The sequence below is a fragment of the Pseudomonas sp. 5.2 genome, from assembly GCF_059025405.1.
Window position 1 is genome coordinate 1 of the sequence record NZ_JBYBHH010000009.1, and the last position, 57,458, is coordinate 57,458.

The window sequence follows — 57,458 nt, forward strand, 5'->3', positions numbered from 1 at the left end:
CAGCTGGGGAACCGCTTTACTCGGCGATCAGCCAGTCCATCCGGTAGCTACCCGCCGTCTGCGCCAGCTCTTTGGCGAGCCAGGGCAGCAGTTCCTTCAGCTCTTCCTCCAGCCCCCACGGTGGGTTGGCAATGGCCAGGCCAGAGCCGTTGAGCCCCTGCGGGCTGTCCTGGTGGTGCACATACAACTCCACGCGCAGCAACTTGGGCGCGCCAGTGCTGGTGAGGTCCTGATAGAAGCGGGTCAGCGAGCGCTGGTCCTTGATCGGGTACCAGATGGCCGCGACGGTTTGGCGCATGCGGCCGATCGCCTCTTTCATCGAGGTGGTACAGCGTTTGAGCTCATCAGCCTGCTCAAACGGCGGGTCGATCAGCATGATCGCGCGCTTTTCCTGCACCGGCAGCAGGGCGCGCGGCACATGCCAGCCCTCGCCGAGGTGAACGAAGACGCGTGGGTCTTTCTTCATGTTCTCTTTGAGCAGCGGCCCGTCTTCGGGGTGCTTCTCGTTGAGCAGGGCGCGGTCTTGCTGACGCATCAGGCGGCGGGCCAGCTCTGGCGAACCTGGGTAATAACGCAACTCGCCATCGGCATTGAGGCGCTTGATGATGCGCAGGTAATCGCCTGCCATGGCCGGCAGGTCGTCGCGGTTCCACAACCGGGCAACGCCTTCGAGGTATTCACCGGTGCGGGTCGCCTGGTCGCCCTGCAAGTCATACAGGCCAAGGCCTGCGTGGGTATCGATATAGGCGAACGGCTGCTCCTTGCGCGACATCAGGGCGATGAGGCGGGTCAGCACGATGTGCTTGAGGACGTCGGCGTGGTTGCCGGCGTGGAAGGCGTGACGATAGTTCATGGCAACTCCTGCGGGGGTGGCAAGTTTACCTTGCCTTGCAGGCGGAGTCAGGCCTGGCTGTCGATCGGCGGCGCCTGCTTCGCGGGCGCCGCCTGTTCAACGGGTATTACTTGTCAGCGTGATACGCCGCATCAGCCGTTTCGAAGCGCTGAACCATCGCCGTCGACGGGCTACCCAGCTTGCTCACCACGACGATGGCGATGCTGGCGAAGAGGAAGCCTGGGATGATTTCGTACAGCCCAAGGGTGTCGAATTGCTTCCACAGGATCACGGTCAACGCACCCACCACGATACCGGCAAGGGCGCCGTTACGGGTCATGCCTTTCCACAGTACCGAGATCAGCACCACCGGACCAAAGGCCGCACCGAAGCCCGCCCAGGCGTAGGCCACCAGGCCCAACACGCGGTTTTCCGGGTTGGCTGCCATGGCGATGGCAATCAGGGCAACCGCCAGCACCATCAGGCGGCCGACCCACACCAGTTCACGCTGCGAAGCACCCTTGCGCAGGAAGGCTTTGTAGAAGTCTTCGGTCAGGGCACTGGAGCACACCAGCAGCTGGCAGCTCAAGGTGCTCATCACCGCCGCCAGGATGGCCGACAGCAACACGCCCGCGATCCATGGGTTGAACAGGATCTTCGCCAGTTCGATGAACACACGCTCGTGGTTCTCGGTCACCGGGCCCGCAAGATCAGGGTTGGCCGAGAAGTAGGCGATGCCGAAGAAGCCCACGGCACAGGTACCGGCCAGGCACAGGATCATCCACGTCATGGAAATGCGACGGGCCTTGGCGATCGACTTGACCGAGTCAGCGGCCATGAAGCGCGCCAGGATGTGCGGCTGGCCGAAGTAGCCCAGGCCCCAACCCATCAGCGAGATGATGCCGATGAAGGTGGCACCTTTGAACATGTCGAAGTTGGCCGGATTCTGCGCTTCGATGGCCAGGAAGGTGGTGTCAAAGCCACCGGTCGAGATCAGCACGATCACCGGGGTGAGGATCAGCGCGAAAATCATCAGCGAAGCCTGCACGGTGTCGGTCCAGCTCACCGCCAGGAAGCCACCGACGAAGGTGTAGGCGATGGTGGCGGCAGCGCCAGCCCACAGGGCCGTCTCGTACGGCATGCCGAAGGTGCTTTCGAACAGACGCGCACCGGCGACAATGCCCGACGCGCAATAAATGGTGAAGAACACCAGGATGACGATGGCCGAGATGATCCGCAGCAGGCCGCTCTGGTCTTCGAAGCGGCTGGAGAAGTAGTCCGGCAGCGTCAAGGCATCGCCGTTGTGCTCGGTCTGCACCCGCAGGCGACCCGCAACGAACAGCCAGTTCAGGTAGGCGCCGACGGTCAGGCCGATGGCGATCCAGGCTTCGGACAGGCCGGAGAAGTAGATGGCGCCCGGCAGGCCCATCAACAGCCAGCCGCTCATGTCGGACGCACCGGCAGAGAGCGCAGTGACCACGCTGCCCAGGCTTCGACCGCCCAGGATGTAGTCGGAAAGGTTATTGGTGGCGCGATACGCGGCGAAGCCGATCAGTACCATCGCAGCGATATAGATCACAAAGGTGATCGTTAGTGGATTGCCCATGCGTGTGCCCTGGCGTTTGTTGTTATTTCATGCACAACCGCAACGTGGCGGTTGCACCCAGGTGGCGAATGCTATGCAACATCGCAAACAGGGTGCAACCCTTTTTCCGTTTCAAGTTGCACCTACTCATGCATTTTCAGTTAAAGCCTCGTTCTTGCTCCTTTTTGGAGCAAAAACGGGATTTTTCAGACTAAATCGCCCCAGAAACAACCTTTAATTAAGTGTAGGAATGTTCGCCGGACGAGTTGCACCTTTTCCGTAAAAAAATCGGGTTGCACCTGGTTGCACCTGAATTGCCCTACAGCTACTCTTGGCGTCAGCTTAGGCCACAGCCGTGGCAATAATGAGGATAAGAAATGGCGACGACCACCCTTGGGGTCAAACTCGATGACCCTACCCGTGAGCGACTCAAAGCAGCTGCGCAGTCCATCGACCGCACGCCGCATTGGTTGATCAAGCAAGCGATCTTCAATTACCTGGAGAAGCTCGAGGGTGGTGCCACCCTGACCGAACTCAACGGTCATGCCAGCAACCTGGTCGACGATGCTGGCGAAGTCCAGCCGGACCATGCTCACCAATGCTTCCTCGAATTCGCCGAGAGCATCCTGCCGCAATCGGTACTGCGCTCGGCCATCACCGCCGCTTACCGCCGCCCCGAGCAGGAAGTCATTCCGATGCTGCTGGAGCAGGCTCGCCTGAGCGCGCCACTGGCAGAGGCCACCAACAAACTGGCGGCCGGCATCGCCGAAAAACTGCGCAACCAGAAGAGCGCTGGCGGCCGCGCAGGCATCGTCCAGGGCCTGCTGCAAGAGTTCTCGCTGTCGTCCCAGGAAGGCGTGGCACTGATGTGCCTGGCAGAAGCCTTGCTGCGCATCCCAGACAAGGGCACCCGCGATGCGCTGATCCGCGACAAGATCAGCACCGGCAACTGGCAGCCGCACCTGGGCAACAGCCCATCGCTGTTCGTCAACGCCGCCACCTGGGGCCTGCTGCTGACCGGCAAGCTGGTGTCCACCCATAACGAATCCGGCCTCACCTCGTCGCTCACCCGTATCATCGGCAAAAGCGGCGAGCCGATGATCCGCAAGGGCGTCGACATGGCCATGCGCCTGATGGGCGAGCAGTTCGTCACCGGTGAAACCATCGCCGAAGCCCTGGCCAACGCCAGCCGTTTCGAGGCCAAGGGCTTCCGTTATTCCTACGACATGCTTGGCGAAGCCGCACTGACCGAGCACGACGCACAGAAGTACCTGGCATCCTACGAGCAAGCGATCCACTCGATCGGCAAAGCCTCGCATGGCCGCGGCATCTATGAAGGCCCGGGCATCTCGATCAAGCTGTCGGCCCTGCACCCGCGCTACAGCCGCGCCCAGTATGAGCGCGTGATGGAAGAGCTGTACCCGCGCCTGCTGTCGCTGACCCTGCTGGCCAAGCAATACGATATCGGCCTGAACATCGACGCCGAAGAAGCCGACCGCCTGGAGCTGTCGCTCGACCTGCTCGAGCGCCTGTGCTTCGAACCCTCGCTGGCAGGCTGGAACGGTATTGGCTTCGTCATCCAGGCCTACCAGAAGCGCTGCCCGTATGTGATCGACTATGTCATCGACCTGGCCAAGCGCAGCCGCCATCGCCTGATGATCCGCCTGGTGAAAGGCGCCTACTGGGACAGTGAAATCAAGCGCGCCCAGGTCGAAGGCCTGGAAGGCTACCCGGTCTACACCCGCAAGGTGTACACCGATGTGTCCTACGTTGCCTGCGCACGCAAACTGCTGGCCGTGCCCGAAGCCATCTACCCGCAGTTCGCCACCCACAACGCCCACACCCTGTCGGCCATCTACCACATCGCCGGCCAGAACTATTACCCCGGCCAGTACGAGTTCCAGTGCCTGCACGGCATGGGTGAGCCGCTGTACGAGCAAGTGGTTGGCAAGATTTCCGACGGCAAGCTGAACCGTCCGTGCCGCGTCTATGCACCGGTCGGCACCCACGAAACCCTGCTTGCGTACCTGGTTCGTCGCCTGCTGGAAAACGGCGCCAACACCTCGTTCGTCAACCGCATCGCCGACCACTCGATCTCCATCCAGGAGCTGGTTGCCGACCCGGTCGCCAGCATCGAGCGCATGGCCACCCAGGAAGGCGGCATCGGCCTGCCACACCCGCGCATCCCGTTGCCGCGTGACCTGTACGGCACTGAGCGGGCCAACTCGGCCGGTATCGACATGGCCAACGAACACCGCCTGGCGTCGCTGTCCTGCGCCATGCTGGCCACTGCCCACAACGACTGGAAAGCCACCCCGCTGCTGGCCTGCGCCGCCAGCGAATCGGCTGCTGTGCCGGTGCTGAACCCAGCGGACCACCGCGATGTGGTCGGCCACGTCCAGGAAGCCACGGTTGCCGACGTCGACAACGCCATCCAGTGCGCCCTCAACGCCGCACCGATCTGGCAGGCCACCCCGCCCGCCGAGCGCGCTGCGATCCTTGAGCGCACCGCCGACCTGATGGAAGCCGAGATCCAGCCGCTGATGGGCCTGCTCATCCGCGAGGCCGGTAAAACCTTCGCCAACGCCATCGCCGAAGTGCGCGAGGCCGTGGACTTCCTGCGCTACTACGCGGTGCAAGCCCGCAACGACTTCAGCAACGACGCCCACCGCCCATTGGGCCCAGTGGTGTGCATCAGCCCGTGGAACTTCCCGTTGGCAATCTTCAGCGGCCAGGTCGCCGCTGCACTCGCCGCGGGCAACCCAGTACTGGCCAAGCCCGCCGAGCAAACCCCGCTGATTGCCGCCCAGGCCGTGCGCCTGCTGCTGGAAGCCGGCATTCCAGAAGGCGTCCTGCAACTGCTGCCAGGCCGCGGCGAGACTGTCGGTGCCGGCCTGGTCGGTGACGAGCGCGTCAAAGGCGTGATGTTCACCGGTTCCACCGAAGTGGCCCGTCTGCTGCAACGTAACGTCGCCGGCCGCCTGGACAACCAGGGCCGCCCGATCCCGCTGATCGCCGAAACCGGCGGCCAGAACGCTATGATCGTCGACTCCTCGGCCCTGACCGAGCAGGTGGTGATCGACGTGGTGTCCTCGGCCTTCGACAGCGCCGGCCAGCGCTGCTCGGCACTGCGCGTGCTGTGCCTGCAGGAAGACTCCGCCGACCGTGTGATCGAGATGCTCAAGGGTGCCATGGCCGAAAGCCGCCTGGGCAACCCGGACCGCCTGGCCGTGGACATCGGCCCGGTGATCGACGCCGAAGCCAAGGCCGGCATCGAGAAGCACATCCAGGGCATGCGTGAAAAAGGCCGCTCGGTCTACCAGGTTGCCATCGCCGATGCGGCCGAGGTCAAACGCGGCACCTTCGTCATGCCAACCCTGATCGAGCTGGACAGCTTCGACGAACTCAAGCGCGAGATCTTCGGCCCAGTGCTGCACGTGGTGCGCTACAACCGCCGCAACCTCGACCAACTGATCGAGCAGATCAACAACTCCGGTTACGGCCTGACCCTCGGCGTGCACACCCGCATCGACGAGACCATCGCCAAAGTGGTGGAAACCGCCAACGCCGGCAACATGTACGTCAACCGCAACATCGTTGGCGCAGTGGTCGGCGTGCAACCGTTCGGCGGTGAAGGCCTGTCCGGTACCGGCCCGAAAGCCGGCGGCCCGCTGTACCTGTACCGCCTGCTGTCGACCCGCCCGGCCGACGCCATTGGCCGTCACTTCCAGCAGCAGGATGGCGAAGGCAAGCCTGACCGCACCCTGCACGAGCAGCTGATCAAGCCACTGCACAGCCTCAAGGCCTGGGCCGAGAGCAACCAGCAGGCCGACCTAGCTGCGCTGTGCACCCAGTTTGCCGGCCAGTCGCAGAGCGGCATCGCCCGCCTGCTGCCAGGCCCGACCGGCGAGCGCAACAGCTACACCATCCTGCCGCGCGAGCACGTGCTGTGCCTGGCGGACAACGAAGCCGACCTGCTGGCGCAGTTTGCTGCCGTCTTGGCGGTTGGCAGCTCGGCGGTATGGGCTGACGGCGAACCGGGCAAAGCCCTGCGCGCCCGCCTGCCGAAAGAGCTGCAGGCCAAGGTCAAGCTGGTGGCGGATTGGAACAAGGATGAAGTGGCGTTCGACGCCGTGATCCACCATGGCGATTCGGACCAGCTGCGTAGCGTGTGCCAGCAAGTGGCCAAGCGTGCCGGGGCGATCGTTGGTGTGCACGGGCTGTCCAGCGGCGACCACCAGATTGCGCTGGAGCGCTTGGTAATCGAGCGGGCGGTGAGTGTGAATACTGCTGCTGCGGGGGGTAATGCGAGCCTGATGACCATTGGTTGATGGCTTTTGATAAAAAAGGAGAGCTTCGGCTCTCCTTTTTTATGGGCGCATGTCTTGAGATGTTTGGCGCCTATGAGATCGAGCGCCGCCCGCGCGGCGCATCGCGAGCTGCGCTCGCTCCTACGTTTGTTTCGGGCCAATTATTCCTGCGCGATTTGTGCGCGAACGCTCTGATGCATGACACGATATCGCGTCGTACAAACCAGGCGGTCGCGCGTCTCTGGCACAGGCATGCCTGGCCCGAAACAAACGTAGGAGCGAGCGCAGCTCGCGATGCGCCGCGCCGGAGGCGCTCGGTTTCATAGGCGCAGAAAGAGGAATGGCAGGCACCTGACAGCTTTAAGCGAATACTCCGCCGAACACCCTCGCGTGGCCCATTGCGCGCAAGCTATGTGACCTATTTTTTTCACCTGGATTGCGAGCCTCGGATCTCCTTTTTTGTATCTGGGCAAACTGACGTTCAGACCATGGATGAAAGGCTGACCAAGGCAAACAACTGCATCACGGCAATCGCAATGCCCAGCAACATCCAAAGCCAGTTGGCCAGTGTGAAACGGCTGTTGCCCCCCCCCCTGGGTCACCCGCACTGAAATTGATGCCTTTCTGCATGGGCACCAAGATGATCAGCCAAGCCAACTGAATGAGAGCTCCTGCAACATAGGCAGCTAACCATTGATCATCCAGAGCGACGCTGGCAACCAGCCAAGCAATGGTCATACCGTAGTAGCCCAATGTCAGCCCCAGGATGGACCACGGATAGGTCCTCCCTGAGTCGCGAATCTGGTCATTTACCCTTCGCAATAATGGATAGATAAAAAACACAGCAAAAGCGCTTCGCCAGAATGGGCTGACCTGCTCTCCCGTTTTCGCGCTATGCAGCTTCCAACTTTGATAGAAGCAATACAACCAGTAGAAGCCGAAAGTGAAGAACGTCATCACGCCATATTTCATGGGAGAAACGACATAAAACGGTACTTCATGACCCTTGGCATCGGGCAATTCATTGTCGCGGGCATCACTCATTAGAAACGCTTCCTTATGAACACCAAAGCGCCTATTCAAGACCAGCTCGCGCTCAATCCGCAGTAGTCCGATTTCTCCTTGATTTGTGGGGAATGTCTCTGAATTGCCTGCGCTTGCGCTTCGCGACGTTTGACAGCACGGCCAAGCGAACCGGGGCGATCATTGATGTGCAGGAGCTATCCGCCAAAGCCACCAAAGACTCCAGCCTTTTGTTCCTTCGCAGGCAGCCAGAACGCACAACCAAAGCCATGCGCTGATATCGGGCAGTAGTAAGATCAAGGAAAGTGATGGAATTACAAAAAAAAGGCGAAAAGGCAGTTGAGCAAATGCCAGATAAACGCCAGCCCTTCGTCCCCAGCAAAGCAGCACACTGCTGACAGCAATGGAAAGCTGAGCAATCAGTCCTATCCAAACAAGGATTTCAAGTCCTCCACCCCACCGCTCCATATTGGAAAGCGCAGAATCGAAATCGCTAAAAAATGGTGTCACACCCCGATTTATTCCAGCGACAACCACAAACCCCACATAAAAAGCATCCATACTTCCCCAAAAAAAACCAACCCAGCGCCGTGGTTCGATTACTGACACGCTTACCTCACTTAGCGGTACACACTTCTGAGTTATATCCCTGGCGGTGTTGGCATAATTGAACAATGGTTTTAGCCAAAAAAGGATCTTCGATTTTGTGTAAATCTTCTTTCCAGCCCCTGCCACAACGCGACAACCATCTCATCACCTGCCCCTCTTGATTGAAGTCTTTACACTTACTCCAACCTGCTCATCGGTGCGTCAGCGATACCTCCTAAAATAATGTAGGACGTTTCCTTTTCTTACGGACGGCCCTACATCCTACTCACGAGCCTTGCAGGCATTCAGGTCCTTTTAAGCCCATATCACCCACATCTATTGACCTGTTCCCACATCCGCACTCCCGCCTAGACTCGGCCAATGCCCGCTCAAGGACCGCCCCCATGCCCGAGACCCTGCTCAGCCCTCGCAACCTCGCCTTCGAGCTCTACGAAGTCCTAAACGCCGAAGCCCTCACCCAGCGCCCGCGCTTCGCCGAGCACAGCCGCGAAACCTTCGACGCGGCGCTGACCACCGCCCGTACCATCGCCGAAAAGTACTTTGCGCCGCACAACCGCAAGGCCGATGAAAACGAGCCGCGCTACGTGGACGGCCGCGCCGAGTTGATCCCCGAGGTGAAACCGGCCGTGGACGCCTTCCTCGAAGCGGGCTTTCTCAACGCCAACCGCGACTTCGAAGTCGGCGGCATGCAGTTGCCCAGCCTGGTCTCGCAGGCCTGCTTTGCGCACTTCCAGGCCGCCAACGCTGGCACCACGGCCTACCCATTCCTGACCATGGGCGCGGCCAACCTGATCGAAAGCTTCGGCACCGACGAACAAAAACGCCTGTTCCTGCAGCCGATGATCGAAGGCCGCTACTTCGGCACCATGGCGTTGACCGAGCCGCATGCGGGCTCGTCCCTGGCCGATATCCGCACCCGCGCCGAACCCGCTGGCGATGGCAGCTACCGGCTCAAGGGCAACAAGATCTTCATCTCTGGCGGCGACCACGAGCTGTCGGAAAACATCGTGCACATGGTGCTGGCCAAGCTGCCGGATGCACCTCCCGGGGTGAAGGGCATCTCGCTGTTCATCGTGCCCAAGTACCGGGTGAACCCGGATGGCAGCCGTGGCGAGCGTAACGATGTGCTGCTAGCTGGCCTGTTCCACAAGATGGGTTGGCGCGGCACCACCTCGACGGCGTTGAACTTCGGCGACAATGGCCAGTGCATCGGCTACTTGGTCGGCCAGCCGCACCAGGGCCTGGCCTGCATGTTCCAGATGATGAACGAGGCGCGCATCGGCGTTGGCATGGGCGCGGTGATGCTCGGATATGCCGGCTACCTGTACTCGCTGGACTACGCGCGCCAGCGGCCGCAAGGACGGTTGCCAGACAACAAGGACCCGCACAGCCCTGCCGTGCCGATCATCGGGCATACCGACGTCAAGCGCATGCTGCTGACGCAGAAGGCTTACGTTGAAGGCGCCTTCGACCTTGGCCTGTACGCCGCACGCCTGTTCGACGACACCCAGACAGCCGACGATGAGAGCACCCGGCAGCACGCCCAGGCACTGCTCGACCTGTTGACCCCGATCGTCAAATCCTGGCCATCGGCCTTCTGCCTCAAAGCCAATGAGTTAGCGATCCAGGTCCTCGGCGGCCATGGCTACACCCGCGAATACCCCGTTGAGCAGTATTACCGCGACAACCGCCTGAACCCGATTCACGAGGGCACTGAAGGCATCCAGTCGCTCGACCTGCTCGGCCGCAAGCTTGCGCAAAACGGCGGCGCCGGGCTCAAGCAACTGATCCGCCTGATCGCCAGCACAGCCGAGCGCGCCAGCCACCACCCTGGCCTCGACACCCTGCGCCAGCCGCTGGAGCAGTTGGTCAATCGCCTGCAAGCCGTCACCCTTGCCCTGCTGGGTGACATGGCTCAGGGCAACGTCAGCACCGCCCTGGGCAACTCGGCCCTGTACCTCAAGGCCTTCGGCCACTGCGTGGTCGGCTGGCGCTGGCTGGAACAGGCGATCCACGCCGAACTCGGCCTGCTCAAAGGCAACGCCGACGACCGTGACTTCTACCTCGGCAAGCTCCAGGCCGCGCGCTACTTCCTGACCTGGGAAGTACCGGGCTGCCACAATGAGCTGGCATTGCTCGAGGTACGCGACGACACCTGCATCACCATGCAAGACGGGTGGTTCTAGCCACCAGCGCAGTGCCGCGCTCACGAGCCTCTATCTGTCACCCGTGTCGCTCAGCGCATTGGCAGGCGTGGCCGACCTGCGCGGCTGGCGGGTGATGGCGATACCTGCCGCGACCACCGCAATGCCCACATAAGTTGTCCAATGGATCACGTCCCCGAACATCAACGCCGCCCATAACAACGTCACCGGTGGCTCGAGGTAGACCAGTGCCGAGACGCGGGTCGCCGAGAGCTTTGTCAGCAATATCCACAGGCTCAGGTAGGCAATGAACGTGGAGAACAGGGTCAGCCATGCGACCGCCGCCCAGACCTGTGTGCTGGCAGGCACTTCGATCAACCCCAGTGGCAAGCCTGCAGCCGTGAGCAGCAGCAGTGTCGCAGTCGATTGCAGAAACAACGGCATCAGCAGACCGTCCTTGCTGTGGTCCGTCGCCATGATCGATTGCCGACGCTGATACAGCGTGGCAATGGACAACGTGATGGCGGCGATCAGCGGCAGGGCGTAAAGCCAGAGGCTAAGCTGGCTCGCAGACAGGCTGTACTCTGCAAAAATGATCATGCTGACGCCGGCGAACCCCACCCCAAGCCCGAGCCATTCCTGCCGACCACTGCGCTCATGCTGGCTGTTGTTGCTCATCGATGCCGTGATCAATGGCTGCAGCGCACAAATGATGGCGGCAATCCCCGCCGGTAGCCCGCCCCGGATGGCGATGTAGACACTGACCAGATAGGCAAACTGCGCCAGGAAACCAATGACGGCGTTGTAGCGTATCTGCGCCCACGTAAGCGCACGCAGCCGATGCACGACAAAAGGCAGCAGGCAGATGCTGACCAGCAGAAACCGCCAGAACAGCAGGTTGATGGCACCCGCGTCCTCCGTGCCCAGCCGGGCACCAATAAAGCCTGAACTCCAGGAAAGGACAAAGATGACTTGCAGCAGGATCAGGTACGGCGCACTGCTTGGCATGTTCACGCCCCTGTGTGATGCAATTGCGCGAACGTAATCGGCTCGATGCCTATTCTTGAAAACTGGCGGGCTGCTGATCGCTGCAAGGCCCAGCGCAACCCCAACCATTTAGGGATCGTCGCAGGGATGCCATCGTCGGAGGCCAAGTGCCAAAACCGGTTGGAGTCGTCACCAAAGTAGGGACAATGAAAGGACAGCACCAACGACATGCGTCGCCCGCTGACCACCGGGCGCACACCGTGGAACAATCGGCTGCCATAGATGAACAAGGCATCGCCAGGTGCGTCCAGGCGCGCATTTTCGAAGGTACGGTGATCCAGCGCATCAAAGCTGTCGACAGTGCCGTTATGGAACAGGAATTCGCCCCCGCTGTATTCGCAGGCCCCCGACAGCACGATGTTCAGCACGTAATTGGTGCCGTCTGTGTGCCACATGCCGAGTTGCTGCTGTTGCTCGACAGGCTTGGGGTAGAAATAGTTGACCTGCGAGCGCGCATTGACCATGGGGTAAGGCACCAGCGGCACGCCTGCAATGCGCGAGACAGCTAACAGGAATGAGCGGCTGCACATCATGTCGTTGATGAACGATGATAAAGCCGTCACCCCTCGCGTACGCCGCGAAATGATCCAGTCGCTGTCACCCGCCCCCTCCTCCAGACGGCTGCAGATGCCTTGCAAGGCCGCAACGCCCTCGGGCGTGAACAGCCGATGCACAACCGCCACCCCGGTGATGCTGTCCGCTGCGATTTTGGCGTGCGGGCTGTCGGCATACCCAAGCTGCCCAAGTGTTCGGGTGTCGCTGAGGACGGGCCCGTGCTGGCAAAGCAAATCGTCCGACCAGGGCAACTGCTCGCTGAGGCAGATAGGCGATGGCCGCGGCGTGCGCTTCAATGTCGACTTGAGCGCCAGCTTCACGCGCCCTACGCCGCGTTCGAACAGGGGTAAGGTGTCTGAAGGATTCATGATGTGTCTGTCCCCGTAAAGTCACTACTGAAGGTACTTCGCGATCTGGTAGCGCACCGAGCCATCACCACTGGCGAACTCGTCCACCACACTGCAGTTGCAATGCCGGGCCCTGATGCGACGGAACTGTTCGGGCGTGTACTTGAGGCAGATGTTGGTCAGCAGGTACCCACGTTGCTGCAGACGCTGCACAGGTTGCAGGGTTACCGCGACATGGATGGGTTCATCCTGAATGTGTAGCGGTACGAGCATGGCTTCATGCTCGCCCGAGGGGATGAAGCCTTGTTGAAGCGCGACCATTTGGGAGAACTGGAGCATGCAGGGGTTGGCGTAGAACTTGAGGATGGTACTTTCCAGGCCTTCGTCGTAGACCTGCATTTCCGAAAGGATGTAGGTGGTGTTACCTGCAAGGCTACGAATCAGCCGCCCAGTGCTCACTGGCAGCTCGTTACCCTCCTGAAACCCAAGCAGGGTGATGAGTGTGAGCTCCTGATCGTGACGCAAATCCTCATGGGTTACGGTGCGGTAATCAGCGGCGATGTAATTGAAACTGCCATCCTCGCGCACGATGGGCCCCACGGCATCGCTCATCGCGGCTTGCGAGGTCTGGTTGATATCGATGGCGGTGTAGCGGATGGAGCTGGACGTCTCGACCATTCGCTTCAGCAAGCAGGCGCTCTTGATCGGCTCCGGGCCCAGCTCCACATAGTGCACGCGGCGCCCACTGCTCAGCGCTGCCAACCGCTCGGCAACGTCGCCGATGACGGCCTTGAGCGCCCCCTGCCCCTCTGCATCAGCACAGAGCCCGCTCTGACCTACGCCTTGCTCATTCAAGGCGCGCATAAGCAGAAATATCTCGTGGTTGAAACGGTGGTCGCTTTCAGGTCCCGGCTCAGGCTGGGCCAATGTCGAGTACTTCTCGTGGTTCTCGACAGTCCATAGACGTGCGTGCTGGTAAGCGGGGTTGCGCACGAGTGCATCTACCACGAAGTCGTTCAGGCTCATCCGTATCATTCCATTGCAATTCAGGGGGCATGCGGGCTTCGACCCCACAGTAAGAGTGGGTATAAAGGCTGTACAGTTGATTAAATCGAAGCGCTGGTTCGATCCGACCAAATCAGGTGGCTCCATGGGCAAAGGCCTCGACATCGATGTACTGAGAACCTTCCAGGCAGTGGCCCGGCTAGGCCGTTTCAAGGCGGCGGCCGACTACGTCCACCGCAGCCCATCGGCGGTGACGACGCAGATCCAGAAGCTGGAGGGAAAGATCGGGCAACAATTGTTCACACGCAGTAACCAGTCGGTGGAGCTAACCCCTGCGGGCCGTCAGCTGATGGGCGAAGCGACACGTTTCTTGATGGCTCACGACAGGCTACTGGCCACGCTGTCGCCACAGCAGATGACCGGCAAGGTGCGCATAGGCGTACCCGACGGTTATGCCGCCAACCTCATGAGCGACTTTCTACCGGTGTTCGTCGCCAACAACCCGAAGCTGGAGTTGGAGGCTGTAGCGCGATCCAGCGCAGAGCTCATCGACCTGTTTGCGCGACAGCGGCTGGACCTGGCTGTAGCGGTCAGCAGTGACGACTGGCAGCAAGGCGAGTGGCTTCGCTCGACGCAGCCGCGCTGGGCCGCTGCGCCTGGATTCAGCCATGACCCCAATCGCCCCTTGCCGCTGGCACTGCAGTTGAAGGGTTGCCCGTACCGGGAGGCGGCCTTGCAGGCACTGAAAGCCCACGGCATTGCGTACCGTGTGCTGCTGGAAAGCGCCAACTGGCACGCGGTACTGGCCTGCATGAGAAGTGGCCTGGCCGTGGGCATTGTCGAAGGGCTGGATAGCGCCGATACATCCCTCGCGTACGTGGAAGGGCTGGGCTTGCCCGACCTCGAAAAGCACCACGTCTACTTGCTGACGGACACCTCGCACCATGTCGCAGCGCATCTGAATGCTATGTTGAAGGCCGCCATCCAGAAAGTGGGCGTAACAACGCCGCCCCATTGCTGGGAGGGCGGTGGTTGAACGGCCCGCGTTATTTCCTGACCAGGGAAGTACCTGGCTGCCATAATGAGCTGGCATTGCTCGTGGCCCGTGACGATACAGGCCTAGGCATGCGAGTGGCGTGGTTCTAGGGGGAGCCACCACTGACTCGGAGGTTCCCGCATGTTTGATTCCAGCGCCCTGTTGCGCCAGCGCTTTGCTGGGCTGCGCAGCACGGCCGAGTTGTTTTCCCTGCGTCATGTGAAGCAGTCGTACCAGGCATTGTCTGTGCGTCGCAATGTGGCCGAGCCGCCCTTCTTCAGCCAGGACGAGGGCGCCATGCTCACCGTGCGGGTCAACGGCGTTGAGGCCTATGCGGCCACCGCCGACCTGTCCCAACAAGGCTTGCAGCAGGCGCTCGAACGCGCCGAAGCGCTGGCCCGGCAGATCGCCAGGCATAGCCTGCTGGACCTGCGCGACCAACCGGTGACCAGCGCACGCCACGACCATGTCTCGCCCAACTTCGACCAGCCACTGCCCAACCTCGCCGATTGCCTGGGCCTGCTCGCCGCCGAGTCGGCCAGCGTGCCCCAGGACAGCCGCCTGGTGGACTGGCAAGCCGGCCTGGACATCACCCTGGTCGAACAAACCTACCTCAACTCCGCCGGCGCCGAGCTGCGCCACGCCCAGCGCTTCCTGTTCCCAGGCCTGAGCGTGACGGCCAGTGACGGCCAAGACAGCCAGAGCCGCAGCCTGGGCCGGGACAACTTCGGCCAGCAGGGCGGCTTCGAGGTCATCGAGCGCTGTGGCCTGATCGGCGCCGCCCGGCGGGTCGCCGACGAGGCGCTGCAACTGCTGTTGGCGCCCAATACGCCCAGCGGCCCGCGTGACCTGCTGCTGATGCCCGACCAGATGATGCTGCAGATTCACGAGTCAATCGGCCACCCGCTGGAGATGGACCGCATTCTCGGCGACGAGCGCAACTACGCCGGCACCAGTTTCGTCAACGCCAGTGACTTCGGCCACCTGCAATACGGCTCGAAGCTGCTCAACGTGACCTTCGACCCGACCATCGGCGAAGAACTCGCCAGCTACAGCTACGACGATGACGGCACCCAGGCCAGCAAGCAGTTCCTGATCCGCGATGGCGTGCTGCTGCGCCCGTTGGGTGGCGCCCTGTCGCAGTTCCGCTCCGGCCTGGACGGCGTGGCCAACAGCCGTGCCTGTGGCTGGAACCGCGCACCGATCGACCGCATGGCCAACCTCAACATCGAGCCGGGCGACCGCTCGCTGGCGCAGCTGGTCAAGGGTATCGAGCAGGGCATCCTGATGCGCACCAACCGCTCCTGGTCCATCGACGATGCCCGCAACAAGTTCCAGTTCGGCTGCGAGTGGGGCCAATTGATCGAAAACGGCGAGCTCAAGGGCATCGTCAAGAACCCCAACTACCGCGGCATCTCGGCGCAGTTCTGGCGCAACTTGTCCGCGGTCGGCGACGCCAGCACCTTCCAGGTGCTCGGTACGCCCAATTGCGGCAAAGGCGAGCCCAACCAGGTGGTGCGGGTTGGCCATGCTTCGCCGGCCTGCGTGTTCAGCCAGATCGATGTCTTCGGAGGCGACGCCTGATGAGCGCCACACCCCAACACCGCTTCGAAAGCCTGCTTGGCGCCCTGCGCGATGCCCTGCAGCCGGGCGAACAGTTCACCTTTGGCTACAGCGCCGAGCAGTCGCAGTTCGTGCGCTTCAACCATGCCAAGGTGCGCCAGGCCGGCGAGGTGAGCCAGGCCAGTGTGCAACTGCGCCTGATCTGTGATGGCCGCCAGGCCGAGCAGTTGATCACCCTGGGCGATGATGCCGTGCAGGACCGCGCGCGCCTGGCCGATGCCCTGGGCCAACTGCGCCAGACCCTGCCCCTGCTGGCCGTCGATCCCTACCTGCGCCTGGACGAAACCCCGTGGAACAGCCACAGCCAGCAAGACCACACGCTGCCGGAACTGGATGAAGTGCTGGCCTTGATCGAACAGGAAGCCGGCGACCTGGACCTGGTCGGCATCTACGCTGCCGGGCCGATCTGTCGCGGCTTCGCCAGCTCGTTCGGGGCCTTTGGCTGGCACCAGGCCAACAGTTTCAACATGGACTGGAGCCTGTTCCACTGCAACGGCCAGGCCGTGAAAGCCAACTATGCCGGGCAGGCCTGGAGCGCTGACGAGTTCGTCGCGCGCCTGCGCCAGGCCCGCGAGCAACTGGCGTTCCTGGGCCGCCCTGCCATCACCTTGAAACCGGGCAGTTACCGCGCCTACCTGGCGCCAGCGGCCATGGACGAGATCGCCGGCATGCTGTGCTGGGGCGGGTTTTCTGCGCAGGCCCTGGCCACTGGCAACAGCGCCCTGCAGCGCCTGTATAACGGCGATGCCCAGCTGAGCCCGCTGGTCAGCTTCGACGAGCAGGTCAGCGGTTCGCTGAGCCCGGCGTTTTCGGATGAGGGGTCACCCCGCCTCGATGTGCCGCTGATCCAGCAAGGCCAAGCCGTGCAGCGCCTGATCAGCGCACGCAGTGCGGCCGAGTTCGCGTTGGTGGCGAATGGCGCCGACAGCTACGAGTCGCCCTGCGCCTTGAGCCTGGCGACGGGCAACCTGGCCAGTGAAGCAATCCTCGAACGGCTGGGCACCGGGCTGTATATCAGCAACCTGTGGTACCTGAACTACTCGGACCTGCCAGCAGCACGCATGACCGGCCTGACCCGTTTTGCCACCTTCTGGGTGGAGAATGGCCAGATTCAGGGGCCGGTAAGTACCATGCGCTTCGATGACAGCCTGTACAGTTTGCTGGGCAGCCAGCTGGAGGACCTGACGCGCGAGCGCGAGATGATCCTGTCTACCAGTACTTATGGACAGCGCAGTACTGGGTCGAGTCATTTACCGGGGGCATTGGTCAAAGGCCTGACCCTGACATTGTGATAGGCATTACCGGCCCTTTCGCGGGCAAGCCCGCTCCCACAGGATATTCACCCGCCTCAGATGGGGTGCAGTACCTGTGGGAGCGGGCTTGCCCGCGAAGAGGCCGGCACTGACAAACGAGGACGTCATGCCCGAACGCACCCCGCTGGACCCCGTCACCGCCCGCTGGATCCCCTGGGTCGTGGCCATCGCTTTCTTCATGCAGTCCCTGGACGGCACCATTCTCAACACCGCGCTGCCGGCCATGGCCCGCTCGCTGGAAGAGGACCCGCTGCGCATGCAAGGCGTGATCATCGCCTACATGCTCACCGTGGCCTTGCTGATTCCCGCCTCCGGCTGGATCGCCGACCGCTTTGGCACCAAACGCATCTTCTTCAGCGCAATCCTGTTGTTCAGCTTCGGCTCGCTGTTGTGCGCCGCCGCCAACAGCCTGGGCTTTCTGATCCTGGCACGCGTCGTTCAAGGCCTGGGCGGTGCGCTGATGCTGCCGGTCGGGCGGCTGGTGGTGCTGCGCGCCTACCCCCGCACCGAGCTGGTGCGGATCATGAGCTTCATCACCATCCCCGGCCTGCTCGGCCCCCTGCTCGGCCCAACGGTCGGTGGCTGGCTGGTGGAAATCCTCAGCTGGCACTGGATCTTCCTGCTCAACCTGCCGGTCGGTGCCATCGGCTGTTATGCCGTGTGGAAGTTCATCCCTGACCTGCGCGGCGCCGAGCGCACCAGCTTCGATGGCCCGGGCTTCCTCTTGTTCGGCGCGGCGATGGTGCTGATCACCATCGCCATGGAAGGCCTGGGCGAGTTGCACTTGCCGCACTTGCGGGTGATGTTGCTGCTGTTCGCTGGCATGGCCTGCCTGGCCGCCTACTGGCTACGGGCCGGGCGCGATCCCGAGCCGTTGTTCTCGCCCAGCCTGTTCCGCGTGCGCACCTTTGCCATCGGCATCCTCGGCAACCTGTTCGCGCGCCTGGGCAGCGGCGCCCTGCCCTTCCTCGTGCCCTTGCTGTTGCAGGTGGCATTGGGCTATTCACCAGCCCAGGCAGGCATGAGCATGATCCCGCTGGCTGCAGCGGCGATGCTGGCCAAGTCCATCGCCCGGCCGCTGATCGAGCGCTTCGGCTACCGCATCATCCTCACCGGCAATACCCTGCTGCTGGGCCTGCTGCTGGCCAGCCTCGGCCTGGTCGACGAGCAGACGCCCTACGCCGTGCTGCTGATACAGCTGGGCCTGCTCGGCGCCGTGAACTCCATGCAGTTCACGGCCATGAACACGGTGACCCTGATCGACCTCGACGATGCCAGCGCCAGCAGCGGCAACAGCCTGCTGTCGGTGGTCGCGCAACTGGCGCTGAGCCTGGGTGTGGCCTGCGCCGGGGCATTGCTGGGCGGCTTCACGGCAGCGGGCAGTGCCGAAGGGGTGGAAAGCACCTTGGGCGCCTTCCAGCTGACCTTCGTGACCATCGGCACCATGGCCATGCTGGCCGCAGCGATCTTCCTGCAACTGGCGCCGACAGACGGAAGGCGTGCCCGTCGTCCGGAACAACACATGGAGTCGTAGGGCGAATGGCCATGAGGCTGGTAGACTGTGCGGCATTTTTCGCTTCGCCACACAGGCCCGCCTCGTGACCACCGAATCCACCGCCTTTGCCACCCTGCCGCTGTCCGCCGCCATGCTGGCCAACCTGGACGCCCTCGGCTATGCCTCGATGACGCCGATCCAGGCCCAGAGCCTGCCGGTCATCCTCAAGGGCCAGGACCTGATCGCCCAGGCCAAGACCGGCAGCGGCAAGACCGCTGCGTTCGGCATCGGCCTGCTGAACCCGATCAACCCGCGCTACTTCGGTTGCCAGGCGCTGGTCCTGTGCCCGACCCGCGAACTCGCCGACCAGGTCGCCAAAGAGTTGCGCCGGCTGGCCCGCGCCGAAGACAACATCAAGATCCTGACCCTCTGCGGCGGCGTTTCGCTCGGCCCGCAGATCGCGTCGCTGGAGCATGGTGCGCACATCATCGTCGGCACCCCGGGGCGCATCCAGCAGCACCTGGACAAAGGCACCCTGGTCCTCGACGGGCTCAATACGCTGATCCTCGACGAAGCCGACCGCATGCTCGACATGGGCTTTTTCGACGCCATCGCCAGCATCATCGGCAAGACCCCGGCCCGCCGCCAGACCCTGCTGTTCTCGGCCACCTACCCGTCCGGCATCAAGCAGCTTGCCGCAGACTTCATGCGCAACCCGCAGCAGGTCAAGGTCGAAAGCCTGCACACCGACAACCAGATCGAACAACGCTTCATTGAAATCGACGCGCAACAGCGCCTCGAAGCGGTGACCCGCGTGCTCGGCCACTATCGCCCGCAATCGTGCGTGGCGTTCTGCTTCACCAAGCAGCAGTGCGAAGACGTGGTCGCCCACCTCACGGCCAAAGGCATCGTCGCCCAAGCCCTGCACGGTGACCTCGAACAGCGCGACCGCGACCAAGTGCTGGCCATGTTCGCCAACCGCAGCAGCTCGGTGCTGGTGGCGACCGACGTGGCCGCGCGCGGCCTGGACATCGACGGCCTGGACATGGTGCTCAACGTCGAGCTGGCGCGTGACGCCGAGATCCACGTGCACCGTGTCGGCCGTACCGGCCGTGCCGGCGAGAAGGGCGTTGCGGTCAGCCTGGTGGCCCCGGCCGAAGGCCACCGCGCCCAGGCCATCGAAGCGCTGCAGAAGAGCCCGCTGCGCTGGGACCAGCTGGACAGCCTGAAAAATAAAGGTGGCGAGCCGCTGCTGCCGGTGATGAGCACCTTGTGCATCGCTGCCGGGCGCAAGGACAAACTGCGCCCGGGTGACATCCTCGGCGCATTGACCGGCGATGCCGGCATCCCGGGCAAGCAGGTGGGCAAGATCGCCATCTTCGATTTCCAGGCCTTCGTGGCAGTGGAACGGGCACTGGCCAAGCAGGCGATGCAGCGCCTGAACAGCGGCAAGATCAAGGGCCGCGCCCTGAAAGTCCGCATCATTTAAAAAACTTTTGGGGCCGCTTTGCGGCCCTTTCGCGACACAAGGCCGCTCCTACACGGGTTACGCGATCCCCTGTAGGAGCGGCCTTGTGTCGCGAAAGGGCTGCAAGGCAGCCCCAGCAATCTTCAAGAGGTAACCCGTGCACACCACCGACGTGATCATCCTCGGCGCCGGCGCCGCCGGCCTGATGTGCGCCCAGCTCAGCGCCCGCCGTGGCCGCCGGGTACTGCTGCTCGACCACGCCAACAAGCCAGGCAAGAAAATCCTCATGTCCGGCGGCGGGCGCTGCAACTTCACCAACATGTACACCGAGCCTGCCAACTTCCTTTCGCACAACGCGCACTTCTGCAAGTCGGCGCTGGCCCGCTACACCCAGTGGGACTTCATCGAGCTGGTGGCCAAGCATGGCGTGCCGTATCACGAGAAGAAGCTCGGGCAGCTGTTCTGCGACAACAAGGCCAGCGACATCCTCAACATGCTCCTGGCCGAGTGCGACGAGGCCGGTGCCGAGTTGCGCATGGACACCAGCATCTCGCACATCGAGAAAACCGAAAACGGCTACCTGCTGCAAACCAGTGCCGGGCAGTTCGCCTGCCAGTCGCTGGTGATCGCCACCGGCGGCCTGTCGATCCCGACCCTGGGTGCTACCGGTTTCGGCTACCAGGTGGCGCGCCAGTTCGGCCACACCCTGCTGCCGACCCGCGCCGGGCTGGTGCCCTTCACCATCACCGAGCCCCAACTCAAGGCACTGTGCACTGAACTGTCGGGCACCTCGCTGGACTGTACGGCCAGCTGCAACGGCACCAGTTTCCGCGAGAACCTGCTGTTTACCCACCGCGGCCTGAGCGGCCCGGCGATTCTGCAGATCTCCTCGTTCTGGGAGGCCGGCGACACGGTGGAGATCAACCTGCTGCCGGACCGCGATGCACTGACCTGGCTGCAACAGCAGCAGGCCGAGCGCGCCAACGCAGAACTGAAGACGGTGCTTGGCGAGGTGTTCACCCGCAAGCTGGCCAACCTGTTGGCCGAGCAGTGGTTCGAATCGAAGCCGATGAAGCAGTACACCCCGGCAGAACTGGCCCAGATCGCCGAAAAACTGGCAGCCTGGCAGGTGGTACCGGCTGGCACCGAGGGCTATCGCACCGCCGAAGTGACGCTGGGCGGCGTGGACACCCGCGAGGTGTCGTCCAAGACCATGGAGTCGCTCAAAGCCCCGGGGCTGTACTTCATTGGCGAGGTGCTGGATGTCACCGGCCACCTCGGCGGTTTCAATTTCCAGTGGGCATGGGCATCGGCTAACGCTGCGGCGCAGTTCGTGTAGAGTAGAATCCATTCAGCAGCACGGAACGCTTCTTGCTGGTCCGTGCGGCACTGTATTCATTCGATCACAGCCCAAGGCCATCATGTCATCGAGCTCGTTCCGTCAGTCACTGCGTCGCCTGTGGGGCCAAGACAAGTTCAGCTACAGCATCAGGGTTACGGTCGCCCTTACCGGCAGCATGGCCTTGTGCTGGTACCAGGATGAAATGGCCCTGCTGATCCCCTTGTTCCTGGGCATCATCGCCAGCGCCCTGGCCGAAACCGACGACAGCTGGCAAGGCCGGCTCAGCGCGCTGGCGGTAACCCTGGTGTGTTTTGCCATCGCCGCGCTGTCGGTCGAGTTACTCTTCCCTTACCCCTGGATCTTCGCCGGCGCCCTGGCCCTGGCAGCCTTTGGCCTGACCATGCTCGGTGCACTGGGCGAGCGCTACGGTGCGATCGCTTCAGCCACGCTGATTTTGTCGGTGTACACCATGATCGGCGTGGACCAACGCGGCGGCCAGGTGAATGACTTCTGGCACGAGCCGATGCTACTGGTGGCGGGCGCGGCCTGGTACGGCCTGCTGTCGGTGCTGTGGCAAGCGTTGTTCTCCAATCAGCCGGTGCAGCAAAGCCTGGCCAAACTGTTTTTCGAGCTGGGGCGCTACCTCAAGCTCAAGGCCAACCTGTTCGAACCGATCCGCAACCTCGACCTGGAGGCCCGCCGCCTGGAGCTGGCTCAGCAAAATGGCAAGGTGGTCGCGGCGCTCAACGCCGCCAAGGAAATCATCCTGCACCGGGTCGGCAACAGCCAGCCAAATTCCAAGGTCAGCCGTTACCTGAAGCTGTACTTTCTGGCCCAGGATATTCACGAGCGCGTCAGCGCCTCGCATTACCCGTACAACGCCCTGGCCGAAGCGTTCTTCCACAGCGACGTGATGTTCCGCTGCCAGCGCCTGCTGCGTCATCAAGGCTCCGCCTGCCAAGACCTGGCACGCTCGATCCGCTTGCGCCAGCCGTTCGTGCTCGACAGCCGGTTTGCCGACACCCTGGAAGACCTCAACGCCTCGCTGGAGCACTTGCGCAACCAGAACAACCCGGCCTGGCGTAGCCTGCTGCGGTCGTTGCGGGCATTGGCGGCGAACCTCGCCACCCTCGACCGCCTGCTGGGCGCCGCCAGCAACCCGGACAGCCTGGCCGATGCCAGTGACAGCAGCCTGCTCGACCGTTCGCCACGCTCGCTGAAGGATGTGTTGAGCCGCCTGCGCACCCAGCTCACGCCGACCTCGCTGCTGTTCCGCCACGCCCTGCGCCTGTCGCTGGCACTGTCGATCGGCTACGGCATGGTGCATTTGATTCACCCGACCCAGGGCTACTGGATCATCCTCACCACGCTATTCGTCTGCCAGCCCAACTATGGCGCAACCCGGCGCAAGCTGGTGCAGCGGGTGTTCGGCACGGCCATCGGTTTGACGGTCGGCTGGGCCCTGTTCGACCTGTTCCCCAGCCCGATCATCCAGTCGATGTTCGCCGTGGTCGCCGGGGTGGTGTTCTTCGTCAACCGCACCACCCGGTACACCTTGGCAACCGCAGCGATCACCTTGATGGTGCTGTTCTGCTTCAACCAGATCGGCGATGGCTACGGCCTGTTCCTGCCGCGCCTGTTCGATACCCTGGTGGGCAGCCTGATCGCCATTCTGGCGGTGTTCCTGTTCCTGCCCGACTGGCAAGGCCGGCGCTTGAACAAGGCGCTGGCCAACACCTTGGCCTGCGCCAGCGTGTACCTGCGCCAGATCATGCAGCAGTATGCCCACGGCAAACGAGACGACCTCGCCTACCGCCTGGCCCGCCGCAATGCCCACAACGCCGATGCGGCGCTGTCGACCACGCTGGCCAACATGCTCATGGAGCCGGGGCACTTCCGCAAGGAAGCGGACGTTGGCTTCCGTTTCCTGGTGTTGTCGCACACGCTGCTCAGCTACCTCTCCGGGCTTGGCGCGCACCGCGACACCGCCTTGCCGGCGGAGGTGCAGGAGCAGTTGATCGAGGGCGCGGGGCAAAGCCTGGCCAACAGCCTGGATGAAATCGCCAATGGCCTGGCGGCGCGGCTACCGGTGGCGATCCACAGTGATGCCGAAGAAGCGCTGGCCAACGACCTGGAGCAGATGCCGGAAGAGCTGGATGAGCACCAGCGGTTGGTGCAGACCCAGCTGGCACTGATTTGCAGGCAGTTGGGGCCATTGCGCACGTTGGCGGCGCACCTGGTCAAGGAAAGCGCGCCGGCCTAAATGCTATGTGACCTGTGGCGGCCTCTTCGCGGGTGAACCCGCTCCCACAGGGGGTGTGTATCGCTTGTGTGGGAGCGGGTTTACCCGCGAAGAGGCCAGCACGGCATTAGAGATCAAAAGCCATGCTGGCGTAACAAGCGCGCATAACTGCCATCAGCTTTCATCGCCGCAATCGCCTGTTCGAACCCTTCGACAATCTGCTGGTGTTGCGGGTGTTTCAGGCTGACCAGAATATGCAGGCTGTTCTGCGCCAGTGGCGGGTCGATCAGTTCCACACCCTCACGCACCGCCTGCGGCTCGCGCTGCAGGTTGTAACGGGCCACGTATTCATCTTCTACCGCCAGGTTCACCCGGCCTGCCGCCAACATGCGCACGGCTGACGAGAAGTTGCGCACAGGCACCTTGTGCAAGCGGGTGTCGCCGTCGAAATCGGGTGAGTAGGCATAGTCGCGCACCACGGCAATGCTGTACGGGTACAAATCGGCAGCATGCTGATAGTCAAACGCCTCACCCTTGCGCTTGAGCAAGCGGATGCGGTTAGTCAGGTAGGCGTCGGAAAACTGCCCGATGCGCGCACGCGCGTCGTTGCGCCAGGCATTGATCAGCACGTCGTAACGCCCTTCGCTGACGCCCATCAACGCCCGCGCCCAGGGCACTTCTTCGAACGCGCTGGGGTATCCGGCCCGGGCCAGCGCAGTGGTGACGATGCTGGTCGCCAAACCGCCGCCGGGCATGCTGGTGTCGGTAAACGGTGGCCAGTTGTCCGCCACAAGCCGCAGCTTGCCGTGACCCTGGGCGGGCGAGGCCAGCATCACTGCCAGCAACCCCAGAACACAAAGCAGTGGCCGCATGCTCAAGTCCTTTCGCAATGGAGGGCACACACTGTGTAGGCGGTCTTCACCACAACTGCCGCTGAGCGTACACAAAGCTGCAGCCGAAGGCAGCGGACAATAGTGTCATTTTGCCTCTATTTTGGCCGAAGGCTGCATGACACCGCCTGCAGCAATCAGCCACTCGTCGGTAGCCTTGGGATTTGCGATGATCGACGGATCATTCAAGGAGTTCCTGCCCATGTCCATCGACTGGCTTTGCAAGCACCACACTGATCTCGGCAAGGAGCAGCTCTATGCCATCCTGCAGTTGCGCACTGAAGTGTTCGTGGTCGAGCAACGTTGCAGCTACCAGGAAGTCGATGGCCAGGACCTGACCGGCGACACCCTGCACCTGATGGCCTGGCAAGACGACAAGCTGGTGGCTTACCTGCGCCTGCTCGACCCGCAATCCCAAGGGGGCGATGTGGTCATCGGCCGCGTGGTCACGTCACCTGCGGCGCGCGGGCTCAAGCTGGGGCATGCGTTGCTGCTCAAAGGGCTGGAGGCGGCCGAGCATTGCTGGCCGGGTACGCCGGTGTACCTGTCGGCACAGGCGCATCTGCAAGGGTTTTATGCCGGGCATGGGTTTAAGGCGGTGGGTGAGGAATACCTTGAAGATGACATTGCGCATATCGGTATGCGTAAAGGCTGAAAAAGCCAGGGGGCACTTTGCCCCCCGCATCACGGATACCCCAGCACTTCGCGGATCTGGCGCAAATGCCGAATGATCCACTGCTTGTCGATCGCGCCCCAGTCATGAATGCGGTAATGCCCGGCATGATTGCGCGCGCCTTCCTGCTGCTCGAACTCACAGACGATGTCCAGGTCGGCCAGGGCGGCGATGGTGTCCTGGGCCGTGCGGCGTGGCATGCCGGTGGCCTCCATCAGCGCCGGCACGCTGGTCGCGGTCTGGCTGTCGATCAGCCAGGCCACGTATAGGCGGCGGTAGAAGCTGCTCTTGGTCTTGCTCACTTCCATGCTGCGTGGTCCTTAACAGTTGCCCGGCAGCTCCCGATAGGTCAGGTAGACGCGCAGGTCGAATTCCAGTTGATGGTAGTCCGGCTCCATGTGCTGACAGAGCTGGTAAAACGCTTTGTTATGGTCGCGCTCACGCAGGTGCGCCAACTCGTGCACCACGATCATGCGCAAAAACTGCGGCGCGGCCTCCTTGAACAAAGCGGCGATGCGGATTTCCTTCTTCGCCTTGAGCTTGCCACCCTGCACCCGGGATACCGCCGTGTTCAGCCCCAACGCTCGGTGGGTCAGGTCCAGGCGGTTGTCGAACAGCACCTTGTCCAGGTTAGGCGCACTGCGCAGGTACTGCTGCCGCAACTCTTGGGCATAACCGTACAGCGCCTTGTCGCTCTGCACGTCATGGCGGTCCGGGTAACGGCGCTGCAGGTACTCGCCCAGGCGGTCGCTGTCGATCATCTGCCGCACCTGCTCTTGCAGGTGCGGCGGGTAGGCTTGCAGATAACGTAATACGGTCATGGCAGTGCATTCGGCGTGACGAAGGGCGATTCTAGCCAATCAGGGCCGAGGCCAGGAGAAAATCGCCGGGAAGCCGCTGGCATCCGCTGCGGTCATGGGGTGCGCCACCAGAAAACCCTGCACGTAGGCGCAACCGTTTGCCTTCAGCCACGCAGCCTGGGCCGGGGTTTCCACGCCTTCGGCGATCACTGTGATGCGGTAGTCGGCGCACAGGCCCACCACGCTGCGTACCAGCGCGGCGTCCACGGCAGAGTCCGGCAGGCGTGCCACCAGGTGGCGGTCCAGCTTCAGGGTATCGATCGGCAAGTCCCGCAGCATGCGCAACGAGCAGTCACCTGCGCCAAAATCATCCAGCGCCACCCGCACGCCCAGCTCACGCAGGCGGTGTATCTGCTTAACCGCCGCGTCGATGTTGTACATCAGCGACGTCTCCGCCACCTCGACTTCAAGCTGCGCGGGGTCAAGCTGGTAGTCCAGGATCACCCGCTGCAGCTCCTCGACCAGGCCCGGCATGACGAACTGGGCGCGGCTCAGGCTGATACCCAGCACCAAGTCGCGAGGGAAACGATCGCACCAGGCCTGGCGCTGCGCTGCCCCCTGGCGGTAGATCCAGCTGGCCAGGCGGTTGATCAGCCGGGCCTCTTCCAGCAAAGGTATGAACAGCCCTGGCGGCACATCGCCAACGCTGGGGTGCTGCCAGCGCAACAACGCCTCGAAACCGCGCAAGTGGCCATCGGCAAAACCCACCTGGGGTTGATACACCAGGCTGAAGTCCTGCTGTTCGATCGCTGCCCGTACACCGTCTTCAAGCATCAGCCGCGAACGTGCGCGGCCATTGAGCTCGTGGTCATAAAAGCGGTATTGCTGGCGGCCAGCCTGCTTGGCCGCGTACATCGCCGCATCGGCTGCGCGCAGCAGGCCCTCGACGGTGGCACCGCAGTCAGGGTAGGTGGCGATACCAATGCTGACCCCAAGGCACACATCCAGCCCTTCCACCTGCTGGCTGATAGCGATGCGCTCGAGCAAGCGCTCGGCGTAACGCCCGGCCTGCTCGGGGTAAGGCAAGCTGTCGAACAACGCCGTGAACTCATCACCGCCCATCCGTGCCAGCAGCGCCTCGCTGCCCAGGCAGTCCTTGATCTGCTCGGCAACCCAGCGCAGCACGCGATCACCCGCTTCATGGCCCAACGAGTCGTTGATCCGCTTGAAGCCATCCAGGTCCATGTACATCAGCGCCTGCGCCTTGTCCGAGCGCTCGTTGCGCAGCAGCACGCCCTCGGCGGCCTGGTAGAAGCCACGGCGGTTGAGCAGGCCGGTCAGCGGGTCGGTCACCGCCTGGTACTCGAGCTGTTGGTGCAGGTTGCGCACCACCGACATGTCCAGCACTGTCACCACCATCGCCTGCTGATCGGCCGGCAGGGGTGCACACGACAGCGCGACCGGTACCAGTTCGCCCCCCAGGGTGCGTAACTGGGCATCGTGCACGCGGAAAATCCGCCGCCCCAAGTAGGCCTGGTAGAAGTCCGACTCGTTCCACAGGTTGGCGTTGGCCATTTGCACAAGGTCAAGCAACTGGGCGCCCTGCAACTGCTCCACTGGCGCTGCCAGCAAGCGTGAAATGGCTGGGTTGGCGAAACTGATGGTGCCGGCGGCATCTACCACCAGAATCCCTTCGGCGGCGTTTTCCAGAATCGAAGCGTTGAACGCCCTGGCTGTTTCCAGCTCGCGGGTCAGTTGCTGCAACATGCGCCGGTTGCGTTGCTGATCGAGCAGGGCCTGGACCTTGGGCTTGAGAATCTGCGGGTCGAACGGCTTGAACATGTAGTCCACCGCGCCACTGGCGTACCCCTTCAGCACGGCGGCATCGGACTGTTCGTTAGCGGTAAGGAAGATGATCGGGGTCAGCCGCGTGCGCTGGCTGCCGCGCATCAGCCGGGCGACTTCGAAGCCGTCCATTTCTGGCATCTGTACGTCCAGCAAGACAAGGTCGACGTCGTGTTCGAGCAAGGCACTCAGGGCTTCCACCCCCGAACTTGCGGTCAATACTTGCCAATCCTGCCGGGCCAGCAACGCCCGCATACTGATGAGGTTCTCGAGGTAATCATCTACCACCAGAAGAACCGAGCTGCCACCATCCCGTGGCTGTGGTTGAAGGTGAGCGCCATCCATGCTGCTTCTCTATTGTGTGACCGACTTCAAATCACGATTGGATCCGATAAGTACTCTAGACCCGGGCCTGTAACTCGCAATGCAATCAGAACGCTATCAGTGCATAAACTGTACGGTAGCCGACTAACGGTTGCTCTGCCGTGAATACGGGTTATCGCAGGCATAAAAAAACCCGCATCTCTGCGGGTTTTTTCAGTACTACCAGCGCATCAATTGACCTTGGCGGCCAATTCACCTTTCAGGTAACGCTGGAACATGCCTTCCAGGGAGATCGGCTTGATCTTGGAGGCATTGCCGGCGGTGCCGAAGGCTTCGTAACGGGCGATGCACACGTCACGCATGGCTTTGACGGTTTCACCGAAGAACTTGCGCGGGTCGAACTCGCTTGGGTTCTGGGCCATCAGGCGACGCATGGCACCGGTGGAGGCCAGGCGCAGGTCGGTGTCGATGTTGACCTTGCGCACGCCGTGCTTGATGCCTTCGACGATTTCTTCAACCGGTACGCCGTAGGTTTCTTTGATGTCGCCGCCGTACTGGTTGATGATCGCCAGCCACTCTTGCGGTACCGAAGAGGAACCGTGCATCACCAGGTGGGTGTTAGGGATGCGTTTGTGGATTTCCTTGATACGGTCGATCGCCAGCACGTCACCGGTCGGTGGCTTGGTGAACTTGTAGGCGCCGTGGCTGGTGCCGATGGCGATGGCCAGGGCGTCGACCTGGGTCTTCTTGACGAAGTCGGCGGCTTCTTCCGGGTCGGTCAGCATTTGGCTGTGATCCAGCACGCCTTCAGCACCGATACCGTCTTCTTCACCGGCCATGCCGGTTTCCAGCGAACCCAGGCAGCCCAGCTCGCCTTCTACCGAAACGCCGCAGGCGTGCGCCATGGCAACGGTCTGCTGAGTAACGCGGACGTTGTACTCGTAGTCGGTTGGGGTTTTACCGTCTTCACCCAGCGAGCCGTCCATCATGACCGAGCTGAAGCCGAGCTGGATCGAGCGCTGGCACACGTCAGGGCTGGTGCCGTGGTCCTGGTGCATGCACACCGGGATGTGCGGGAACTCTTCGATCGCAGCCAGGATCAGGTGGCGCAGGAAGGGCGCACCGGCGTATTTACGGGCACCCGCCGAAGCCTGCACGATGACCGGAGAGTCGGTCTTGTCGGCGGCTTCCATGATTGCGCGCATTTGCTCGAGGTTGTTGACGTTGAAAGCTGGAACGCCGTAACCGAACTCGGCGGCGTGGTCCAGCATCTGGCGCATGCTAATGAGTGCCATTGTGTATCTCTCTCCCGACAAGCGTCGTTTGTTTCGTGCAAGCCTGCCGCAGGGGCGGTTGCTGTTCAAGTAGTGTGGGCCACCTGGGCGGCCCGGCCAGTCACGGTGCCTTGCAGCCCCGCCCTATCAGATCGTTGGTTGCCACCCAGTACACCAGGCCTTCTTCGCCTTTGGTGTGGAAGGCCAGCACGCCATCGCTGTACATCGCGCCCGACGCGCTCGGCTCGGATTTGAGCCGGTAGACCTGGTCGCCGCCGCCAAGGCGTACGTCGACCGAATCTTGTTGTGCATCCGCGAAGCGCCACAGCACTTCGGTCTGGGTGTCACAGACCCAACGGGTCCAGTTGTCTGCCGGGGCGGGTTGCGCCGGCTGCAGCAGTGAGCATCCTGCCAGTGTCGCCAGGGCCGCGATGGCCATAAGCGCTTTCATCTCATTACTCCGCTAAGGGCTGCTTTGCAGCCCATCGCCGGCAAGCCGGCTCCCACAGGTACCGCACCACCCTACGGGCATGTGCAAGGCCTGTGGGAGCTGGCTTGCCGGCGATGGGCCGCACAGCGGCCCCAGTGTTGAAGACCTTCAAACCCAGCTTAGGTGCCCGAGAACCCGATCAAGGGCAACCAGGCGCCTTGTGCTGGTGGTCTTCGTCATACTTTTCCAGGCCATCCGGACCCAGGCGCTTGTTGATGACCGGTACGGTCTCAGCCTGCCACTCGGACTGGTAGCAGCCGCCCTTGGGCGACCGCGACGCGGCTTCATCCGAAGACGGGCTGCTGGAGCACGCGCTCAGCATCCCGGCCAGAATCATCACAGGCAATTGCTTGACCATCAGGTCGCTCCCTTTGCCAAGCGCCAACGTCATCAGGCCTTGGCCCGCTCTTCCAGGATTGCCACAGCCGGCAGGACTTTGCCCTCGACGAACTCGAGGAACGCGCCACCACCGGTAGAAATGTAGGAGATATCGGCGCCAACGCCATATTTGTCGATCGCCGCCAGGGTGTCACCACCGCCCGCGATCGAGAACGCGGCGCTTTCGGCGATGGCTTTGGCCAGCACTTTGGTGCCGTTGCCGAACTGGTCGAACTCGAACACGCCAACCGGGCCGTTCCACAGAATGGTCTGCGACGACTTCAGCAGCTCGGCGAAGTTGGCAGCGGTTTGCGGGCCGATGTCCAGGATCATGTCGTCAGCGGCAACGTCGGCAATGGCCTTGACGGTCGCTTCGGCGCTTTCAGCGAATTCCTTGGCAACCACCACGTCGACAGGCAGCGGCACGTTGACCTTGGCAGCGATGGCCTTGGCGGTATCGACCAGGTCAGGCTCGTACAGCGACTTGCCGACGGGGTGGCCAGCAGCCGCCAGGAAGGTGTTGGCGATGCCACCACCGACGATCAGCAGGTCGCAAACGGTGCTCAGGCTGTTCAGCACGTCGAGTTTGGTCGACACCTTGGAGCCAGCGACGATGGCCGCCATTGGCTTGGCCGGGGCTTTCAGCGCCTTGCCCAGGGCATCCAGCTCGGCGGCCAGCAGTGGGCCGGCAGCGGCGACTTTGGCGAACTTGGCCACGCCATGGGTCGAACCTTCGGCGCGGTGGGCAGTGCCGAACGCGTCCATCACGAACACATCGCACAGGGCAGCGTATTTCTGCGCCAGCTCGTCGGCGTTCTTTTTCTCGCCCTTGTTGAAGCGCACGTTCTCGAACAGCACCAGGTCACCGGCCTTGACCTCGACACCTTCCAGGTAGTCGGCGATCAGCGGCACGTCACGGCCCAGGGCCTTGCTCAAGTAGTCGGCGACCGGCTTGAGGCTGTTCTCGGCGGAGAATTCACCTTCGGTCGGGCGGCCCAGGTGCGAGCAGACCATTACCGCCGCGCCCTTTTCCAGGGCCAGCTTGATGGTCGGCAGCGCTGCCAGGATACGCGCGTCGCTGGCTACCACACCGTCCTTCACAGGCACGTTGAGGTCTTCGCGGATCAGTACGCGTTTACCTTGCAGGTCGAGGTCGGTCATCTTCAACACGGTCATGAATGCAGTCCTTCAGGGCTGTTTGTTGCGGGTTGGTTGAACGACGTGCAGATAGTGTTCGGCAACGTCGAGCATACGGTTGGCGAACCCCCATTCGTTGTCGAACCAAGCCAGCAGGTTTACCAGGCGGGGGCCGGAAACACGGGTCTGGCTGGCATCGACGATCGCCGAATGCGGGTCGTGGTTGAAATCACAGCTGGCGTGGGGCAGCTCGGTATAGGCCAGCAATCCTTTGAGCGGGCCCTCCAGCGCTGCCTCGCGCAGCACCCGGTTGACCTCGGCGGCGCTGGTGTCGCGGGCGGTCTGCAGCGTGATGTCCAGGCATGAGACGTTGACGGTCGGCACGCGTACCGCTTTGGCCTGAATTCGCCCGGCAAGTTCCGGCAGCAGCCGCTCGATGCCGCGCGCAAGGCCCGTGGAAACCGGGATCACCGACTGGAACGCAGAGCGCGTACGGCGCAGGTCTTCGTGGTGGTAAGCGTCGATCACCGGCTGGTCGTTCATCGCCGAGTGGATGGTGGTGATCTGCACGTATTCGATGCCGAACGCCTGGTCCAGCACGCGCAACAGCGGCACGCCGCAGTTGGTGGTGCAGGACGCGTTGGACACCAGGCGCTCGCTGCCCGTCAGGCATGCCTGGTTGATGCCGTAGACCACCGTGGCGTCCACGTCCGCCTCGCTGGCCATGGGCTGCGAGAACAGCACCCGTGGCGCGCCGGCATCAAGAAAACGCTGGCCATCGGCGCGGGTGTTGTAGGCGCCGGAGCACTCCAGCACCAGGTCGATGTCCAGGGCGGCCCAGTCGATGCCTTCCGGGGTGGCGCTGCGCATCACCTTCACGCAGTCGCCGTTAATATGCAGACAGTCGCCGTCGACCCTCACTTCCCCGGGGAAACGCCCGTGGGTGGAGTCAAAGCGTGTCAGGTACTCGAGGCTGGCCTGATCGGCCAGGTCGTTCAGCGCAACAATCTCGAAACCGGCCTTCGCCCCCCGCTCGAACAACGCGCGCAGGACACAGCGGCCGATGCGGCCATAACCGTTGAGTGCAACTTTGTAGGGACGCGGGTGGGGCATAGGTGGCTCTTGAAATCCGTCGGTTGAAAGGGGCCGCCATACGGCCCATTCGCGGCACAAGGCCGCTCCCACAAGGTACTGCGGCGTATGCAGATCCTGTGGGAGCGGCCTTGTGCCGCGAACGAGGGCCAAAGGCCCTCGCTTTGCCTGTATCAGTCTTCCAGCAGCTCTTCGGCGGTGCCCAGGATGTTCTCCAGGGTGAAGCCGAATTCTTCGAACAGTGCAGAGGCCGGGGCCGACTCACCGTAGGTGGTCATGCCGATGATACGGCCTTCCAGGCCGACGTACTTGTACCAGAAGTCGGCGTGGGCAGCTTCGATGGCGATGCGCGCACCCACTTCCAGTGGCAGTACGGACTGCTTGTAGCCAGCGTCCTGGGCGTCGAACACGCTGGTGCACGGCATGGAAACCACACGGACCTTGCGGCCTTGCTCGCTCAGCTTGTCGAAGGCCTGAACCGCCAGGCCCACTTCGGAACCGGTGGCGATCAGGATCAGCTCTGGCTCGCCAGCGCAGTCCTTGAGGATGTAGCCACCACGGCTGATGTCAGCGATCTGCTGGGCGTTACGGTCCTGATGCTGCAGGTTCTGACGCGAGAAGATCAGCGCCGATGGGCCGTCTTTGCGCTCCAGGGCGTTTTTCCAGGACACGGCCGATTCGACCGCGTCAGCTGGGCGCCAGGTGTCCAGGTTCGGCGTGCTGCGCAGGCTGGTCAGCTGCTCGATCGGCTGGTGAGTCGGGCCGTCTTCGCCCAGGCCGATGGAGTCGTGGGTGTAGACGTGGATCACGCGCTGCTTCATCAGGGCCGACATGCGCACTGCGTTGCGGGCGTATTCCATGAACATCAGGAAGGTCGCGCCGTAAGGCACCAGGCCGCCGTGCAGGGCAACGCCGTTCATGATCGCGGTCATGCCGAACTCGCGTACGCCGTAGTAGACGTAGTTGCCGCTAGCGTCATGGGCGTCGACGCCCTTGCAACCTTTCCACAGGGTCAGGTTGGAACCGGCCAGGTCAGCCGAACCGCCGAGGAACTCGGGCAGCAGCGGGCCGAAGGCGTTCAGGGCATTCTGGCTGGCCTTGCGGCTGGCAATGGTCTCGCCTTTGGCAGCGACTTCGTTGATGTAGGCCTGGGCCTTCTCGGAGAAGTCGGCCGGCAGCTCGCCGCTGTCACGGCGCTTGAACTCGGCAGCCAGCTCTGGGAAAGCCGCGGCGTAGGCGTCGAAGCGCTGGTTCCACTCGGCTTCAGCCTTGGCACCGGCGGCCTTGGCGTCCCACTCGGCATAGATGTCGGCCGGGATTTCGAACGGGCCGTGGTTCCAGTTCAGTTCTTTGCGGGCCAGGGCGATTTCGTCGTTGCCCAGCGGTGCGCCGTGGCAGTCTTCCTTGCCCTGCTTGTTCGGCGAACCGAAGCCGATGATGGTCTTGCAGCAGATCAGGGTCGGCTGCTCGCTTTTGCGTGCAGTCTCGATCGCGGTCTTGATCTCGTCGGCGTCATGGCCGTCGACGTTGCGGATCACCTGCCAGTTGTAGGCTTCGAAACGCTTCGGCGTGTCGTCGGTGAACCAGCCTTCGACTTCGCCGTCGATGGAGATGCCGTTGTCGTCATAGAAGGCAATCAGCTTGCCCAGGCCCAGGGTGCCGGCCAAAGCGGCGACTTCGTGGGAGATACCTTCCATCATGCAGCCGTCGCCGAGGAACACGTAGGTGTTGTGGTCGACGATGTTGTGGCCTTCACGGTTGAACTGTGCGCCCAGGACTTTTTCCGCCAGGGCGAAGCCCACGGCGTTGGCCAGGCCTTGGCCCAGTGGGCCGGTGGTGGTCTCTACGCCTGGGGTGTAGCCGTACTCCGGGTGGCCCGGGGTACGGCTGTGCAGCTGGCGGAAGGCCTTGAGGTCGTCGATCGACAGGTCGTAGCCGGTCAGGTGCAGCAGCGAGTAGATCAGCATCGAGCCGTGGCCGTTGGACAGCACGAAGCGGTCACGGTCGGCGAAGCTTGGGTTGCTCGGGTTGTGCTTCAGGTAGTCACGCCAAAGCACTTCGGCGATATCCGCCATGCCCATAGGGGCACCTGGGTGGCCGCTGTTAGCCTTTTGCACGGCATCCATGCTGAGGGCACGAATGGCGTTGGCACGTTCACGACGGCTGGGCATCGCTGATCTCCTGGGGCTGAAAGGTTGTGATACGAAAAAAGGCGGCCATTTTCGCCCACTGGGGGGCTGGGGGCAAACATTTAAGCGTCAAGCGGCACGCTTTAAGCGGCAAGGTGCATGCAACCATGGGCTGGGGCCGCTCTATCCTTGCAGCTCATCGCCAATATCAAAACTTTTTGATATTGGCCTTGCGGGTGCCACGATGCCTGTCTAGACTGCCGCCCCATGAACCTCCGTGCGCAATCGATCCCTCAGCGAAGCGACACCCTGGCCGCCCTGTGCAAAGCCAGCGGCGATGCGCTGCGCCTGAATGTTTTGCGCGCACTGGCCAGCGATTCGTTTGGCGTGCTCGAGCTGGCGCAAATCTTCGACATCGGCCAGTCCGGCATGAGCCATCACCTGAAGGTGCTGGCCCAGGCCGAGCTGGTGGCTACTCGGCGCGAGGGCAACGCGATTTTCTACCGCCGCGCCCTGCCCGACAGCCTACGCCTGGGCGGGCGTCTGCACACGGCGTTGCTCGAAGAAGTCGACGACCTGACCTTGCCACCTGCAGTGCAGGCGCGCATCGCCCAGGTGCAGCAACGCCGCGCAGCCACCAGCCAAGACTTTTTCCTGCGCGTGGAAGAAAAATTCCGCGCCCAGCAAGACCTGATCGCCGGCCTGCCGCAGTACCGCGAAAGCCTGCTGGCGCTGCTCGACAAGCTGAACTTCGCGCCCACCGCCAGCGCGCTGGAAGTAGGCCCCGGCGACGGCGGCTTCCTGCCGGACCTGGCACGGCGCTTCGCCACGGTGACCGCCCTGGACAACAGCCCGACCATGCTCGAGCTGGCCCGCCAGGTCTGCCAGCGTGAGCGCCTGGACAACGTGAACCTGCAGTTGGCCGATGCACTGAATGCAACGGATGTGGCAGCCGACTGCGTTGTGCTGAACATGGTGCTGCACCATTTCAGCGACCCGGCCCTGGCCCTGCGCCAGCTGGCCAAACGGGTGAAAGCGGGCGGCAGCCTGCTGGTCACCGAACTGTGCAGCCATGACCAGGGGTGGGCGCGCGATGCCTGCGGCGACCTCTGGCTGGGCTTCGAACAGGACGACCTGGCCCGTTGGGCCAATAGTGCCGGGCTGGTCCCCGGGGACAGCCTCTATGTGGGCTTGCGCAACGGTTTCCAGATACAGGTCCGCCATTTTCAGCGGGCGACTGGCGACATACACCATCGGTAAATTTTAGGAACCCTTCGAGATGAGCGAATACTCCCTTTTCACCTCCGAGTCCGTGTCCGAAGGGCATCCGGACAAGATCGCCGACCAGATTTCGGACGCTGTCCTTGATGCCATCATCGCTCAGGACAAATACGCCCGCGTGGCCTGCGAAACCTTGGTCAAGACCGGTGTCGCCATCATCGCTGGCGAAGTGTCCACGTCCGCCTGGGTCGACCTCGAAGAACTGGTACGTAAAGTCATCATCGACATCGGCTACAACAGCTCCGACGTCGGCTTCGACGGCGCCACCTGCGCGGTGATGAACATCATCGGCAAGCAGTCCGTGGACATCGCCCAGGGCGTCGACCGCTCCAAGCCGGAAGACCAGGGCGCTGGCGACCAGGGCCTGATGTTCGGCTACGCCAGCAACGAAACCGACGTGCTGATGCCAGCACCGATCTGCTTCTCGCACCGTCTGGTCGAGCGCCAGGCCGAAGCGCGCAAGTCGCGCCTGCTGCCGTGGCTGCGCCCGGACGCCAAGTCGCAGGTCACCTGCCGTTACGAAAATGGCAAGGTAGTCGGCATCGACGCGGTGGTCCTGTCGACCCAGCACAACCCTGAGGTCTCGCAAAAAGACCTGCAGGAAGCGGTGATGGAGCTGATCGTCAAGCACACCCTGCCGGCCGAACTGCTGCACAAAGATACCCAGTACCACATCAACCCGACTGGCAACTTCATCATCGGTGGCCCGGTGGGTGACTGTGGCCTGACCGGCCGCAAGATCATCGTCGACTCCTACGGCGGCATGGCCCGCCACGGTGGTGGCGCGTTCTCCGGCAAGGACCCGTCCAAGGTCGACCGTTCCGCCGCCTACGCCGGTCGCTACGTGGCCAAGAACATCGTCGCCGCCGGCCTGGCCGAGCGTTGCGAGATCCAGGTCTCCTACGCCATTGGCGTAGCTCAGCCAACCTCCATTTCGATCAACACCTTCGGTACCGGCAAGGTCTCCGACGACAAGATCGTCCAACTGGTGCGCGAGTGCTTCGACCTGCGTCCGTACGCGATCACCAAGATGCTCGACCTGCTCCACCCGATGTATCAGGAAACCGCGGCCTACGGCCACTTCGGCCGCACTCCGCAGCAGAAGACAGTCGGCGACGACACCTTCACCACCTTCACCTGGGAACGCACCGACCGCGCCCAGTCGCTGCGTGACGCTGCCGGCCTGTAAGTTTCCTACAGCGCTGGACGAAAGCCCCTGCCGAGCAATCGGCAGGGGCTTTTTTGTGACATATCGGCTGACAACTGTTCACGGCAATCGGCACCCAGCCTGCCTAGGCTGAGGGTTCCCACCCGCCATGCAAGGATGCTGGCCATGCCGTTCATGCTGTTGTTCGCACTGCTGCTATCGCTACATGCTTCGCTGGCGCACGCCAGCCCCTGCCCCGACTGGGACGCCAAACAAGCCAACGTCGAGGTCACCCACCTTCGCAGCACGATTGCCCAATGGGACGACGACTACCATCGCCTGGGCATCACCCAGGTAGCAGATGAACTGTATGACCAGAGCCGGCAACGCCTGGAACACTGGCAGCAATGCTTCGGCCTGCAAGCGCAACCCGCGCCACTGGCCACGGCGCGCGGCCCGATTACCCACCCCGTCCCGCATACAGGCGTCGACAAGCTGGGTGACGAGCAGGCCGTCAGCCGCTGGATGGCCGGCAAGGCTGGCCTGTGGGTGCAGCCGAAGGTCGATGGGGTGGCGGTGTCCTTGCGCTACCGACAGGGGCAACTCGTACAGTTGCTGAGCCGGGGTGACGGGGCCCAGGGGCACGACTGGAGCCGCCACATCCCGCGCCTCGACTCCATTACCCGGCAACTGCCCCAGGCCTTTGACCTGGTGTTGCAGGGTGAACTGTATCTGCGCCTGGACCAGCACGTGCAAGCCCAGGCGGGCAGCGCCAAGGCACGGGGCACCGTGGCAGGGCTGCTCGCCCGCAAGCAGCTCAGCGCTGAACAAGGCGCCAGCATCGGCCTGTTCGTCTGGGATTGGCCACACGGCCCCAGCAGCCAGGCCGAACGCCTGTCGCAGCTGGCACAACTGGGCTTCCCTGACAGCCAGCGCTACAGCGTTGCCATCGACTCCACCGCCGATGCCGCACACTGGCGCCAGCACTGGTACCGCTCACCCCTGCCCTTCGCCACCGATGGCGTCATCCTGCGCCAGAGCAGTCGGCCACCCGCCGAGCGTTGGCAGGCCAAGCCGCCCTACTGGCTGGCAGCCTGGAAATACCCCTACGCCCAAGCCTTGGCCCAGGTGCGTGAGGTACGCTTCCGGGTCGGTCGCACAGGCAGAGTCACGCCGGTGCTGCGCCTGCACCCGGTCACACTGGACGACCGGCTGATCACACAGGTCAGCCTGGGCTCACTGGCACGCTGGCAGCGCCTCGACATTGCGCCCGGTGATCAGGTAGCAATCAGCCTGGCCGGCCTGACCATTCCGCGTTTCGAGCACGTGGTGCACCGCGCGGTCCAACGCCAGCCGGTTGCAGCGCCGCAACCGGGGCGCTACCACCCCCATAGCTGCTGGCACGCAGACGACGGTTGCGACGATCAGTTCATTGCGCGGCTTACGTGGCTCAGTGGCAAGCAGGGGCTGGCAATGCCGCGCACCGGGCCAGGTACGTGGCAACGCCTGGTCGGGGCTGGGTTGGTCACTTCGATGACGGATTGGCTGCAACTCGATGCTCAGCGCCTGGGCCAGGTACCGGGCATCAGCGACGCCACCGCCACGCAGTTGCTGCACGCCTTCGAAGGCGCCCGAGCACAGCCCTTCTCCCGCTGGCTGCGCGCGCTCGGCGCACCCGCACCGGGTGGTATGCAGCTCGACGGTGACTGGGCGCAGCTGTCCTCGCGCTCGGCCGATGATTGGCACACCATGCCGGGTATCGGCGCAGCGCGCGCGCGTCAGCTTGAAGCGTTTTTTACGGCCAACGAAACTCAAGCCATTGCGGCGCAGTTAAACGAGGCCGGCGTAAACGCGTTCCAAATCAGCAACAAACCGCTCGCGCAATGATTTTTTACCAATTCCCACGCAGGGAAAGTCTGAGTTTCGGCCATAAAAAACCAACAAGGGTTTCTAAATAGGAAAAACCAAGGCAGGATTTCCCCCAACTTTTCTGCCCCGCCCCGTTCAGGAGGCTTTTCATGAAACGTATTTCGACTCTTTTCTTGCTCGCAACACTGGGCCTGGCTGCTGGCGCCGTGCAGGCTGCCGAGCCGGATGCCGGCCTGACTGGCTGCGCGGCCAAACGCAGCGCCATCGAGAACCAACTGAAGATTGCCCGCGAACACGGCAACAGTGACCAGGTTGCGGGGCTCGAGCAGGCACTGGAAGGTGCAAAAAACTGTACAGAAACCAGCCTGCGCAAAGAGCGTGAACAAAAGGTGCTCGATGCGCGCCATGAAGTCGCGCAACGCGAAAAAGACCTGAAGAAAGCCGAAAAGAAAGGCGATGCTGAAAAGATAAACAAGCGTAAAGACAAACTCGCCGAGTCGCGCAAAGAACTGCAGGAAGCGGTCGACGAACTCGACCGCTGAGGTGCAGCGTCCGTGAGCGCCTTATCGCCGGCAAGCCGGCTCCCACAGGTACTCCACTGCTCTCAAGGGCTGTGTGTTTCCTGTGGGAGCCGGCTTGCCGGGGATAAGGCCCTCACAGGCGATCAATGATTGCGGAATTCGGTATGGCAGGCCTTGCACGCTGCCTCGACCTTGTCCATCGGCCCCTTGAGCTGTGCAACGTCCAGCGGCTGGCCCCGGGTCGCATCGACCAATTCACCGGTCACGCCCTCCAGTTGCCGGGCAAGGTCATGGAACCGCGCCTGACGCTCCCACACCTCCGCTCGCGCGCTGCTGTCACCGCCATCGCGCGCTTGGGGGAAGTGCTGCCACGGCTGGTGCGACAAGCTGTCGAGTTTCACGGCCCCTTCGGAGAACTTCACCCCGTCGAACGGCAAACGGCCGCGCAGCATGCCACCCAGGTCCTCGCTGGTCTTGAGCATGTCCTTGAAGATGACCTTGCGCTTGCCCAGCGGCGAGTTCGGGTCCACACGGTCACAGGCACTCAGGGCAAGGGCTGCGAGCAGAACAACGGTCAATCGCTTGAACATCACGGTCACTACGGCCTACGAAAATGGGCGGCCAGTATCGCTGGCCAAGGGCCAAAGACCAATAGCCACATAAAACACAGGGGCGAATCTTCATGTTCGCCCTGACAGGAATCTCCCTATGAAATCTGCCCTGCGCCACCTGGCCTGGACACTCCCGGCGCTGGCCCTGCTGGCCGGCTGCAACGGCGGCGAGAACGCCAAACCTGAGCCCCATGCCATTGCCACCTATGCCAACGCCACCTGGCAGGACTTGCCCAGCGTCAGCGACACCGACCTGGTTGCCGGCTTCCACGCGTGGCGCAATGGCTGTGAAAAACTCAAGCGCGACGCCGTCTGGGCCACCACCTGCGAGGCCGCAGCCAGCGTGCCGGACGATGCCCTGCAAATACGCGCCTTCCTGCAGCAAAACCTGCAGGTCTATGGCCTGCGCTCGGCCGAGAACAACGCCAACGGCCTGATCACCGGCTATTACGAGCCGGTCTACCCCGGCAGCCTGAAACCGACCGAAACCAACCACGTAGCGGTGTACGGCGTGCCCGACGACATGATCGTGGTCGACCTCGCCAGCGTGTACCCAGAGCTCAAGGGCAAGCGCCTGCGCGGGCGACTCGATGGCCGGGTGCTCAAGCCTTACGACACGGCCGAAGTCATCAACCGTGAGGGCGTAAAAGCCCCGGTGCTGGCCTGGCTGACCGACCCGATGGACTTGCAGTTCCTGCAGATACAGGGTTCGGGCCGGGTACAACTGGAAGATGGCCGCCAGCTGCGCCTGGGCTACGCCGACCAAAATGGCCACCCCTACCGGCCGATCGGGCGTTGGCTGGTGGAACAGGGCCAGTTGAAGAAGGAAGACGTGAGCATGGGCAGCATTCATGCCTGGGCCCAGGCCAACCCGCAGCGGGTACCAGAGCTACTGGCCAGCAACCCCAGCTACGTGTTTTTCAGCACCCGCCCCGACAGTAACGAAGGCCCGCGCGGCTCGCTCAACGTACCACTGACGGCCGGCTACAGCGTGGCGATCGACCGCAAGGTGATTCCGTTGGGCAGCCTGCTCTGGTTATCCACTACGCGCCCGGATGGTACCCCGGTGGTGCGGCCGGTAGGGGCTCAGGATACCGGGGGTGCGATTGCCGGTGAGGTACGTGCAGACCTGTTCTGGGGGACTGGGCCAGAAGCAGGTGAGCTGGCCGGGAACATGAAGCAGCAAGGGCAGATCTGGATGCTGTGGCCTAAAGGCAAACCGCTGCCTGAAGTACCGAAAGTCCTTTGATTCTGCGCTGATTTCTTCGCGGGTAAACCCGCTCCCACAGGGCTTGTGAAAACCTTCCAGGCTGCGCTAAACCTTGTGGGAGCGGGTTTACCCGCGAAGAGGGCAACTCGGTTTCAGACGGAAACCACGAAAAACGCCACGATCAACGCCAACCCGGCAAACCAAACCACTGACCGCAATGCCGCCCAGTCCGCCAGGTAGCAGATGATGTAGAGCAACCGGCTGGTGATGTACATCACGCCCAGCACGTCCTGCGTCACTTGCTCGGCATTGCCGACGATATCTGCCACCAGCACGGCCGCCGCAAACGCGGGAAACGCTTCGTAGCTATTCTGCTGCGCCGCATGAGCTCGGCGTGGCAGGCCCGATAGCGTGTCCAGGAAGGCACGCGGATCGTGATTGTCCTTGAGGCCGAAGCGGCCACTGCTCACTTTGGCGATCAATGCACAAAGCGGCGGCAATACCAGGGCAATCAGGATGCACCACAGGGCAACGGTCATGGACAGCACTCCTTGTTCAATCGAAAGGTTAGAGCTTCATTACCAGCATGCCTGCCAGCACCAGCCCGCAAGCTAGGAGTCTTGGCCCGCCAAAAGGTTCTTTGAGGTAGCGCATACCCAACAGCACCACCAGGATCACGCTCAATTCCCGCAGCGCCGCCGCCTCGGCCACCGACCCCAGGTGCATGGCCCACAGCACCAGGGCATAACTGAACAGCACGCAAAGCCCTACGGCCAACCCCAGCCGCCATTGGGTTCGCCAAAACAGCACAAACGGTGCCCGGCGCGCCACACTGGCCAGCAGCGGGAAGGGCCAGGCACTGAGCAAGGTCAGCCATACCAGGTAGTCCCAAGGCTTGCCCCACAGCCGCACCGCCTGGCCGTCGAACCAGGTGTAGCAACCGATGCACAGGCCAATCAGCGCCACCACGGGCAACATCGACCAAGGCAGCCGATCACCACCGCCCCCCTGCCACAGCAGGCACGCCATGCCACACGGAATGAGCAGGATGCCGATGATCTGCTGCTGGCTCAGCGATTCCCCGGCAAAGGCCAGGGTCAAGCCCAGCACCACCAGCGGCGACAGCCCGCGCATCAGAGGATAGACCAGCCCCAGGTCGCCAACCCGATAGGCCTGGATCAGCAGATAGCGGTACAACTGTTCGGCCAGCGCCGAGGCGACCAACCAGGGCCAGATTTCAGCAGGAGGCACCTCGACAAAGGCCACGGCCAGCACGGCAAAAGCCAGCGCGACCGTGTCCATGCTGGCAATCACCAACAAGCGCTCGCCGCTGAATTTGATCAGGGTGTTCCAGGTCGCATGCAGGAGGGCGGCGACCAGTACCAGGGAAGTTGCCAACACGCCTTCAGGTCCTTGTGACGTTATTGAGGCATGAATATATCGTCTTCAGTCTGGTGTGCGTATGTCGGAAGATTTTCAGCGTTTACGAGATCGAGCGCCGCGCGGGCGGCGCTCGATCTCAAAACCATCACACAACTCAAGCCCTACACATGAACGATTCCAACAATTCCGGTCAAAGGTGTGCCCCGAAGCCCTCGCCAGGTCATCAAAGAACTGCCCGGGTCATTCGGGTACGACTTGGAAGCCACTGTTACAGGATTTGGGATGCTTGAATTAGTTGCCGCGTTTATCTGCCTTACCACCCTTCTCACCTACGTCAACTACCGCTTCATCGGCCTGCCACCCGCCATTGGCGTGATGGTCACGGCACTGCTGTTCTCGTTGATGCTGCAAGGGCTTAGCCTGATTGGCTTCCCTGGCCTCGAAGAGCGCGTCGAAGGCCTGATGAACCAGATCGACTTCAACGATTTGCTGATGCACTGGATGCTGGCATTCCTGCTGTTCGCCGGCGCCTTGCACGTCAACCTCTCAGACCTGCGCAGCTATCGCTGGCCGATCGGCCTGCTGGCGACCATCGGCGTGCTGATCGCCACCGTGGTGATCGGCTACCTGTCGCACTGGGTGTTCGCGATGTTCGGCTGGCAGGTTCCGCTGATCTACTGCCTGCTGTTCGGCGCACTGATCTCGCCCACCGACCCGATTGCCGTGCTCGGCGCATTGCGGACCGCCAATGCCTCCAAGCCGCTGAAAACCACCATCGTCGGCGAATCGCTGTTCAACGACGGCACCGCGGTCGTGGTGTTCACCGTGCTGCTGGGCATCATCCAGCTCGGCGAAACCCCCAGTGCCTATGACACGGCGGTGCTGTTCGCCCGCGAGGCCATTGGCGGTGTGGTGTTCGGCGGCGTGATCGGCTACGCCACCTACCGCATGATCAAGAGCGTGGAGCAGTACCAGGTCGAGGTCATGCTGACCTTGGCGCTGGTCATCGGTGGCTCGGCAATGTGCTACGAACTGCACGTTTCTGCACCGATCGCCATGGTGGTCGCCGGCCTGATCATCGGCAACATGGGGCGCAACCTGGCGATGAACGACATGACCCGTCGCTACATGGACGGTTTCTGGGAGTTGATCGATGACATGCTCAACGCCCTGCTGTTCGCGCTGATCGGCCTTGAGCTTCTGCTGCTGCCTTTCAACTGGATGCACCTGGCGGCCGGCGGTGTGCTGGCACTGGCGGTTCTGCTGTCGCGGCTGCTTACCGTGGCCCCGGCAATCTTGCTGCTGCGCCGCTGGCGGAGTGTGCCGAAAGGCACCGTGCGGGTACTGACCTGGGGCGGCCTGCGCGGCGGCGTGTCGGTAGCGCTGGCACTGTCGCTGCCGCTGGGTGAGGAACGTGACCTGCTGCTGTCGATCACCTACATCGTGGTGTTGTCGTCGATCCTGGTGCAGGGGCTGAGCATCGGGCGGGTGGTGCGCAAGGTTAGCGCCCAGCCCTGAAAACAAGGGGGCCGCTTTGCGGCCCCCAGCAATCTACTCCACGGCGCTGTCCGGGAACTGGTCCTGGACGTATTTGATCTCGGTGCGCCCGTGAGCCGCGGGCATGCCATCTTCGCCGAGGTTGACGAACACCATCTTGTCGACGGTCAGGATGCTCTTGCGGGTGATCTTGTTGCGCACTTCGCACTTGAGGGTGATCGAGGTGCGGCCGAATTCAGTGGCGGTGATGCCCAGTTCGATGATGTCGCCCTGGCGTGAGGCACTGACGAAGTTGATCTCCGACATGTACTTGGTCACCACACGCTGGTTGCCCAGCTGGACGATGGCGTAAATCGCCGCTTCTTCGTCGATCCAGCGCAACAGGCTGCCACCGAACAGGGTGCCATTGGGGTTGAGGTCTTCGGGTTTTACCCATTTGCGGGTGTGAAAGTTCATCGGTACTCCTAACCTGCTTGGCTAACGTGCATTCATGATGGCAGAGCGGCCGTCGCCGCTCCATTGAACATCGACTATCGTCTCGATTAATCGACAGAAAACCTTGGGCGAAGGTCCCTGTCGCGGCTATAATCCTGCCGCTTCACTTGGCCACCCGCAGCGGCGGCCATGCCCGCCACCTGTCCGAGGGGCGCTGCAGCAGGCTAGGCCTGTCAGGCTCGGATGGGGCGTTGTCCGCTCCTGCGGACGCTCAACGCACAACGGCGCCCATTCGCACACTACGAATGGAGGCTCTCATGAGCGCTGTAAACACGCCTGCTGGTTTTACCGATTTCAAAGTCGCTGACATCTCCCTGGCTGCCTGGGGCCGTCGCGAAACCATCATCGCCGAATCGGAAATGCCTGCACTGATGGGCCTGCGTCGCAAGTACCTCACCGAGCAACCGCTCAAGGGTGCGAAGATTCTGGGCTGCATCCACATGACCATTCAGACTGCCGTGCTGATCGAAACCCTGGTTGCCCTGGGTGCCGAAGTGCGCTGGTCGTCCTGCAACATCTTCTCCACCCAGGACCAGGCCGCTGCCTCCATCGCTGCCGCCGGTATCCCGGTGTTCGCCTGGAAAGGCGAAACCGAGGAAGAGTACGAGTGGTGCCTGGAGCAGACCATCCTCAAGGATGGCCAGCCATGGGACGCCAACATGATCCTCGACGACGGCGGCGACCTGACCGAGCTGCTGCACAAGAAGTACCCAGCCGTTCTGGACCGCGTCCACGGTGTCACCGAAGAGACCACCACCGGCGTGCACCGCCTGCTGGACATGCTGGCCAAGGGCGAGCTGAAAGTCCCGGCGATCAACGTCAACGACTCGGTCACCAAGAGCAAGAACGACAACAAGTACGGCTGCCGTCACAGCCTGAACGACGCCATCAAGCGTGGCACCGACCACCTGCTGTCGGGCAAGCAAGCCCTGGTGATCGGCTACGGTGACGTGGGCAAGGGCTCGGCCCAGTCCCTGCGTCAGGAAGGCATGATCGTCAAGGTCACCGAAGTTGACCCGATCTGCGCCATGCAAGCCTGCATGGACGGCTTCGAGCTGGTTTCGCCGTTCATCGACGGCATCAACAACGGCACCGAGGCCAGCATCGACAAAGCGCTGCTGGGCAAGATCGACCTGATCGTCACCACCACCGGTAACGTCAACGTCTGCGACGCCAACATGCTCAAGGCCCTGAAGAAGCGTGCCGTGGTCTGCAACATCGGCCACTTCGACAACGAGATCGACACCGCCTTCATGCGCAAGAACTGGGCCTGGGAAGAGGTCAAGCCGCAGGTGCACAAGATCCACCGCACCGGCGCTGGCAGCTTCGACCCGCAAAACGACGACTACCTGATCCTGCTGGCTGAAGGCCGTCTGGTGAACCTGGGCAACGCCACCGGTCACCCAAGCCGCATCATGGACGGTTCGTTCGCCAACCAGGTGCTGGCACAGATCTTCCTGTTCGAGCAGAAGTACGCCGACCTGTCGGCCGAGAAGAAAGCCGAACGCCTGACCGTAGAAGTGCTGCCCAAGAAGCTCGACGAAGAAGTGGCCCTGGAAATGGTCCGCGGCTTCGGCGGCGTGGTCACCCAGCTGACCCAGCAGCAAGCCGACTACATCGGCGTGACTGTCGAAGGCCCGTTCAAGCCACACGCGTACCGCTACTAAGCGGCAAGCGCCCGGCGGCATGCCGGCGGGCGCTTGTAGTCGTTTAATCTTGATCGATGCCCAAGCCAGGCCGGCCCCCACCGCCCTGGCTTTTACTTGCAGCGTGCGGCTCATGGCCTGCAGCTGAGGAAACAGAGATGTCACAAGAACGCCGCTACAGTTTCGAATTCTTCCCGACCAAGACCGATGCCGGTCACGAAAAGCTGATGGGCGTTGCCCGCCAGCTGGCCACCTACAACCCCGATTTCTTCTCCTGCACCTACGGTGCGGGCGGCTCTACCCGCGACCGCACACTGAACACCGTGCTGCAGCTGGAGAGCGAAGTGAAAGTGCCTGCCGCACCGCACCTGTCGTGCGTCGGCGACACCAAAGAAGAGCTGCGCGCCCTGCTTGCCGAGTACAAGGCTGCTGGCATCAAGCGCATCGTCGCCCTGCGCGGCGACCTGCCTTCCGGCATGGGCATGGCCAGCGGCGAGCTGCGCTACGCCAGCGACCTGGTCGAATTCATCCGCCAGGAAACCGGTGATCACTTCCACCTGGAAGTGGCGGCCTACCCCGAGATGCACCCCCAGGCCCGCAACTTCGAGATCGACCTGGCCAACTTCGTGCACAAGGTCAAGGCCGGTGCCGACAGCGCCATCACCCAGTACTTCTTCAACGCCGACAGCTATTTCTATTTTGTCGAGCGTGCGCAGAAACTGGGCGTCGATATCCCGGTGGTGCCCGGCATCATGCCAATCACCAACTACAGCAAGCTGGCCCGGTTCTCCGACGCCTGCGGCGCCGAGATCCCGCGCTGGATCCGCAAGCAGCTGGAAGCCTATGGCGACGACACCGCCAGCATCCAGGCCTTCGGCGAAGAAGTGATCACCCGCATGTGTGAACAACTGCTGCAAGGCGGCGCACCGGGCCTGCACTTCTATACGCTGAACCAGGCCGAAGCGAGCCTGGCGATCTGGAACAACCTGAAGCTGCCTCGCTGAAACTTTTTGGCAATATCTGATTAAGAAATGATTAAGGCTTTGGTCATAGACTAAGGCCTTATTTATTTTCGGGTTAAACAGGTCTTGCCTGACATGCAGCATCCTCAGCCATCGCGCCCTCAGCTCGTCTACCTGGCTTTCGGCCCGGCCACCTACCATCAGGAAGCCTGCTTCAGCATCGTCAGTGCCCTTGCCCACCTGGACGTATCGGCAGGCGAGGCGCTGGATATTCAGGTCTACACCGACAACCCGGCGCCCTATGCCAAGCTGCCAGTCACGCTGCACCTGCTCGACGACGCCACGCGCGCGGCGTGGAATGCCCCGCATGGTTATCACTTTCGCAGCAAGCATGTGCTGCTGCGCCAGGTGCTGACGCAGCATGCGATGGCGGTGCTGATCGATACCGACACCTTCTTCCGTCAGTCACCGATGCGGCTGTTCCAGCGGGTCGCGCCTGGCCACCTGCTGTGCAACGCCATCGGCGGGCGCTACGGCGCCAACCAGAAATGCCTGCTGTACAAGAACCTGCTGTCCGTCCTCCAGGCCCAGGGCCTGGCCGATTGCCAGATGCCCTTGATCAACTCGGGCGTGATCGGGCTCACCGCCGCAGACGCGCAGGCACTGGACCACTCCATCGCCATGATGGACCAGTTCTACCCACTGGCCCGCGAGGCCTACACCCTCGAAGAGTTCTGCCTGGCCGTGGCGGCCTACCGCAAACTGCAGCTGGCCGAGTGCACCGACGTCATCCACCACTACTGGAGCCGCAAGGCCCAGTTCCGCGCCAAGATCCAGGCCTGGCTGCGCAAACACGGCGACACTCCGTTGAGCGAAGCTGCACTGGCCGATGTCGCGCGGGTCAATGATCAACTGCCGCGGCCGCCGACCCTGCATCGGCTGGGCTACAAGGCGTTGAGCCTGACCCTGCCCAGCCACGAGCGGCAATTTGCCCGCGAATTGCTGTATGGCAGCTACCCCTACCCCAACGAGTTCGACCGGGCCTGTGCATCGGCCTGGTGGGACAAAGCCCTGGAGAACTTCAATGCGCGCAACGGCCGCATCCAGCCCGAACAGCTGCGCCAGTGCCTGCGTCACCCGGGCCTGCGCCTGTCACTCGGGGCACAGCGCAAGGCTATCGAAGCGCACCTGCTCAAGTCGGCGCAGGCCTGAACAGCCGCCGCTTCACTGGCCTTGAGCAGGCCGAGCGCGTAATCTGCGGGCCATGTTCGCCACCACCCGATTGTTCTGGATCCTGCTGCTCGCCTGCCTGAGCCCGTTGGCTCTGGCCGAACGCCTGCGCCTGGTGTCCGACGACTGGGCACCGTATGTGTACCAGCAAGATGGCCAACCTCGGGGCATCGACTACGAAGTGACCACCCAGGTATTCAAGCGCCTGGGGGTAGAGGTGGAATGGCAGTTCCTGCCCTGGAAGCGCTGCCTGGCAATGATCGAGCAAGGGCTGGCCGACGGTATTGTGGATGTCTTCCAGTTCGACACGCGCAGGCCCTACCTGGTCTACCCAACGGAGCCCATGTCGGATGTCGAGTTCGTGCTGTTCCAGGCCCGCAGCCGCCGTCATGCCGTCACCGGCCTGGACGATCTTGCGGGCCTGTCCGTCGGCACATCGCCCGGCTACACCTACGGCGCCGCATTCAACGATTCGCCGCGTTTTCGCCGCGAAGCAGCCCCTACCCATGAAGCCAACTTCGGCAAACTGTTGCTGGGCCGTATCGATTTGCTGATTACCGACCGCAGGGTTGGGCGCTACCTGATGCGCCAGCTGGGCCTTGAACAACGCATCGAAGAGCTGCCATGGGTGGTCAGCCGACAGACGCAATACCTGGGGCTGACCCGCAAACCCGGGCGCGAGGCACTGGCCCAGGCGTTCTCCGAAGAGTTGCAACGCTTCAAGCAGGAACCCGCCTACGCCGCTATCAGCCACCGCTACATAGGCGACATCGGAAACATTCTCAACGCCGTTGAGCAGCAGGAAAGCAGCACGTCGCGATAGCTCTGTTATACTCGGGCCTTCCCGCCAGGCTTACGCCCGGACGCTCGGCCTAGCAACAGGCATCCCGATCGGCAACGACGCACCATCGCGTCAGCCCTCCGCTTCCTGGATGTGCAGTGAAAGCCAAGCTGGACCGGACGCGATCGCATCTCACCGATGCCCGTCGCGCCAGGCAGAACATCCCAACGGGCCCAGCCCACACGAGAACAGGATTGCCCATGTCCTTTGCTTCCCTCGGTCTCTCCGAGGCTCTTGTCCGCGCTATCGAGGCTGCGGGCTATACCCAGCCGACTCCGGTGCAACAGCGGGCTGTTCCCGCCGTGTTGCAAGGCCGTGATCTGATGGTCGCCGCCCAGACAGGTACTGGTAAAACCGGCGGTTTCGCCTTGCCGATCCTCGAGCGCCTGTTCCCGGGTGGCCACCCTGACAAGTCGCAGCGCCATGGCCCACGCCAGCCTCGCGTACTGGTCCTGACTCCGACCCGCGAGCTGGCCGCCCAGGTGCATGACAGCTTCAAGGTCTATGCCCGTGATCTGCCGCTGGTCAGCGCCTGTATCTTCGGCGGTGTCGGCATGAACCCACAAATCCAGGCCATCGCCAAAGGTGTCGATGTACTGGTCGCGTGCCCTGGCCGCCTGCTCGACCTGGCTGGCCAAGGCAAGGTCGACCTGGCCCACGTCGAAATCCTGGTCCTCGACGAAGCCGACCGCATGCTCGACATGGGCTTCATCCATGACGTGAAGAAGGTCCTTGCCCGCCTGCCGGCCAAACGCCAGAACCTGCTGTTCTCGGCCACCTTCTCCAAGGACATCACCGACCTGGCCGACAAGCTCCTGCATAACCCGGAGCGCATCGAGGTCACCCCACCGAACACCACGGTCGAGCGCATCGAGCAGCGCATCTACCGCCTGCCCGCCAGCCACAAGCGTGCGCTGCTGGCACACCTGATCACCCAGGGTGCCTGGGAACAGGTGCTGGTCTTCACCCGTACCAAGCATGGCGCCAACCGCCTGGCCGAGTACCTGGAAAAGCACGGCCTGACCGCCGCCGCGATCCACGGCAACAAGAGCCAGAACGCCCGCACCAAAGCCCTGGCCGACTTCAAGGCCAACGCGGTACGGGTACTGGTTGCCACCGACATCGCCGCCCGCGGCCTGGACATCGACCAGTTGCCCCACGTGGTCAACTTCGAGCTGCCCAATGTCGAGGAGGACTACGTCCACCGTATCGGCCGTACGGGCCGTGCCGGCCGTTCGGGTGAGGCCATTTCCTTGGTCGCGCCTGATGAAGAGAAGCTGCTCAAGAGCATCGAGCGGGTCACCAAGCAGAAGATTGCTGACGGCGACCTGATGGGCTTCGACGCAAGCCAGGTCGAGGCCGAGAAGCCAGAAGTGCGCGAACGCCCGCAAAACACCGGCCGTGGCGGTCGCAACCAGCCACGCGGCGAAGGCGGCAAAGACGCCAACGGCGGCCGCAAGGACAAAGGCAAGGACAAGGGCAAGACCCGGCAGCACGCTGCCGAGAAGCCTGCCGAGAAGGAAAAGGCGGGCGACAAGCCGCAACAGCGCAAACCGCGTGACAACAAGCCACGCCAGCAGCAAGCCAGCCAGAACAGCACACCGAAAGCACCGGCCGACCGTGCCCCGGACGAGTTCCTGGATGACGAAGTCGACAACTTTGGCAACCGCGCTGACTACGTCAGCCCGTACCAGGGCAAGAACCAGGGGCGTAACCGCCGTCCTGGCGGTGGCACTGGCGCAGGTCAAAACCAAGGCCAAGGTGCGCCGGCTCCACGCAACAACAACGGCGGCCAACCTCGCACGGGTGGCCAGCCACGCAGCGCCAGCGGCGAGAAACGCCCACCGCGCAACAATGCGGGCGGCGGTGCACGCCGTGACAACAACGGCGGTGGTCGCGGTCGCCCGGCGCGCGATGATGCTGCGCGCCAGGAACCTGCAGTCCGCAGCTCGCGTGAGCCGCAGAACCAGCCAGTGATCATCCGCAAGGAATCCAAGCTCGATCGTTACCCAACGCCTGAGCAACTGGACGATCTGCCAAGCCGCCCACGCGGCGAGCGACCTGCGCTGCTGACGCGCAATCGCTGATTGTAAAAAACTGGGGCCGCTGCGCGGCCCTTTCGCAACACAAGGCCGCTCCTACAGAAGAATGCGTTTCTCTGTAGCAGCGGCCTTGTGTCGCGAAAGGGCTGCGTAGCGGCCCCAGCGGTTTCAGCTTTAACGCAATTACTTCTGCTTCACGCCTTCAAGGCTGATATCCAGGTCCAGAGTCTGCGAAGTTGCGCCTGGGCCTTTGATGCCGAAGTCGTTCAGGTTCAGCGTGGTGGTGGCATTGAAGCCAGCACGTTCGCCGCCCCATGGGTCTTTGCCTTCACCGTTGAAGGTGGCCTTGAAGGTGACCGGCTTGGTCACGCCGTGCAGGGTCAGGTCACCGGTCACGTCGGCAGTCTTCTCACCGGTCGATTTGACGGCGGTCGACACGAACTTGGCGTCCGGGTACTTCTTCACGTCCAGGAAGTCTTTGCTGGCGATGTGCTTGTCACGCTCGGCGTGGTTCGACCACAGGCTGGCAGTCTTCAGGTCGACGTTGATCTTGCTCGCTTCAGGCTTGGCGCTGTCCCAGCTGAAGTTGCCGTCGAAGTCCTTGAAGGTACCGTGAATGAAGCTGTAGCCCAGGTGGCTGATCTTCCAGTCGACGAACGCGTGCTGGCCTTCCTTGTCGATCTTGTAGTCAGCGGCCATGGCTTGGCCAGCGGAGAACAGTGCAGTACCGAGCGCCAGAGCGGCAAAAGTCTTTTTCAACATCCTTTCTATTCCTTGCAATTGAGGTTGAGAGTCAAGCTTTGCGGCCCAGCATGCGGATCAGGGTCGCGTCACGGTCTATGAAGTGGTGTTTCAGTGCTGCCAGGCCATGCAGCACGGCAAAAATCACCAGGCCCCAGGCTAGCCAGAGGTGGATCACCCCAGCCAGGTCCGCCTGATCGGGCAGGTCGCTGACCAGAGCCGGTACTTCGAACAAGCCGAATACCGGAATACCGACGCCGTCGGCAGTGGAGATCAAATAACCGGCGATCATCACCGCGAACAGCCCCACATACAGTGCCAGATGGCCCAGCTTGGCGGCCACGCGGGTGAGTGCCCCGTGGTTGGCCGGTGCCGGCGGTGGCGGGCTGATGAAACGCCAGAGTACGCGCAGCAGCATCACTGCCAGCAGCACCAGGCCGATGCTCTTGTGCAGGTCAGGGCCCGACTTGCGCCAAGGGTCGTAGTAATCCAGGCCGACCATCCACAGCCCCAGGCCAAACAGGCCGAAGACTGCCAGCGCAACACCCCAGTGCAGGATGATGCTGACCACGCCGTAGCGAGAAGGTGAATTGCGCAGTTGCATGTTGGCGTGTTTCCCCGTGAAAGCTGTGCACAGACTAACGCGTAACGTATCGAATAAAAGCGGAAAAAATTGCTTCGGATTATCGAGAAATCCGATGGATATTGTGAAAGCTTCCTATTAAGGAAACATTAACGATAGTCGGTGAGTTCAGGGTTGCCAGTGCCGGCCCCTTCGCAGCACAAGGCTGCTCCTACAGGAGGAAGAGGCCGGCACTGTCGATCAATCAACCCGCCTTGGCCTGGGTATTGGCCACTGGCTTCTTCGCGGGCTCTGATTTGACCGTAGCCTTTTTCGCTTCAACAGGCTTGTGCGCCTGTTTTGCCGCCGGCTTGTGCGCCGGGGCATGCTTGGCAGGGGCGGTTTTAGGCGCGGCAGGCTTGGCAGCAGCAGGTTTGGCCGCGGCTTCCTTGGCCACAGGCGCCGGCGCAACCGGCTCTGGAGCGGCCTGTGGCGCCGGGGCCACTTCGTCGGCCTTGGCAATCGGCTGGGCTTTCACCTCAGGCTTGTCAGCCCCACCAAACAGGCGCTTGAAGAAACCTGGCTTGTCCTGCTTGGCCTCTTCTTTCACCGGCTCGGCCTTGGCCGGGGCTTTTTCCACCTTGTCGCCCTTTTCAGCCTTGTCGGAAGCACCACCGAACAGGTTGGAGAAGAACCCGCCCTTGTCTTTGGCCGCCGCGGCGCCTGCTGCTGCCGCCGCCACCGGTACGGCCTTGGCCGGGTCGAACGACTTGCCGGCCAGCAGGTCCTGCACCTGGCCCGCCGCGCGTTGACCGCTGCGCAGGGCGCCTTCCAAGGTGCCTGGGTAGAGGGCGTCAGTGTGCTCACCGGCGAAGCTGATGCGCTGCACCGGGCGCTCCCACAGGCGCCAGTACTTGCTGATCTGCCCTGGGCCGTAGGCCAGGTAGGCGCCACCGGTGCCAGCGTCAGTGCTGTAGCGTTTGACTTCGTAGCCGGTGAACGAACCGCGGGCCTGTGGATAAAACGCATGCAGGCGGATAAGCACCTGGTCGACCATCTGCTTGTCGCCAAATGCCTGCAGCAGGCGGGCGTTGTCGCCGGACAGGTTGATCACCACGTTGGCCCCGCCCTTCAGCGCCGGCTCGATCCACAGCATGCCCAGGCCTGCGTTACTGAAGATTTCGCCGGACATACGGGCCCGGCTTTCCCACACCGGCTTGTTGAACTTGAGCATCAGCTGGTCGCGCCAGCCATAGTTGGTGCCCTTGAGCGCGGCCAGGTGCTGGCTGTCCAGGCCCGGGGTCATCTGGATCTTGGCCAGGGCGCGCAGCGGCACGGCCATGACCAGGTAATCGGCCTGGTAGCCCACGCTACCAACCTTGACGGTGACGCCGTCCTTGTCCTGCACGATGGCAGTGACCGGCGAGCTGGTCTTGATGGTCTTCAGCTGTTTGACGAACGCCTGGGCCAACACCGGGCTGCCACCGGGCAGGCGCGCGGCACGCAGATCGCGGTCGCTGACACCACGGTAAACGCGGTTCTGCTGAGCGAAATACAGCAGCGACAGGCGCGACGGCTCATCGTAACGGCTACGGATCTGCTGGTTGACCAGCTGACGCGCGGTGGCCGGCAGTTGCAGCTTGTCGAGCCAGGAAGACACGTTGATCTGATCGAGGGCGAACAGCGTGCTGGTCGCCTGCGGGTTCAGCGGGTCGTCGATCGAACGGGCCAGGTCGTCGAGGGTTTTCTCGTAGCGTTTGAGCGCCTCGGCAGTGGCGGGCTGCTTGGTGGCAAGGTCCGTCGCACTGAAGTACTCACCGTCGATCAGGTAGCCCGGCGTACGCACGAACTCTGGCGCCGGCAGTGTTTCAAGTTTGAAACGGTCGAGGTACTGGTTGAGTACCGGCTGTGCCTTGGCGTTGCCGATCCACTCACTGGTGGCCAGGCCCGAGCGACCGCCCATGCCCGACTTGGCCTCCAGCAGCGTCACCTGCCAGCCCTTGCTCTGCAGTTCATAGGCTGCAGTGAGGCCCGCAAGGCCCCCACCCACCACGATAGCCGTAGGTGTTTTGTCCTTTGCCAGCGCGGCACCGCTGGACACACCAATCAATACCAACGCGCACAGGCGCACCCAAGCAGCAGCCATGTCGGCGAACTCCGAGTCAGACGTTACAGAAAAATAGGGAGGCAGGAATGCCCCGAGGCGATGCGTTAAGAATACGTCAGCTCTGCCAACCCTGCCAGCACGGCGACATCAAGTCCTTTTGGCAACTGACATTTTTGCCAGTAGCCGTGTCACACGTGGGTAGGCGATGCTGACGAGAATGGCCAAGAGCCCGCCAGGAGGGCCTGCGCATGATCTTCGAGGAGCGTTTCATTCATGTCGAACGACAGTTTCTGTGGCACAAGCAGACACTGTGCACTGCATCTGGCCTGAGCATTCGCTCCAACAGCACGTCCTGGACGGGCTTTCACGAAGCGTTCAAAGGCGAAGACGGCACGGAGCTGGTCATTGGCGAACACAGCGATGTAGAGATCACCTTCTCCCAGGAGGTCGAGTGTTTACGGCTGGAATACTACGTGGTCAGCGACTATCTCTGTGACGACCTGCACATGCTGTTCGATGTCGAGAACTACGACTACGACCTGGTGGCGCCAGCCCCACGCAACTTCTACTGGCTCACCATCGACGGCAGCGGCTTCACCGACCTGATGCCCGGTCCGATCTCCACGCTGCCCTATCACCAGGTCATCGACGGCCCCTTCCGCCGCCTGACCATCTCCACCTCGCAGGCCGGCACGGTGCACATTCGCAAGCTCGAATGGACCGGTACTCGACGACATTGACCGCCAGCGGTTGTGGTGCCCTCCAGCTTTGCTTAGGCTTACGCGGTCCAAGCCAGCAGCAAAGCCAGGAGAAGTACCCATGGGCCTCAACGATCAGTGGATGCAACGTGACCTCAAGGTCCTGTGGCACCCCTGCACCCAGATGAAAGACCACGAGCAACTGCCGCTGATCCCGATCAAGCGTGGTGAAGGCGTGTGGCTGGAGGACTTCGAAGGCAAGCGCTACCTGGACGCCGTGAGCAGTTGGTGGGTCAACGTGTTCGGCCATGCCAACCCCCGCATCAACCAGCGCATCAAGGACCAGGTCGACCAGCTGGAGCACGTGATCCTGGCCGGTTTCAGCCACCAGCCGGTGATCGAGCTGTCCGAGCGCCTCGTCGCCATGACCCCAGCCGGGCTGGACCGTGTGTTCTACGCCGACAACGGCTCATCCTGCATCGAAGTCGCGTTGAAGATGAGCTTCCATTACTGGCAGAACATCGGCAAACCCGAGAAGAAGCGTTTCGTTACCCTGACCAACAGCTACCACGGCGAAACCATTGCCGCGATGTCGGTAGGCGACGTGCCACTGTTCACCGAAACCTACAAGGCGCTGCTGCTCGACACCATCAAGGTGCCCAGCCCCGATTGCTACCTGCGCCCTGAGGGCATGGGCTGGGAAGAACACTCGCGCAACCTGTTCCAGGCTATGGAACAAACCCTGGCCGAACACCACGCCACCATCAGCGCGGTAATCATCGAGCCGCTGATCCAGGGCGCAGGCGGCATGCGCATGTACCACCCGGTTTACCTGAAACTGCTGCGCGAAGCGTGTGACCGCTACGGCGTGCACCTGATCCACGACGAAATCGCCGTGGGCTTCGGCCGCACCGGGACGATGTTCGCCTGTGAACAGGCCGGCATCCGCCCAGACTTTCTGTGCCTGTCCAAGGCCCTGACCGGGGGTTACCTGCCGCTGGCCGCGTGCCTGACCACCGATACCGTGTACCAGGCCTTCTACGACGACTACCCGACCCTGCGCGCGTTCCTCCACTCGCACAGCTACACCGGCAACCCGCTGGCCTGCGCCGCAGCGCTGGCGACCCTGGATATTTTCGAACAGGACAACGTGATCGAGGCCAACAAGGCCTTGTCCGTGCGCATGGCCACGGCCACCGCGCACCTGGCCGACCATGCGCATGTCGCCGAAATCCGCCAGACCGGCATGGCCCTGGCCATCGAGATGGTCCAGGACAAGGCCGGCAAGGTTGCCTACCCCTGGCAGGAGCGCCGTGGCTTGAAGGTCTTCGAGCACGCCCTGACCCGCGGCGCGCTGCTGCGCCCGCTGGGCAGCGTGGTGTACTTCCTGCCGCCGTATGTGATCACGCCCGAGCAGATCGACTTCCTCGCCGAGGTGGCCAGCGAAGGCATCGACATCGCCACCCGCGACAGCGTCAGCGTTGCCGTACCGGCCAACTTCCACCCCGACTTCCGCGACCCGGGCTAGGCCCATAAGCCCACTGCCGACCCTGTGGGAGCGGGTTTACCCGCGAATGCGATGTTGTCCCCACCTTCGCATTCGCGGG

The 57,458-nt window shown here is 62.7% G+C and carries 47 protein-coding genes, 1 pseudogene and 1 riboswitch; of the genes and pseudogenes, 24 read left to right on the forward strand and 24 right to left on the reverse strand.

From position 1 onward, the window contains the following. Window positions 1-16 precede the first annotated feature (16 nt). Together AC5PZ0_RS15155 and putP are read right to left on the reverse strand one after the other, a co-directional pair. Entirely contained in the window at window positions 17-853 is an 837-nt protein-coding gene (locus AC5PZ0_RS15155) for a 23S rRNA (adenine(2030)-N(6))-methyltransferase RlmJ (RefSeq protein ID WP_027592484.1), read from the reverse strand. 106 nt (window positions 854-959) lie between these two features. Continuing rightward, window positions 960-2,438, reverse strand: coding sequence for a sodium/proline symporter PutP (gene putP, locus AC5PZ0_RS15160; protein WP_099430603.1), 1,479 nt, complete (start codon window positions 2,436-2,438; stop codon window positions 960-962). A gap of 356 nt (window positions 2,439-2,794) precedes the next feature. On the opposite strand from putP, the gene putA reads away from it, so the two are divergent. Next, complete coding sequence (putA, locus tag AC5PZ0_RS15165; protein ID WP_493855277.1) at window positions 2,795-6,748, forward strand: trifunctional transcriptional regulator/proline dehydrogenase/L-glutamate gamma-semialdehyde dehydrogenase; 3,954 nt, start codon at window positions 2,795-2,797, stop codon at window positions 6,746-6,748. A gap of 501 nt (window positions 6,749-7,249) precedes the next feature. On the opposite strand, the gene AC5PZ0_RS15170 is transcribed toward putA, so the two are convergent. Both AC5PZ0_RS15170 and AC5PZ0_RS15175 read right to left on the reverse strand, forming a co-directional pair. After that, a complete protein-coding gene (locus AC5PZ0_RS15170) occupies window positions 7,250-7,771 on the reverse strand; it encodes a hypothetical protein (RefSeq protein WP_493855278.1) in 522 nt (173 codons plus the stop codon). Window positions 7,772-7,930: 159 nt separating this feature from the next. Continuing rightward, a complete protein-coding gene (locus AC5PZ0_RS15175) occupies window positions 7,931-8,359 on the reverse strand; it encodes a hypothetical protein (protein WP_256214913.1) in 429 nt (142 codons plus the stop codon). Window positions 8,360-8,742: 383 nt separating this feature from the next. Between AC5PZ0_RS15175 and AC5PZ0_RS15180 the strand changes: the two genes are divergently transcribed. Next, a complete protein-coding gene (locus AC5PZ0_RS15180) occupies window positions 8,743-10,545 on the forward strand; it encodes an acyl-CoA dehydrogenase (protein WP_493855279.1) in 1,803 nt (600 codons plus the stop codon). A gap of 30 nt (window positions 10,546-10,575) precedes the next feature. On the opposite strand, the gene AC5PZ0_RS15185 is transcribed toward AC5PZ0_RS15180, so the two are convergent. From AC5PZ0_RS15185 to AC5PZ0_RS15195, 3 genes are read right to left on the reverse strand one after another with little or no spacing between them, the layout of a single operon-like run. Further along, window positions 10,576-11,511, reverse strand: a complete 936-nt coding sequence (locus AC5PZ0_RS15185) for a DMT family transporter (RefSeq protein WP_493855280.1) — start codon at window positions 11,509-11,511, stop codon at window positions 10,576-10,578. 2 nt (window positions 11,512-11,513) lie between these two features. Continuing rightward, on the reverse strand, window positions 11,514-12,473 hold the full coding sequence (locus tag AC5PZ0_RS15190; protein ID WP_186677308.1) for a 2OG-Fe(II) oxygenase: 960 nt from the start codon (window positions 12,471-12,473) through the stop codon (window positions 11,514-11,516). Window positions 12,474-12,497: 24 nt separating this feature from the next. Then, window positions 12,498-13,478 carry a hypothetical protein gene (locus tag AC5PZ0_RS15195; protein WP_493855281.1) on the reverse strand — a complete coding sequence of 327 codons (981 nt, stop codon included), beginning with the start codon at window positions 13,476-13,478 and terminating at the stop codon, window positions 12,498-12,500. A 124-nt stretch (window positions 13,479-13,602) separates the two neighbouring features. Between AC5PZ0_RS15195 and AC5PZ0_RS15200 the strand changes: the two genes are divergently transcribed. The 8 genes and pseudogenes from AC5PZ0_RS15200 to yccS all read left to right on the forward strand — a co-directional run bounded on the left by AC5PZ0_RS15200 (window position 13,603) and on the right by yccS (window position 23,997). Beyond that, window positions 13,603-14,493 carry a LysR substrate-binding domain-containing protein gene (locus tag AC5PZ0_RS15200; protein ID WP_493855282.1) on the forward strand — a complete coding sequence of 297 codons (891 nt, stop codon included), beginning with the start codon at window positions 13,603-13,605 and terminating at the stop codon, window positions 14,491-14,493. Beyond that, window positions 14,490-14,603 (forward strand): annotated as a pseudogene (locus AC5PZ0_RS15205) (hypothetical protein); the annotation flags it as partial. The gene AC5PZ0_RS15200 and the pseudogene AC5PZ0_RS15205, both read left to right, overlap by 4 nt. 31 nt (window positions 14,604-14,634) lie before the next feature. After that, window positions 14,635-16,077, forward strand: a complete 1,443-nt coding sequence (locus tag AC5PZ0_RS15210) for a TldD/PmbA family protein (RefSeq protein WP_493855283.1) — start codon at window positions 14,635-14,637, stop codon at window positions 16,075-16,077. Then, window positions 16,077-17,408: a TldD/PmbA family protein gene (locus AC5PZ0_RS15215; protein ID WP_493855284.1), complete on the forward strand. Its 1,332-nt coding sequence runs from the start codon at window positions 16,077-16,079 to the stop codon at window positions 17,406-17,408. Before AC5PZ0_RS15210 ends, AC5PZ0_RS15215 begins: the two co-directional genes overlap by 1 nt. A 127-nt stretch (window positions 17,409-17,535) precedes the next feature. Beyond that, the gene (gene mdtD / locus AC5PZ0_RS15220) at window positions 17,536-18,963 is read left to right on the forward strand and encodes a multidrug transporter subunit MdtD (protein WP_493855285.1); all 1,428 of its coding nucleotides are present in this window, start codon (window positions 17,536-17,538) and stop codon (window positions 18,961-18,963) included. Window positions 18,964-19,075: 112 nt separating this feature from the next. Continuing rightward, on the forward strand, window positions 19,076-20,413 hold the full coding sequence (dbpA, locus tag AC5PZ0_RS15225; RefSeq protein ID WP_238348789.1) for an ATP-dependent RNA helicase DbpA: 1,338 nt from the start codon (window positions 19,076-19,078) through the stop codon (window positions 20,411-20,413). A gap of 136 nt (window positions 20,414-20,549) precedes the next feature. Further along, window positions 20,550-21,731, forward strand: a complete 1,182-nt coding sequence (locus AC5PZ0_RS15230) for a BaiN/RdsA family NAD(P)/FAD-dependent oxidoreductase (protein WP_099455527.1) — start codon at window positions 20,550-20,552, stop codon at window positions 21,729-21,731. An 82-nt stretch (window positions 21,732-21,813) separates the two neighbouring features. Beyond that, window positions 21,814-23,997, forward strand: a complete 2,184-nt coding sequence (yccS, locus tag AC5PZ0_RS15235) for a YccS family putative transporter (protein ID WP_238215699.1) — start codon at window positions 21,814-21,816, stop codon at window positions 23,995-23,997. A gap of 113 nt (window positions 23,998-24,110) precedes the next feature. Here yccS and AC5PZ0_RS15240 read toward each other — a convergent pair whose 3' ends face one another. Continuing rightward, window positions 24,111-24,848, reverse strand: coding sequence for a substrate-binding periplasmic protein (locus AC5PZ0_RS15240; RefSeq protein ID WP_493855286.1), 738 nt, complete (start codon window positions 24,846-24,848; stop codon window positions 24,111-24,113). A 220-nt stretch (window positions 24,849-25,068) separates the two neighbouring features. On the opposite strand from AC5PZ0_RS15240, the gene AC5PZ0_RS15245 reads away from it, so the two are divergent. Further along, on the forward strand, window positions 25,069-25,521 hold the full coding sequence (locus AC5PZ0_RS15245) for a GNAT family N-acetyltransferase (RefSeq protein WP_027592469.1): 453 nt from the start codon (window positions 25,069-25,071) through the stop codon (window positions 25,519-25,521). Between the two features lie 29 nt (window positions 25,522-25,550). Here AC5PZ0_RS15245 and AC5PZ0_RS15250 read toward each other — a convergent pair whose 3' ends face one another. From AC5PZ0_RS15250 to tkt, 9 genes are all read right to left on the reverse strand, one after another. Then, window positions 25,551-25,847 carry a winged helix-turn-helix domain-containing protein gene (locus AC5PZ0_RS15250; RefSeq protein WP_003249396.1) on the reverse strand — a complete coding sequence of 99 codons (297 nt, stop codon included), beginning with the start codon at window positions 25,845-25,847 and terminating at the stop codon, window positions 25,551-25,553. Window positions 25,848-25,859: 12 nt separating this feature from the next. Next, the gene (locus AC5PZ0_RS15255; RefSeq protein ID WP_027592468.1) at window positions 25,860-26,360 is read right to left on the reverse strand and encodes a M48 metallopeptidase family protein; all 501 of its coding nucleotides are present in this window, start codon (window positions 26,358-26,360) and stop codon (window positions 25,860-25,862) included. Between the two features lie 39 nt (window positions 26,361-26,399). Beyond that, complete coding sequence (locus tag AC5PZ0_RS15260) at window positions 26,400-28,529, reverse strand: putative bifunctional diguanylate cyclase/phosphodiesterase (protein ID WP_493855287.1); 2,130 nt, start codon at window positions 28,527-28,529, stop codon at window positions 26,400-26,402. Window positions 28,530-28,738: 209 nt separating this feature from the next. Beyond that, complete coding sequence (gene fba / locus AC5PZ0_RS15265) at window positions 28,739-29,803, reverse strand: class II fructose-bisphosphate aldolase (protein ID WP_008093958.1); 1,065 nt, start codon at window positions 29,801-29,803, stop codon at window positions 28,739-28,741. Between the two features lie 100 nt (window positions 29,804-29,903). Beyond that, window positions 29,904-30,233, reverse strand: a complete 330-nt coding sequence (locus tag AC5PZ0_RS15270) for an MliC family protein (RefSeq protein ID WP_027592466.1) — start codon at window positions 30,231-30,233, stop codon at window positions 29,904-29,906. A gap of 178 nt (window positions 30,234-30,411) precedes the next feature. Continuing rightward, the gene (locus tag AC5PZ0_RS15275; protein ID WP_099430618.1) at window positions 30,412-30,663 is read right to left on the reverse strand and encodes a hypothetical protein; all 252 of its coding nucleotides are present in this window, start codon (window positions 30,661-30,663) and stop codon (window positions 30,412-30,414) included. Next, window positions 30,663-31,826 (reverse strand): phosphoglycerate kinase, encoded by a 1,164-nt coding sequence (locus tag AC5PZ0_RS15280; RefSeq protein WP_027592464.1) that lies wholly within the window; start codon window positions 31,824-31,826, stop codon window positions 30,663-30,665. Before AC5PZ0_RS15280 ends, AC5PZ0_RS15275 begins: the two co-directional genes overlap by 1 nt. Window positions 31,827-31,838: 12 nt before the next feature. After that, window positions 31,839-32,900, reverse strand: coding sequence for an erythrose-4-phosphate dehydrogenase (gene epd / locus AC5PZ0_RS15285; RefSeq protein WP_027592463.1), 1,062 nt, complete (start codon window positions 32,898-32,900; stop codon window positions 31,839-31,841). A gap of 152 nt (window positions 32,901-33,052) precedes the next feature. Then, window positions 33,053-35,050: a transketolase gene (tkt, locus tag AC5PZ0_RS15290; protein WP_085272280.1), complete on the reverse strand. Its 1,998-nt coding sequence runs from the start codon at window positions 35,048-35,050 to the stop codon at window positions 33,053-33,055. Window positions 35,051-35,275: 225 nt separating this feature from the next. On the opposite strand from tkt, the gene AC5PZ0_RS15295 reads away from it, so the two are divergent. The 4 genes from AC5PZ0_RS15295 (at window position 35,276) to AC5PZ0_RS15310 (ending at window position 39,847) form a co-directional block, all read left to right on the forward strand. Continuing rightward, on the forward strand, window positions 35,276-36,268 hold the full coding sequence (locus tag AC5PZ0_RS15295; RefSeq protein WP_027592461.1) for an ArsR/SmtB family transcription factor: 993 nt from the start codon (window positions 35,276-35,278) through the stop codon (window positions 36,266-36,268). Window positions 36,269-36,287: 19 nt separating this feature from the next. Further along, window positions 36,288-37,478 (forward strand): methionine adenosyltransferase, encoded by a 1,191-nt coding sequence (gene metK, locus AC5PZ0_RS15300; protein ID WP_027592460.1) that lies wholly within the window; start codon window positions 36,288-36,290, stop codon window positions 37,476-37,478. 144 nt (window positions 37,479-37,622) lie between these two features. After that, window positions 37,623-39,323, forward strand: coding sequence for an NAD-dependent DNA ligase LigB (gene ligB, locus AC5PZ0_RS15305; RefSeq protein WP_493855288.1), 1,701 nt, complete (start codon window positions 37,623-37,625; stop codon window positions 39,321-39,323). 131 nt (window positions 39,324-39,454) lie between these two features. Then, window positions 39,455-39,847 (forward strand): DUF1090 domain-containing protein, encoded by a 393-nt coding sequence (locus AC5PZ0_RS15310; RefSeq protein WP_027592459.1) that lies wholly within the window; start codon window positions 39,455-39,457, stop codon window positions 39,845-39,847. A 122-nt stretch (window positions 39,848-39,969) separates the two neighbouring features. Here AC5PZ0_RS15310 and AC5PZ0_RS15315 read toward each other — a convergent pair whose 3' ends face one another. Next, window positions 39,970-40,416, reverse strand: a complete 447-nt coding sequence (locus tag AC5PZ0_RS15315) for a c-type cytochrome (RefSeq protein WP_454242842.1) — start codon at window positions 40,414-40,416, stop codon at window positions 39,970-39,972. 118 nt (window positions 40,417-40,534) lie between these two features. Between AC5PZ0_RS15315 and mltA the strand changes: the two genes are divergently transcribed. Continuing rightward, the gene (gene mltA, locus AC5PZ0_RS15320; protein WP_099430624.1) at window positions 40,535-41,686 is read left to right on the forward strand and encodes a murein transglycosylase A; all 1,152 of its coding nucleotides are present in this window, start codon (window positions 40,535-40,537) and stop codon (window positions 41,684-41,686) included. Between the two features lie 113 nt (window positions 41,687-41,799). Here the strand turns inward: mltA and AC5PZ0_RS15325 are convergent, their stop codons facing one another. After that, window positions 41,800-42,186 carry an MAPEG family protein gene (locus tag AC5PZ0_RS15325; protein WP_099455537.1) on the reverse strand — a complete coding sequence of 129 codons (387 nt, stop codon included), beginning with the start codon at window positions 42,184-42,186 and terminating at the stop codon, window positions 41,800-41,802. A 28-nt stretch (window positions 42,187-42,214) separates the two neighbouring features. Further along, complete coding sequence (locus tag AC5PZ0_RS15330; RefSeq protein ID WP_027592455.1) at window positions 42,215-43,048, reverse strand: EamA family transporter; 834 nt, start codon at window positions 43,046-43,048, stop codon at window positions 42,215-42,217. Window positions 43,049-43,312: 264 nt separating this feature from the next. On the opposite strand from AC5PZ0_RS15330, the gene AC5PZ0_RS15335 reads away from it, so the two are divergent. Then, window positions 43,313-44,548: a cation:proton antiporter gene (locus AC5PZ0_RS15335; RefSeq protein ID WP_027592454.1), complete on the forward strand. Its 1,236-nt coding sequence runs from the start codon at window positions 43,313-43,315 to the stop codon at window positions 44,546-44,548. A 33-nt stretch (window positions 44,549-44,581) separates the two neighbouring features. Here AC5PZ0_RS15335 and AC5PZ0_RS15340 read toward each other — a convergent pair whose 3' ends face one another. Beyond that, a complete protein-coding gene (locus tag AC5PZ0_RS15340; protein WP_027592453.1) occupies window positions 44,582-44,983 on the reverse strand; it encodes an acyl-CoA thioesterase in 402 nt (133 codons plus the stop codon). Window positions 44,984-45,162: 179 nt separating this feature from the next. Continuing rightward, a riboswitch (S-adenosyl-L-homocysteine riboswitch) is annotated at window positions 45,163-45,259 on the forward strand. Window positions 45,260-45,279: 20 nt separating this feature from the next. On the opposite strand from AC5PZ0_RS15340, the gene ahcY reads away from it, so the two are divergent. The 5 genes from ahcY to rhlE2 all read left to right on the forward strand — a co-directional run bounded on the left by ahcY (window position 45,280) and on the right by rhlE2 (window position 51,788). Further along, window positions 45,280-46,689, forward strand: coding sequence for an adenosylhomocysteinase (gene ahcY, locus AC5PZ0_RS15345; RefSeq protein WP_099430626.1), 1,410 nt, complete (start codon window positions 45,280-45,282; stop codon window positions 46,687-46,689). 137 nt (window positions 46,690-46,826) lie between these two features. Then, on the forward strand, window positions 46,827-47,672 hold the full coding sequence (gene metF, locus AC5PZ0_RS15350) for a methylenetetrahydrofolate reductase [NAD(P)H] (protein ID WP_027592451.1): 846 nt from the start codon (window positions 46,827-46,829) through the stop codon (window positions 47,670-47,672). A gap of 93 nt (window positions 47,673-47,765) precedes the next feature. Beyond that, complete coding sequence (locus AC5PZ0_RS15355) at window positions 47,766-48,842, forward strand: hypothetical protein (RefSeq protein ID WP_493855289.1); 1,077 nt, start codon at window positions 47,766-47,768, stop codon at window positions 48,840-48,842. A 52-nt stretch (window positions 48,843-48,894) separates the two neighbouring features. Further along, window positions 48,895-49,683, forward strand: coding sequence for a substrate-binding periplasmic protein (locus AC5PZ0_RS15360; protein WP_265968827.1), 789 nt, complete (start codon window positions 48,895-48,897; stop codon window positions 49,681-49,683). A 218-nt stretch (window positions 49,684-49,901) separates the two neighbouring features. Beyond that, window positions 49,902-51,788: an RNA helicase RhlE2 gene (gene rhlE2 / locus AC5PZ0_RS15365; RefSeq protein ID WP_493855290.1), complete on the forward strand. Its 1,887-nt coding sequence runs from the start codon at window positions 49,902-49,904 to the stop codon at window positions 51,786-51,788. A 138-nt stretch (window positions 51,789-51,926) separates the two neighbouring features. Here the strand turns inward: rhlE2 and AC5PZ0_RS15370 are convergent, their stop codons facing one another. From AC5PZ0_RS15370 to AC5PZ0_RS15380, 3 genes are all read right to left on the reverse strand, one after another. Further along, complete coding sequence (locus AC5PZ0_RS15370; protein ID WP_027592446.1) at window positions 51,927-52,505, reverse strand: YceI family protein; 579 nt, start codon at window positions 52,503-52,505, stop codon at window positions 51,927-51,929. Window positions 52,506-52,536: 31 nt separating this feature from the next. Next, a complete protein-coding gene (locus AC5PZ0_RS15375; RefSeq protein ID WP_099430628.1) occupies window positions 52,537-53,088 on the reverse strand; it encodes a cytochrome b in 552 nt (183 codons plus the stop codon). A gap of 223 nt (window positions 53,089-53,311) precedes the next feature. Next, a complete protein-coding gene (locus AC5PZ0_RS15380) occupies window positions 53,312-55,192 on the reverse strand; it encodes a flavin monoamine oxidase family protein (protein ID WP_099430629.1) in 1,881 nt (626 codons plus the stop codon). Window positions 55,193-55,401: 209 nt separating this feature from the next. On the opposite strand from AC5PZ0_RS15380, the gene AC5PZ0_RS15385 reads away from it, so the two are divergent. Both AC5PZ0_RS15385 and AC5PZ0_RS15390 read left to right on the forward strand, forming a co-directional pair. After that, window positions 55,402-55,893, forward strand: coding sequence for a hypothetical protein (locus AC5PZ0_RS15385; RefSeq protein ID WP_099430630.1), 492 nt, complete (start codon window positions 55,402-55,404; stop codon window positions 55,891-55,893). A gap of 79 nt (window positions 55,894-55,972) precedes the next feature. Continuing rightward, on the forward strand, window positions 55,973-57,379 hold the full coding sequence (locus tag AC5PZ0_RS15390) for an adenosylmethionine--8-amino-7-oxononanoate transaminase (protein WP_027592442.1): 1,407 nt from the start codon (window positions 55,973-55,975) through the stop codon (window positions 57,377-57,379). Window positions 57,380-57,458: the final 79 nt, after the last annotated feature.

Coding starts and splice junctions, on each gene's coding strand:
- AC5PZ0_RS15155 (WP_027592484.1), bottom strand. CDS start 853: ATGAACTATCGTCACGCCTTCCACGCCGGCAACCACGCCGACGTCCTC.
- putP (WP_099430603.1), bottom strand. CDS start 2,438: ATGGGCAATCCACTAACGATCACCTTTGTGATCTATATCGCTGCGATG.
- putA (WP_493855277.1), top strand. CDS start 2,795: ATGGCGACGACCACCCTTGGGGTCAAACTCGATGACCCTACCCGTGAG.
- AC5PZ0_RS15170 (WP_493855278.1), bottom strand. CDS start 7,771: ATGAGTGATGCCCGCGACAATGAATTGCCCGATGCCAAGGGTCATGAA.
- AC5PZ0_RS15180 (WP_493855279.1), top strand. CDS start 8,743: ATGCCCGAGACCCTGCTCAGCCCTCGCAACCTCGCCTTCGAGCTCTAC.
- AC5PZ0_RS15185 (WP_493855280.1), bottom strand. CDS start 11,511: ATGCCAAGCAGTGCGCCGTACCTGATCCTGCTGCAAGTCATCTTTGTC.
- AC5PZ0_RS15190 (WP_186677308.1), bottom strand. CDS start 12,473: ATGAATCCTTCAGACACCTTACCCCTGTTCGAACGCGGCGTAGGGCGC.
- AC5PZ0_RS15195 (WP_493855281.1), bottom strand. CDS start 13,478: ATGAGCCTGAACGACTTCGTGGTAGATGCACTCGTGCGCAACCCCGCT.
- AC5PZ0_RS15200 (WP_493855282.1), top strand. CDS start 13,603: ATGGGCAAAGGCCTCGACATCGATGTACTGAGAACCTTCCAGGCAGTG.
- AC5PZ0_RS15210 (WP_493855283.1), top strand. CDS start 14,635: ATGTTTGATTCCAGCGCCCTGTTGCGCCAGCGCTTTGCTGGGCTGCGC.
- AC5PZ0_RS15215 (WP_493855284.1), top strand. CDS start 16,077: ATGAGCGCCACACCCCAACACCGCTTCGAAAGCCTGCTTGGCGCCCTG.
- mdtD (WP_493855285.1), top strand. CDS start 17,536: ATGCCCGAACGCACCCCGCTGGACCCCGTCACCGCCCGCTGGATCCCC.
- dbpA (WP_238348789.1), top strand. CDS start 19,076: ATGCTGGCCAACCTGGACGCCCTCGGCTATGCCTCGATGACGCCGATC.
- yccS (WP_238215699.1), top strand. CDS start 21,814: ATGTCATCGAGCTCGTTCCGTCAGTCACTGCGTCGCCTGTGGGGCCAA.
- AC5PZ0_RS15240 (WP_493855286.1), bottom strand. CDS start 24,848: ATGCGGCCACTGCTTTGTGTTCTGGGGTTGCTGGCAGTGATGCTGGCC.
- AC5PZ0_RS15245 (WP_027592469.1), top strand. CDS start 25,069: ATGTCCATCGACTGGCTTTGCAAGCACCACACTGATCTCGGCAAGGAG.
- AC5PZ0_RS15250 (WP_003249396.1), bottom strand. CDS start 25,847: ATGGAAGTGAGCAAGACCAAGAGCAGCTTCTACCGCCGCCTATACGTG.
- AC5PZ0_RS15255 (WP_027592468.1), bottom strand. CDS start 26,360: ATGACCGTATTACGTTATCTGCAAGCCTACCCGCCGCACCTGCAAGAG.
- AC5PZ0_RS15260 (WP_493855287.1), bottom strand. CDS start 28,529: ATGGATGGCGCTCACCTTCAACCACAGCCACGGGATGGTGGCAGCTCG.
- fba (WP_008093958.1), bottom strand. CDS start 29,803: ATGGCACTCATTAGCATGCGCCAGATGCTGGACCACGCCGCCGAGTTC.
- AC5PZ0_RS15270 (WP_027592466.1), bottom strand. CDS start 30,233: ATGAAAGCGCTTATGGCCATCGCGGCCCTGGCGACACTGGCAGGATGC.
- AC5PZ0_RS15275 (WP_099430618.1), bottom strand. CDS start 30,663: ATGACGTTGGCGCTTGGCAAAGGGAGCGACCTGATGGTCAAGCAATTG.
- AC5PZ0_RS15280 (WP_027592464.1), bottom strand. CDS start 31,826: ATGACCGTGTTGAAGATGACCGACCTCGACCTGCAAGGTAAACGCGTA.
- epd (WP_027592463.1), bottom strand. CDS start 32,900: ATGCCCCACCCGCGTCCCTACAAAGTTGCACTCAACGGTTATGGCCGC.
- tkt (WP_085272280.1), bottom strand. CDS start 35,050: ATGCCCAGCCGTCGTGAACGTGCCAACGCCATTCGTGCCCTCAGCATG.
- AC5PZ0_RS15295 (WP_027592461.1), top strand. CDS start 35,276: ATGAACCTCCGTGCGCAATCGATCCCTCAGCGAAGCGACACCCTGGCC.
- metK (WP_027592460.1), top strand. CDS start 36,288: ATGAGCGAATACTCCCTTTTCACCTCCGAGTCCGTGTCCGAAGGGCAT.
- ligB (WP_493855288.1), top strand. CDS start 37,623: ATGCCGTTCATGCTGTTGTTCGCACTGCTGCTATCGCTACATGCTTCG.
- AC5PZ0_RS15310 (WP_027592459.1), top strand. CDS start 39,455: ATGAAACGTATTTCGACTCTTTTCTTGCTCGCAACACTGGGCCTGGCT.
- AC5PZ0_RS15315 (WP_454242842.1), bottom strand. CDS start 40,416: ATGTTCAAGCGATTGACCGTTGTTCTGCTCGCAGCCCTTGCCCTGAGT.
- mltA (WP_099430624.1), top strand. CDS start 40,535: ATGAAATCTGCCCTGCGCCACCTGGCCTGGACACTCCCGGCGCTGGCC.
- AC5PZ0_RS15325 (WP_099455537.1), bottom strand. CDS start 42,186: ATGACCGTTGCCCTGTGGTGCATCCTGATTGCCCTGGTATTGCCGCCG.
- AC5PZ0_RS15335 (WP_027592454.1), top strand. CDS start 43,313: ATGCTTGAATTAGTTGCCGCGTTTATCTGCCTTACCACCCTTCTCACC.
- AC5PZ0_RS15340 (WP_027592453.1), bottom strand. CDS start 44,983: ATGAACTTTCACACCCGCAAATGGGTAAAACCCGAAGACCTCAACCCC.
- ahcY (WP_099430626.1), top strand. CDS start 45,280: ATGAGCGCTGTAAACACGCCTGCTGGTTTTACCGATTTCAAAGTCGCT.
- metF (WP_027592451.1), top strand. CDS start 46,827: ATGTCACAAGAACGCCGCTACAGTTTCGAATTCTTCCCGACCAAGACC.
- AC5PZ0_RS15355 (WP_493855289.1), top strand. CDS start 47,766: ATGCAGCATCCTCAGCCATCGCGCCCTCAGCTCGTCTACCTGGCTTTC.
- AC5PZ0_RS15360 (WP_265968827.1), top strand. CDS start 48,895: ATGTTCGCCACCACCCGATTGTTCTGGATCCTGCTGCTCGCCTGCCTG.
- rhlE2 (WP_493855290.1), top strand. CDS start 49,902: ATGTCCTTTGCTTCCCTCGGTCTCTCCGAGGCTCTTGTCCGCGCTATC.
- AC5PZ0_RS15370 (WP_027592446.1), bottom strand. CDS start 52,505: ATGTTGAAAAAGACTTTTGCCGCTCTGGCGCTCGGTACTGCACTGTTC.
- AC5PZ0_RS15375 (WP_099430628.1), bottom strand. CDS start 53,088: ATGCAACTGCGCAATTCACCTTCTCGCTACGGCGTGGTCAGCATCATC.
- AC5PZ0_RS15380 (WP_099430629.1), bottom strand. CDS start 55,192: ATGGCTGCTGCTTGGGTGCGCCTGTGCGCGTTGGTATTGATTGGTGTG.
- AC5PZ0_RS15385 (WP_099430630.1), top strand. CDS start 55,402: ATGATCTTCGAGGAGCGTTTCATTCATGTCGAACGACAGTTTCTGTGG.
- AC5PZ0_RS15390 (WP_027592442.1), top strand. CDS start 55,973: ATGGGCCTCAACGATCAGTGGATGCAACGTGACCTCAAGGTCCTGTGG.